Consider the following 56,180-nt stretch of genomic DNA (forward strand, 5'->3'; position numbering starts at 1 on the left):
GACGGAGGACGGCCGCGAGCGGCTCAGGTTCGAAGTGATCGACGACGGCCCAGGCGTAAGCGCGGCCGATCGCGAGCGCATCTTCGAGCCGTTTGTGAGCGGCCGGCCCGACGGATCGGGTCTCGGCCTCGCCGTGGTGCGCGAGATCGCATCGGCGCATGGCGGCCATGCGTGGCTCGCGGACCATTCGGAAATGACCTGCTTTGTCATCGACATTCCATGGCGACCATCCTGATCATCGACGACGACGACGCCTTCCGCGACGGCCTCGCGGAGACCGTCCGGGACCTTGGACACATGCCGCTCGAGGCTCGTTCGGGCGAACAAGCGTTCGAACGCGTGCACGGGCAGGCGCCGCCGGACTGCATCTTTCTCGACTTCCGGCTGCCGGACAGGGATGGCCTGGCCGTGCTCGAAGCGTTGCGGAGCACGGCCAGCCTCCAGCACGTGCCGGTCGTGATGCTGACCGGGTACGCGACCAGCGACAACACGATCGGCGCAATGCGGCTCGGTGCTTTCGAGCATCTGACCAAACCGGTCGGCCGCGACGAGATCGCCGCGCTGCTCGCGCGCATTCTCGCGACCCGCGCCGACGGGCCGGCCCCGCAGGCGACCCGGACGTTCGCGCACGAAACGCCGTCGCACGAGCCGCAATTGCTCGGCATCAGCGAGGCCATGCGCGACGTGCAGAAGCGCCTTGGCCGCGCGGCCGGCACGAACTCGACGGTGCTGATCACCGGCGAGACGGGCACTGGCAAGGAGGTGGCGGCGCGCGTGCTGCATCGCGCGTCGCCGCGCGCCAGCGGCCCGTTCGTCGCCGTGAATTGTGCGGCGATTCCGGCGGACCTGCTCGAGAGCGAGCTCTTCGGTCACGGCAAGGGTGCGTTCACCGGCGCGCATACGGAACGGCGCGGCCGTTTTGAAGAGGCGCACGGCGGCACGCTGTTTCTCGACGAGGTCGGCGACATGCCGCTCGCGATGCAGGCAAAGCTGCTGCGCGTGCTGCAGGAGCGGCAGATCACGCCGCTCGGCACCAACCGGACCGTGGCCGTCGACGTGCGCGTGGTGGCCGCGACGCATCGCGACCTGCCGGCGATGGTCGCGGCGGGCACGTTTCGTCAGGACCTCGTGTATCGCCTCAACGTGATTCCGCTGCACATGCCGCCATTGCGCGAGCGCGTGGCGGACATCCTGCCGCTGGCGGAGCATTTCCTGGCGAGCGTCACGGGGCCGTCCGGGACGGCGGGCAAGCATCTCTCCGCGGATGCCCAGCGCCTGCTCGTCAGCTTCACCTGGCCTGGCAACGTGCGCGAACTGGCGAACGCGATTGAACGCGCGAACGCGCTGGCGCCCGCCGCGCTGCTCACGCGCGAAGACTTCGCCTTCCTGTTCGATCAAGGTGGGGGCTGCGCTGCAGCGATCCCCGCGAGCTTTATCGATCTCCCGTTGAATGATGCCCTCGCACAGCTCGAACGTGCGTTGATCGCCCGTGCACTCGCGCTCGCCGGCGGCAATCGCGCCGAAGCGGCGCGTCGGCTCGGCATCAGCCGCCAGTCGCTTTACACGCGTCTGGCGCATTTCGGCCTGTCCGACGCCGACCCCGGCGCCTGACAACGCGCAGGTGTCAAGCAACCGGACGGCGGCTGTCCGGCTGCTTGACACTGCGGTCCCGCTCCGGCGCGTCGCGGCCCGCTCCACAGGACTTCCGCGCAATGGCATAAGCCTTGCAGATAGATCCACGCCAGATGAAGGAGTGGACCATGCAGGCGATCCCGAAGTCCCCGCGCCGCGGCGTCGCCGCGCGCGTCATGAACGCGATGGGCGTCGCGGCGCTCGTCGCGGCGGCCGGCGGATGTGCGGCGCAGACCCAGCCGGAGCCCCCGGTCGCGCCTGCTCCGCCGCCGGTCGCGACAGGCGCGATGCCTCCCGGCATTGCTCCGGTAGTGCCTCTCGCGCCGCCGCCCGGCATCGCTCCGATGGCGCCTCTCGCGCCGCCGCCCGGAGGCCCGTTGCCGCTCGCCGATGCGGGACCCGCCGTCACCGCGCAAGGCACGGTCTCGCGCTTTCTCATCAACCCGGATGGCGACGTCGACGGTTTTCTGACCGGCGATGGCCAGGTCGTGCATTTCCCGCCGCACATGGGCCCGCAACTCACCTCGATGGTTCGTCCGGGCGACAACGTGCAGGTCAGCGGGTGGCGCGACGCGGGTGGCAACATCGCGGCGCAACGCATCGTCGACGCGCGCAGCGGCCGGCAGTTGGAGGATCAGCCGCCGGTACCGGGCTCGCAGCCGTTGCCGCCCGCGCTGCGTGGCGCCGCGCTGTCGCGTCTGAGCGTGCAGGGCCGGGTGGCGCACGTGACGACCGCGCCGCGCGGCGAGCCGGACGGCGTCATTCTGGCCGACGGCACCGTGATCAAGCTCACGCCGCCGATCGCGCAGCAGTTTCCCGCGCTCCTGCAAACCGGTGCACAGGTTTCGGCGCAAGGCTACGGCACCCGCAACCCGTACGGCACAGCACTGCAGGCGACGGCGTTCGGGCCGCCCGGCAACCTCACGCGGCTCTACGATAGCCTGCCGCCGGCCCCTTGAATCATGGCGCGGACTTCAGCCGCTTCATCATCGAAAAAGGATCATCGACATGCATTGGATCGACCCGGACGGACTTCCCGAAACCCGCGGCACGGTGACGCGTTTTCTGCTGAACCCGCAGGGCGAGCTGGACGGCTTCGTGCTCGGCTTGCGTCACCCGCGGCAGGTCCATTTTCCGCCCCACCTGGTCTGCACGCTGCGTTCAACGACGGGTGTCGGAGCCTCGATCACCTGAAATGGCTACGGATGGTGAGTTGTCCATGAACCCCCGGTACGCGCTCGAAGGTCTGAACTTCTTCATGGCCGATGTGCAGGCGGGCATCGGGCCGTTTCTCGGTGTCTTTCTGCAGGCTCACGGTTGGCATCCCGACGCGATCGGCACCGTGATGACGCTCGGCGGCATCGCGGGCATGCTCGCAACTTCGCCAGCCGGCGCACTCGTCGACGCGTCCCATCACAAGCGCGGCATCATCGTGGCGGCGACTGTGTTGACCGTGCTTGCTTCGCTCGTGCTGTGGGTGGCGCACAGCTGGTGGATGGCCGCGGTATCGCAGATTCTTACCGCGTTGGCAGGTGCCGCGCTTGGGCCGGCAGTGGCGGGCGTGACGCTTGGCATCGTCCATGAACGTGGCTTCGACCGGCAGTTCGGGCGCAACCAGGTGGCCAATCATGCCGGCAATGTCGTGGGTGCGGCGCTGTCGGGCTGGCTGGGCTGGCGCTACGGTTTTGGCGCGGTTTTCGCGCTGGCAGGTGGCTTCGGCGCGCTGTCGATCGTCTCGACGCTGCTGATCCGTGCCGATGCGATCGATCACGACAGCGCACGGGGCCTCGCTGCAGTGTCGTCCATGCAGGAGCATGAGCAGTCGCGCGGTGTTCGTGTGTTGCTTACCTGCCGGCCGCTGCTGTTGCTGTCCGCCGCGCTTGCGATGTTCCACCTCGGCAACGCTGCGATGCTGCCGCTCTATGGCCTTGCGGTCGTCGCCGCGCACAGGGGCGATCCGAGTGCGTTCACCGCGCAGACGATCGTGGTCGCGCAACTGGTCATGGTCGTCGCGGCGGGCTACACGAACCGGCTGATCAAGCGCCTCGGGTACTGGGGCGTCATCCTGATCACCTTTCTCGCACTGCCGCTGCGCGGCCTGGTCGCGGCCCTGTTCATCACGCCCTGGGGCGTGTGGCCCGTGCAGGCGCTCGACGGCATCGGTGCCGGGCTGCAGAGCGTGGCCGTTCCGGCGCTCGTCGTGCGGCTCCTTCAGGGCACCGGCCGCGTCAACGTCGGGCAGGGCGTGGTGATGACGGTGCAAGGCATCGGTGCGGCGCTGAGCCCTGCGTTGGGCGGCATGCTCGCCCAGCGCTTTGGCTATGCGGCGGCATTTCTCGTGCTGGGCGCCGTGTCGACCGGGTCGCTCGCGCTCTGGCTTCTGTTCGGCACCTCTCTGAAGCAGGCCTGCGGCATCCGCCGCGATCTCGCCGACCCGCGCTCTCTGGCAGCATGAATCCGACCTTCCTCTCATGGGGCATTGCGCTTGCCGCCACCGCGGGCGTGGTGCTACGGCCGTTTCGCTGGCCCGAAGCGATCTGGGCCGTAGCGGGCGCCGTGCTGCTCGTCGCACTCGGCCTGCTGCCCCCGGGTCTCGCGCTGCAGGCGCTCGGCAAAGGCACCGATGTCTATCTGTTCCTCATCGGCATGATGCTGCTCTCGGAACTGGGGCGTCGCGAAGGGTTGTTCGACTGGATCGCGGTATTCGCTGTCAACCATGCGAAAGGCTCGCCGCGCAGGCTGTTTCTGCTGGTGTACCTGGTCGGCGTCGCGGTAACGACGTTCCTCTCGAACGATGCCGCCGCCGTCGTGCTGACGCCCGCCGTGTTCGCCGCCGCGAAGAAGGCAGACACGAAGCCGCTACCGCTGCTGTACGTTTGCGCGTTCATTGCCAACGCGGCGAGTTTCGTGTTGCCAATCTCGAATCCCGCCAATCTTGTGCTGTACGCGAATCACACACCGGCATTGGGCTTGTGGATGGCGCGCTTCGCCGTTCCTTCCGTGCTGTCGATCGTCGCGACCTTCTTCCTGCTGCGCTGGACACAGCGTGGGGATCTCCAGGACAAATGCGCCTGCGGCCTGCCGGTCGCCCCGCTCAGCGCAAACGGCAAGGTCGCGCTGGCGGGCATCGGCGTGACGGCAATCGCCTTGCTCGTGGTCTCCGCCTTCGACCTGCAACTGGGCCTGCCGACCGCCTTGCTCGGCCTGCTGACTACGCTGGCGGTGCTCGTCAGGGAGCGCGAGTCGCCGCTGGCACTGGTCGGCGGCATCTCGTGGAGCGTGCTGCCACTCGTTGCGGGACTTTTCGTGCTCGTGGAAATGCTCGCGCACACGGGCGTGATCGCTCAACTTTCACGATTGCTCGCGCACGCGACGCAGCAGAGTCAACCGGCCGCGGCCGCGACATCGGGGCTCATCGTCGCGTTGGGCAGCAATGCGATCAACAACCTGCCGGCCGGACTGATCGCCAGCGCGAGCGCCTTGCAGGCACACAGTCCCGAGAGGTTGATCGACACCCTGCTGATCGGTGTTGACCTCGGCCCGAACCTGTCGATCACCGGCTCGCTCGCGACGATTCTGTGGCTTCTCTCGATCCGCCGTGAGGGCGAAGAGGTGGGTTTTATGCAGTTTTTCAGGATCGGCACAGTGGTCATGCTGCCCGCGCTCGTGCTGGCCATGGGTGCACGGCTATTGGTCGGGCATTGAACAATGCCAATGGATGAGCGTGATGAGTACCGGGATCACGCTGGTTGCGAAACAGAAAGGAACCCGGTCTTATAGACGCTCAGTCGCAACCGCATTGGCAAAAACGACCGTGTTCCTGCCATGACGTTTGGCGGCGTACAACGCGGAATCGGCACTGTTCGTCAGTTCCGCGAGCGTGGAGGGAGAGCCTCGTCGACCGGTCGCACCGCCTATGCTCACCGTGAACGGGGGAACCGCCGCGGAAGATCCGTGGGGGCGCCCGCTCTCGACCTCGCAACGTATGGCTTCCGCTATCCTCATCGCGGCGGCTTCGTCTGTGTCAGGCAATGCAACGACAAATTCCTCTCCGCCGTAGCGTGCAGTGAGATCGCCGAGACGACGCACATGCCGTTTGATACACGCAGACAAGCGTTTCAACGCGATATCCCCCTGGGCGTGACCATGCCTGTCGTTATATTGCTTGAAGTTGTCCGCATCGATGAACAGCAGCGACAGGCAGCTATCGTTACGGTGGAGCCGAGCCCATTCGAGTGCCAGGAACTCGTCGAGCGCACGCCGGTTTTTGAGTCCAGTCAGCGCATCCGTCCGGGTAAGCTCAGTCAGCAACGCCTGCGCTTTCACGTGAGCCCGCAGTGAGAATGCGAGGAGCCAGACGACGGCGCAAAACGCGGCGCTGATGAATGCAGCGGAGATTCCAACCATCCAGGACATGCGGCGCGAGCCGGCCAACACATCGCTTTCCGCCGGTGCGACCACTGCAATCAGGGGGGTACCGGGAACGCGCTGGAAGGTATAGAGCCGTACTATCCCGTCTATCGATGACCGTGCCGCATAGAATCCGGAGTCCTGATTCACCATACGCTTGAAGTTCGATGATGTCAGAAGCTGGGCCTTGGTGAGTGGAGGATTTCTCGCTAGCACGGTGCCATCGACACGCACAATTGCAGTGACACCATGAGGACCTACGTCCAGTCTGGAAAGAAGCTGCGTGAAATAGTCGAGATCGATGGCAACCACTGCCACTCCACCGAAAGAGCCATCCCCGCGGTTGATCCGTCTGGACAATGCGATGGCCTCCACGCCTCCACGCGAACGGGCGCGGTAGACCGCAGACAGATAAAGACCCACATTCGCCGACTGACGATGAACGGTGAAGTAGTCCCGGTCGCTGAAGTTCCAATGGTGCGTGCGGCCACAGCAACCGTCGATCAGCTGTCCCTGGCTATCTGTAAAACCCATACCGGTAAAATACTCCGCCGGGGTATCGTCAAACAGCAGGTCGTGCCTGGACTTCGGATCGAGGTTCTGTACCGCGGGCTTGCTCAAGGCAGCAATCAATGTCCGCAGGGAATTATCAGACGTTTCAAAGGTCCGGGCGATATTGCTGACGAGAACGGCAGTAACGTTGCGCGAAGTCTCGTGAGCATGCTCCACCGCTTCGTTGCGTGCGGCCAGGAGCGTCGCTGTGCTGATGGCCATCACCCCCAAGGCCATCAAGGTGCCCAATATGCCGACAATCAAGAGATGACGTCCCGCCCAGGCAGCCAGTTTTCCAGTAGAAGTTGAAACGGACACGACAACAGTCTCACGAATACGCTGGGTTCGAGCGTCGCCCGCCCTTGAGACTATGGGACGAGCACGGCTCCGGGAAAGGCCCATTCCGCAAAGGCGCCGTCCGGCATCTGTAGTCGGCCGACATCTGGTTATCGGCAAGGGCAGCAGAAAATTAAATTATCTCATGGCGCTGTTTGGCGGCGCCTTTCGCGGAAAACCGGCAAAAAAGCGAGGCGGACTGAGCGGCGGCGTTGTGACGTGGTCCCGCCCCCCGCGTAGCGCTCCGGCGTCAGCAGCTCTGCCTGTTGCGCGATGGCATGACCCCACAAATCGTAGCCTTTGTACGTTTCTCGTTCCATCTTTCTGGTCCCCGAAGACGGGAGCCGTTGCCTGTCCCGCTCTCATCTTAACTTCTCTCATGGACGAGAACGTGCCGTCATGCGCCGTAGCGGCAGCGCGCGCTTGCGAATTGCCGGCCCGGCAAGGCTTTCGTCCTGTCGGCGTTGTTTAAGCCCGATTTAGGTGACCCTTCGTACTCGTCGAGAGAATCCTTGAGTGGACAACGACTCAGGCGCCCCCGGACAGAAAGAGGTTGTGAGATGGTGTACTTGATTACCGCACTGATCCAAACGAGAACGTCGGCCGACGCTCATCGCTCCACCAGCACGACTGACTAGTCCAGCGCGAAATCCGCCGGGGCCTCCGGTTCCCTCGCGTAGCGGAACACGTTCAAATCATCGTGCTGGATAGCGGGTTTTTTGCCTGAAATCAGGTCGGCGAGAAGTTGAGCCGAACCGCACGACATGGTCCACCCAAGCGTCCCATGGCCCGTGTTCAGGAAAAGGTTGGGCACGGCGGTGCGTCCGACAATGGGCGTGCCGTCCGGCGTCATCGGCCGCAGCCCCGTCCAGAACGTCGCCTTCGACGTGTCGCCGCCGCCCGGGAACAGATCGTTCACGCACATCTCGAGTGTCTCGCGCCGAGCCTCGCGCAGGCGCTTGTCGAACCCGACGATTTCGGCCATGCCGCCCACGCGAATTCGTTTGTCGAAGCGCGTGATGGCGATCTTGTAGGTCTCGTCGAGGACGGTCGAGACAGGGGCGCGTGCCTCATCCGCGATAGGCGCCGTGATGGAATACCCCTTGAGCGGGTAGACCGGAATCTTGACGAGGCCAGACAGGAAGTTCGTCGAATAGGAGCCAAACGCGACAACGAACGCGTCGGCATGAATGAGCCTGGTTCCGTGACGTACGCCAACGACCTTGCCGCCTTCGACAACGAGCGCATCGACGGTTGTGTTGTAGCGGAACGTCACGCCTGCCTGGGCGGCGAGAGCGGCAAGCCGGGTCGTGAACAGTTGGCAGTCGCCGGTCTCGTCGCCGGGCAAGCGAAGACCGCCGGTTAGTTTATGCGAGGTCGCAGCGAGAGCCGGTTCGGCCCGCGAGAGTTCGCTTGCAGCGAGCAACTCGTAGGGAACGTTCGCCTCTTTCAGGACGGCGATGTCCTTTGCCGCACCGTCGAATTGCTGCTGCGTGCGGAAAACCTGTAGCGTGCCGCCGGTTCGTCCTTCGTACTGGATACCCGTTTCAGCGCGTAGCGCCTTCAGGCAATCGCGGCTGTATTGGGCGAGCCGCACCATGCGGTTCTTGTTGATGGCGTAGCGCTCCGCCGTGCAGTTCTGCAGCATCTGCCACATCCACTGGAGCTGGAACTGCTTGTCCGCGTCGTCCGGACGGATGGCGAGCGGGGCATGCTTCTGGAACATCCACTTAACGGCTTTGAGCGGAACGCCGGGAGCCGCCCACGGCGCGGCGTATCCTGGAGAAATTTGCCCCGCGTTCGCGAAGCTCGTCTCTAGCGCAGGACCCTGCTCGCGGTCGATGACAGTGACTTCATGGCCGGCGCGTGCCAGATAAAACGCACTCGTTACGCCGACGACCCCGCTACCCAATACCAGAACTCGCATATCCGTCGTCTCTCCAGCCAGGAGGCCGCCAATACCTGATAAACGCTGCCGGTATTCGATCTGGCAGTCGATGAATGAATGCTACCGGCATGCGGGCAGTTTTCAATAATGTTTAGTTGACCCTTTCTGGTTGAAATAGCCATGCCGAAAGGAGGAGGGGCATGGAAGTTTCCAAACCAGTACCGAGCCGATTCGCAAACATCCCGCAAACATCGTCACAGCTGAGGAATTGTTTGCGAAATGCGAGAACAGTGTTGGAAAGAATCGGGACAAATTAATCTGGATGTGCATATACACTCTAGCCCATCGATATCATGGTGAAGGAAGCTCATGTCCAAGCTCTTTTCTGAAGTCAAAGTCGGCCCGTACACGTTCTCGCACCGGGTTGTTCTTGCACCGCTCACCCGTATGCGCGCTGAAAGCGGTGCGATTCCCGGCGCGCTCATGGCGGAGTATTACGCGCAACGCGCGTCGGCCGGCGGCTTCCTGATCAGCGAGGCCACCATCGCCGCGCCGAACGGCAACGGATATCTCGGCGCACCTGGCCTGTACGACGATAGTCAGATTGCTGGCTGGAAGCGCGTGATCGAGGCCGTGCACGCGAAAGGTGCGAAGATTTTCCTTCAGCTGTACCACGCTGGGCGTCAGTCGAACTCGGAGCTGCAACCCGACGGCGGGCGGCCCGTAGGTCCCTCGGAAGTCCCTCATGGCGGTGTCGCATACACGGATGCCGGCTGGGTCCCGAATACGCCGAATCGCGCCTTGGAGACGGATGAAATTGCGGGCATCGTCGAAAGTTTTCGCGCTGCGGCGGCACGTGGGGTCGCCGCAGGCTTCGACGGCGTGGAACTGCACGCCGCAAACGGCTATCTGTTCGACCAGTTCCTGCAGGACGGCAGCAACAAGCGGACGGACAACTATGGCGGTTCGTTCGAAAACCGCGCCCGTCTGTTGATGGAAGCCACGCGCGCTGTTATTTCCGTGTGGGGGAGCGACAAGGTCGCCGTTCGCCTTGGGCCGAGCGGGTCGTGGGGCGATATGTCGGATAGCGACCCTGTCGGTTTGTTCACGTATGTTGCGCGAGAACTCGCGAAGCTGAATCTCGCATACCTGCACCTCATCGAACCCCGCATTCTCGGCAATGTCGAAAACGAGGGCGCCGACCCGAATCCGGTTGCTGCGCAGCTCGTTCGCAAGCACTACGCGGGCACCATCATCGCGGCCGGCGGTTTCGACGGCGAAAAGGCCGAGGCTATCCTGCAGGCCGGCGATGCCGATCTGGTTGCATTCGGTCGCCACTTCGTCGCGAATCCGGACCTTCCGGAGCGGTTCCGCCGCAAGCTGTCGCTCAACCCGTATGATCGTTCGACGTTCTTTGGCGGCACACACATCGGGTATACGGACTATCCGTTCTATCGGGTCGAAGCGCAAGCGCTAGCCTGAACAGGGAGGACGCCCAATTGCGCGAACTCGACGCGATATTGGGCTCGTTTCGGGCAATTGGTGCATCCCGTCTGCGCCTACACTGTCTTTCATGGAGCGAGACGTTGGCTCCGTCCCAGGACTCCCCTCCTGCGGTCGAGTTGGACCATACCGTGTACCCGTTCCAGAACAGCAGTCCAGCAGTAGTAGTCGAATGTGGCAGAGTTGAGCAGTGAGTGCCGAGGCACCACGCTGTTAAGTCAATGAGGAGTGCAGGGCAACTCGTAGTTGAAGTACAGAGCACTGTGCAGTTGAAGGGCAGGGCATCACGCAGTTGAAGTACCGCGTCATCCAGGCATCATGTGATTGCAAGTCCAGGCCGCCCACATCGGAACGGATGTGAGCGGCCGCAGCGCATCGGCCAGGGGGGGCGTGTGCCGAGTGCCCGTTTGCGGCTGAACATTGATTCGCTTCGCTAATAGCGCTACCTTTACGTCTATCCTGGTCGTCGAGTTCTGGTCAACGAGGGGAGAGTCGTTTCGTGAAGAGAGCGTGGGTTTTCCCTTACGTCGTCGCCTTGGGCGCGATCCTTGGCGGATGCGGCAAGGAGAGTTCACGAAACGTCACCGAGGCGTCGGGCGCATCCGCGAGCCAGGCGCCGGGGCCGGTCGCAAGCGGCGCACCCGCCGCATCAGGCGCGCAGGTGCCGGGCGTGCTGGGGACCGTCACCAAGGCGCAGTTGCCGGGCGAAGCGGCTGAGGCACTGCGGCTGATCAAGGCGGGCGGCCCCTTTCCTTTCGCGGACGACGGCGTCTTGTTCCGTAACACTGCGCAACTGCTGCCGAAGCATCCGCGCGGTTACTACCACACATACACGGTGCGCACCCCGGGCACGACGGATCGCGGGCAGCGCCGGATCGTATGTGGCGGGCCGCGCAGGCAGACCAGCGACTGCTATTACACCGACGATTACTACGTCAGTTTCAAGCGCATTGCCGAGTAAAGGCGGCCTCCGATTCTCGGAATGCGCCGAGCTGCGGTTGGACCGTGACGAGTTCGGCATCCACCCTTCGATGGGGGATCGATCCGTTACGAATTGCCGAGGTAGGTGGGTGTTCATCGACCGCACGGATATGGGCCGACGCCGGACGGAACACCACCGGGTCACCCTTCGATTTGCGGGCCCCTCGGCGCGCGCGCCCGGGTCATCCAAACCGTTACGATATGGGCGCCTCTGAGATTAATCGGATAACTAAGCATTGCGACGCATCGGTGCATGCCGCATTGCGGGAACGAAGCCGAGTCGCCCCCGTATTTTTGTCACCATTTCTGCGCTGTTCCCCGTAAAATTACATGGTCCTGCTGTACCGGAGCACTACCATGGAACGAAAGAAAGCTGAACACATCCTGCTCGAAGCCGACGAAATCGCCGGCCTGGTTCTCAACGGCTTCGACATGACGATGGAAACCGTTGCCGGGCGCGCGCTCTACGAGCGTACGTTTAATGCCTATATCCACAACGAAATCGGCGACTTGCCTGTTGGGGAGCTGTACGACGCCTTGAACGGCTCGCCCGAAGCCTTCTCTGCAACTACACCGCATTAAACCGGCGCCCCGCCAGATAGTCACGAACGGGCCACACTGCGACACCGCAAAAAGTCGCAGCATGGCCTCATCTCATCGTTACACGTTCACTTCACGTCGAACGAGTAATGTCCGGTCGTGCGATGCCCATCGGCGGCAACCGCGACCCACACCACCGAATACTTTCCAGGTGCCAGCGGATTCAGCGCAACCGACATGCGCTTGTTGTTGCCCGCATCGACCCTGGCCTTCTCGCGAATGACGGATTTGCCCTGCGCGTCGGTTACGTCGATGGAACTGAAGGCGGGCTCGAGCCCGTCGTCGAAATCGATCACGACCGCGCCCACCGTAGCTGGCACGGTCGATCCCGCAGGCGGTTCCTGATGCTTCGGATAAGCGTGCGCCCACGCGAGGTGGGCGGCGAGCAGTGCGATCGAGGCGACGGCCGTGCGCAATGTAGCGAGTTTCATGGCGATATTCCTGTGTGTATGTGCGGGCTTACTGGAAAAGCGGCTTGCCGATCGTGCGCGGCGCGATATCGTCGAAGAAGATGTGCACCTGCGCGAGGATGCCGACGTGAGAGCCGCTGGCCCGGTTGATCGGGATCTGCGCTTCGATGCCGAGCTGGCCATAACGGTTCATCCAGATGAAGCCGGGGTTGACAGTCCCGGTCGTTTGTCCCTGGCTGCGCGAGAGGGGCACTTCGACCAGCGGGATGAGGTTGGAGAACGGCTGCGGCAAGCCGACGTCGTGTACGTGCTGTTGCAGGTAGGGCAGGCTGTACTGGAACGTGAAGCCATAGTCGAACGCGTTCGGCTGCCCGCCGCCGGTCGTGAACGACGGTCCCGCTTCGCCCGTGATGGCGATGGGCCGCAGCCATGCGAGCGAGTCGGGCAGGTCGCCCATGCCCTTGCCGGCGAAGACCGTGGGCGAGATCGTCGAGAAGTTGGCGGCGATCGCGCGGCTGCCCGTGCCGCCGAGTTCGGCGTTCACGCCCACCGAGGTCATGAATTCATGCGCGTCGTTCACGTAGAGCAGGTACTTGAGCCCCACGCCGAAATTGTCGAAGCCGCGCGCGCTCGGGTTGTTCTGCATGACGTAGCTGCCGTCCACCGAGAACGCGAGCCGCGGCGTGATGAGCTTGTCGTACTCGAAGCTGAAGGTGTTGATGCTTTGGTCGCCGGCGTCGCCGGGCACGCGTTGGTGCCCGAATTCGAGGTTGGCTTCGTCGCCTACGCCGGGGTCGTCGACGGAGAGCGTGGAGGGGAAAACGCGGTCGCCCGCGATGGCGTGAGCATGGGCCGCGCACGGTCCGAGCAGAAGCGCGCAGCCGATGAGCCGCGTCAACGCGCGAACGGGTGCAAGCACGTCCCGCGCCATGGGGCTGGACGGCGATTGATCAGACATGAGTTGTCCTGTCGAGAAGCGAGGCACGCGCGCGAGCCTCGGCGGCGCGCGTGCAGGCCCGGCGACACGCTGGGCGCGTCGTCCGGGATTGGCATGGTCGATCCAGTCAGGACAGGGGTGGGGCGCGTGCGTGGATGTGGGCCGCGGGCGCGACGAGGCAAACGCTCTCGAATCGCGCCGCGATGCGCGCCTGCACAAGCGCGCCGACGACAAACAGCGGCACCGGCACGCCGGACACGACGGGCAGGTGCGCGAAGAAGCTGCAATAGCCGCAGTCCTGCATGTCGCCGGACGTTGCGTTCGCTGCGTGTGCGCTCGCTGTGCCGTGCGCGCCGCGAACGTCGCGCTCCATCGAAGGCATGCCGCAGGGCGCGCGTTCCACCGTGCCGGGCGCCATCTGCATGGCCTGGGCGGCTAGCAGGTGCGAAACCACGGGCGCGAGCGTCGCCATGAGGAGCGCAAGCATCCCCAGTAGACTGCCCAGCCTGAGTTGGAATCGGCGCACGGTGTGAAGTGGCGGAAATATTGCGGGGATTATGCCACGCGAGCCGCAGCCCCGCCGCGCCGCTTACAGCAGCGCCCCTTGGCAAAGCGTCGCGGCCCCTACAAGACGGCATGAAGCCGGCAGGAAGCGATCAGCCGCGCAGGCCGACCGTGTGGCGCAATTCCTGGTAGCTGCGCAAGCCGGCGACGCCCAGTTCGCGGCCAATGCCGCTCACGCCGAAGCCGCCCCAGCACACTTGCGGAAAGATCAGTTGCGGGGTGTTGACCCAGACGAGCCCGGCGCGCAGCTGCGCCTTGTAGCGTCGCGCGGCTTTTTCGTCGCCCGTCACGACCGTGGCGACCAGTCCGTAACGCGTATCGTTGGCGATGGCGATTGCTTCGTCATCCGAACGGAAAGATTTCACGCACGCGACCGGCCCGAAGATTTCGTCGGTCCACAGCACGTTGTCCGCCGCGGGTTCCGCAATGACCACCGGCGCCATGAAGAAGCCATCGGCGCATGCGGGATCGAGCTGGCCCGCGAACGCGATCTGTGCGCCCGCTTCTACGCCTTGCGCCACGAGCGCCGCGACGCGTGCGTGTTGCGCCGCGCTGATGAGCGGTCCCATCGCGGCGTCCGCAACCTGAGGCGGCGCGACCAGGACGGCTCGCACCGCTGTCTCGAACGCAGCCATGAACTTGCGATACACGTTGTCGTGCACGAGTATGCGCGCGGTGGCCGAGCACATCTGCCCGGCGTTGGTGAACGCGCCGCCCACCGCGAGCGAGACGGCCTGCGCCACGTCGGCGTCTTCGCGTACGACCAGCGCGGACTTGCCGCCCAGTTCGAGCGTGAGGCGCTTCATGTCCTGCGCAGCGGCCTGCATGACTTTGCGGCCCGACGCCGTACTGCCGGTGAACGAGATCTTGTCGACTAGCGGATGCGTCGTCAGCCATGCGCCGACGTCGCCGCCGCCGTTGACCACGTTCACGACGCCATCGGGCACGCCCGCTTCGCTCACGATTGCGGCGAGCATGTGCTCGGTGGGCGAGGTGAGTTCCGAAGGCTTGATGACGACCGTGCAGGCCGCGGCTAGTGCGGGTGCGAGTTTCCAGGCCGTCGTGACCATCGGGAAATTCCACGGCACGATCAGCGCCGCGACGCCAACCGGTTCATGCACGCGCTCGGCGAGCAGCGCATCGTCCGGCACCGCGACCGCTTCGGCGGCGAACGCCGAGGCGTCTTCGCACAGGCCGGCGTAGTAGTTGAACGTCGCGATGGTGTCGCTCACGTCGAGGTCCGCTTCGAACGGCGGCTTACCGCTCACCTGCATCTGCATGGCAGCGAGGCGTGCGCGGTCGGCTTCCACCAATTCGGCGATCTTGCGCAGCAGCTTGCCGCGCGCGGCGGGCGTCGTGTGCCGCCACGCAATGAGCGCATCGTGCGCGGCATGCACGGCGCGATCGACCATCGCGGCCGTGGCGTGCTGCTGCCAGCCGATCGTTTCGCCCGTGGCCGCATTGCAGATGCGCGAGCACACTTCGCTGTCCGCGGCGCACAAGCTTTCGCCCGCAATCGTTGCGGCGGGCAGCACAAAAGCCTCGCCGTCGATCCGGCGTTCGGCGATTTGACGTTCGTTATTCGTAGCCATGAGGTGTCTCCTCGCGCCCTAGCGGTAAGCCACGCCGGGCATGATGCAAAGCATTTCGAAGGCGAGATTCGCGCCCACGAGCGCGGTCGTGCCGGCCTGGTCGTACGGCGGCGAGACTTCGACGAGGTCGGCGCCTACCACGTTGAGCCCCTTCATGCCGCGCACGATCTCGAGGCCCTGGTGCACGGTCAGGCCGCCCACCTCGGGCGTCCCGGTGCCGGGCGCGAAGGCGGGATCGAGCCCGTCGATATCGAAGCTCAGGTACACGGGCGTGTCGCCCACGCGTGCGCGCACTTCTTCCATCAGCGGCGCGAGCGAGCGGTTCCAGCAGGCCTCGGCTTGCACGACGGTGAAACCCTGCTTGCGGCACCAGTCGAAATCTTCCGCGTGGTAGCCGGTGCCGCGCAGGCCGATTTGCGTGACCTTGTCGCATTGCAGGAGACCATCCTCGACGGCGCGGCGAAACGGTGTGCCGTGCGCGATCTTTTCGCCGAACATGGTATCGTTCACGTCGGCGTGGGCGTCGATGTGGACGACGGCGACCTTGCCGTATTGCTTGTGCAGCGCGCGCAGGATCGGCCATGCGATCGTGTGGTCGCCGCCGAGCGTGATCGGCCGGCAGCCCGTCTCGACGATGCGGTCGTAGGCCGCTTCGATCAGACGAATCGAATCCTTCAAATCATATGGGTTCGTTGCGACGTCACCGATATCGGCCACCTGCAGCGAATCGAACGGCGCCGCGCGCGTGGCCATGTTGTACGGTCGCAGCAGCACCGATTCCGAGCGGATCTGGCGCGGCCCGAAGCGCGTGCCGGAGCGGTTCGAGGTGCCGATATCGAGCGGCACGCCCACGAAGCAGACGTCGAGGCCCTCAGTGGTCTCGGCCTGCGGCAGGCGCATCATGGTGGCGATGCCGCCGAACCGCGGCATCTCGTTGCCGCCCTGCGGCTGGTTGAACTGGCGCTCCATCTGGTGTATCTCCGATCGTTACAGGCAAATCGATCGGGCGATGGTAGGGGAGATCCCGCGCGGCCAAATATTGAAGTTGAGATGTTTACATCGATGGAATTCGATGTATGCAGGCTCTTAATCGACTAAACTCCGCGACTAAACCCCGCGATTAAACGGCCTGCTTAAACCGCGGCATGGCCCCAGGCGATCAGTTCGCGCTTGGTGCGCACGCCCAGCTTCGCGAAGGCGCGCTTCACGTACGACTCGGCGGTGGCCACCTGCACGCCCAGGATCTGTGCGGCTTCGGGCACGGTCTTTCCGGTGATGAGGTGTGCGCAGGTTTCGTATTCGCGCTTGGACAGGCGCACGCCGTCTGCCGCAATGCGCGCGTCGAACTGCGCGAGCGGATGCATGAACGGCGCCGCGTGGGCGATGCGCCGGGCCGCGCTCGTGGAGGCGTGCAGTTCGAGCAGCGGAAACAGAAACTCGCTCACGCTGCGAAAGCGGTTCATTTCCACGAGCGTAAACGGCGGTTCGCGCAGTCCGCGTTCGAGCGCGATGGAGTCCTGCGCGTGGCGCGTGCCGCGTGCGAGCACGCATTCGTGGGCGATGCGCGCCTCGTCGAAGAGCCGCTGGCGGAATTCGCCCGGCGGTATCGCGCCGATGTCGCGCACCACCAGCATCGTGCCGAGCTTGCCGCGAATGCCCGCGAACAGCGGATCGCTTTCGTAGAAGCGGTCGTAATACAGGGTCATCACGTCCGAGATCGCGCCCGAATCCATTCCGACCCCGCCACTGCCGATCCATTCGCAACGAAAGCCCGTAGGCATCGTGCTGTCCGCGCGCGAACGCTCGATATGCACGACATTGACGGGCACGACCTCGTTCACCAGCAGCGTGAGACGTGGCACGAAATCGGGCGTGCCGACGGCCTCGATCACGTTGCCGAGGGTCTTGAACGAGAGCGGAAAGTTCGGTTGATCGCGGTTGAGCGGGGGGACATTGAGCTGCATGGCACGCCCATTCGTGATGGCCGATTTATTATAGCCGAAGGCTATTGCGGCCAAAAAAGCCCAAAACCGGGCAGCAAAACACCGCTTGCCCCCCCTGAGGGGGGGCATACCGCGGCCGCGCCAGTCGGTAACTTTGGCGTCACTCGATCAACGGGAAGCGACGCAAATGAGCAAACTGATTCAGGACATCGTGCCGCTGGGCGCTGGCATCGGCGAATTCACCAGGCTGGAGTACGGCATGGACGAAAGCGACTGGCGCGCCACGGCCGGCAAGAACAACAACTACGTGATCGGCTGGTGGGAGGGCAAGGTCGGCGCGGTGGATTTCCCGGCCACGACCGCCGACGAAGCGGTATGGCTCGTGCAAGGCAAGATCGCCCTGACCGACGCGAACGGTGCCCGCAAGGAATTCACGGCGGGCGAGGGTTACCTCCTGCCCGCCGGCTTTGCAGGCCGATGGGAAACCCTCGAAGACGCGAAGAAGTTCTACGTCGTGCTCGAACAGGCCTAAGGACCATGGCGAACTGCCTCCCGTGGAAGGCGGTTCTCTTTTCTCCCGTTCCGTGCAGTGAAGCCTATGATGAGTATCCCTGCAGAAGTTGAAGTCGAATCGCGCCCGGGCGTCGCGCTCAGCGTGCAAGAGGCGCTTTCGCGCACGCGGTTCTTTCCGTACTGGCTCGACAACCCCGCCGAGCCGCCGACCGAACCCAGGCTCAGTGCCAACGCGGAGGCCGACCTGCTGATCGTCGGCGGTGGCTTCACGGGGCTTTGGGCCGCCGTGCAGGCCAAGGAGCAGATGCCGCATCTGAACGTCGTGCTGATCGAGGCGGGCAAGGTCGCGCATGGCGCGTCGGGTCGCGCGGGCGGCATCATCTCGACTTCGGTGATGCATGGATTGCCCAATGCCATGCGGGTATTCCCTAACGATATTGCGCAGCTCGAAGCGTTCGGTCATCACAACCTCGACGGCTTCGAGGAGACGCTCAAGCGCTACAACATCGACGCCGATATCGAATGGAACGGCGAAATGACCGTGGCGGTCGATCCCGGGCATATCGAGCCTTTGCGCGGCGACTATGAGCTTCACCAACGCTATGGGCACGATGTCGTTCTGCTCGATGGCGAAGCGACGCGCGAACAACTGGATTCGCCCTTGTTCGCCGGTGCGCTGTGGTCGCGCAATCGCAGCGGCATCGTGCATCCGGCCAAGCTTGCATGGGGTCTCAAGCGCGCGGCGCTTTCGCTCGGCGTGAAGCTCTACGAGCACACGCCGCTCATCGGCGTCGTCGACGAAGGCCAGACCGTCTACGTGAAGACGCCCGAAGGCAGCGTGCGCGCCCCGCGCGTGGTGTTCGGCAGCGGTACGGCAAAGGTTGGCATTCCTGACATCAACCGGCGCGTGCTGCAGGTGCGCGACCACGTGCTCGCGACCGAACCGCTGACCGAAGCACAGCTCGCGCGTATCGGCTGGAAGAATCGCCAGGGCATTTACGACACGCGCACGCAGCTCAATTACTTCCGCCTCACGAAGAACAACACCATCATCTTCGGCGGACTCGTGAGCTATCACTTCGACGGCGATCCGAATCCCCCGCAGGACCAGAAGGCCGAGACCTACTATCGGCTCGCGCAGGCGTTTTACCGCACCTTTCCGCAGCTTGCCGACGTGCGCTTCTCGCATGCGTGGGGGGGGCCGATCGACTACTGCTCGCGCGGCTCCGTGTTCGCGAAGCGCTATCTGAACGACAAGGCCGTTTTCGTGGCGGGCTACACGGGCTTTGGCGTGGCGGCGAGCCGCTTCGGTGCCTTCATGGGCCTGAATATCCTGTTCGACCGCGCGAGCCCCGAGCGCGCGCTCGATATCGCCAACCAGAGCCCGGCTTATATCCCGCCGGAGCCGGTGCGCTGGCTGGCCGCCAAGGTCACGTTCCATGCGTTCGACGGCGCCGACGCCGAAGGCGGCTGGAAGCGCGCGTGGATCAAGGGTATCAAGGCGATGGGCTTTCCGATGTGAGGGATGAGCGGCATGTTCTCCAATACCTCCGATCTCGACCTGCGGCTCATCCGCGTGTTTCTCGCCGTGGTGGACGCGCGCGGCATCACCGCGGCCGAAGCGACGCTAGGCGTGCGGCAGTCCACCATCAGCACGCAACTCTCGGCGCTCGAGGCGCGCGTGGGCTTCAAGCTCTGCGAGCGCGGGCGCGGCGGCTTTCGTCTCACGTCGAAGGGCGAGCGTTTCGTGCCTTCTGCGCGCGCGCTCGTTGCGGCCACCACCGAGTTCGTCGCGCGCGTGCGCGATATCGACCGCAAACTCGTCGGCACGCTCGGCATCGGCCTGATCGGCCAGGCTTCGCACGTCGAGAACGCGCGGCTCGCGGAGGCGATAGGCACATTCCGCAAACGCGATCAGGCTGTGCGCTTCACGATGAAGGTCGCGGCGCCTCGGGAACTCGAGGAAAGCCTCGTCAACAACCACCTCGACATTGCGATCGGCTACTTCTGGCATCGCGTGGCGGGCCTCGACTATACCGAGCTGTTCAGCGAGCGACAGGTGCTGTGCTGCGGACGCGGGCATGCGCTTTTCCATGGTGCGCCGAACGTGAACGTGGACGACCTGCGCGAGCACGACTGGGTCTGGCGCAGCTATCCGATACCTGAGGAGCTTGCGGGTATCGGCGACCGGCAGGTGACGGCGATTGCCGACAGCATCGACGCCGCCACGGTCCTGATCCTCTCGGGCAGCCATATCGGCTATCTGCCCGCGCATCACGCCGAGCCGTTCGAGCAGCGAGGCCTCATCCGGGCGCTCGGACGCGCCACCTTCGGCTTCGACGTGCCGATGCATCTGGCCGTCAAGCGCAGCGCCGCGGAAAAGCCCATCGTGCGCGCGTTCTGCGACGATCTGCTTAACGTCTATGGGCAGCATGCCGCCGTGCCCGAATCGCTGGGCGAATGAAAGATGCGGTGCGGGTCATACACAGGAGCAGCTACCTGCCCAAGACTGCGCCTTAGGCCGAATCGCTTGTCGCCCGCGCGGTTCGGCCGGCGGGCGCATTCGTATTGGCCGCCGCGCTGTCGTGCGCCGGCAGCCCGCTCACCGCAGCCGTGAGCCCGCGCCCGCCCGGGTTGTTGCGCAGCGTGAACGTCAGGCCATGACGCTGCGCGATGCGCGCCACGATCGAAAGGCCGAGCCCGCTGCCCGTACCCTGTGCATGATCGCCGCGAAAGAAGCGGTCGAGCACGCGTTCGAGATCGCCTTCGGGAATCCCGGGCCCGTTATCGATGACTTCGAAGCCGAGCGTGTCCTGCGAACGTGTGAGCACGAGATCGATCTTGCCGCCTGTCGGCGTGTAGCGAATCGCGTTGTCCAGCAGGTTGTTCAGCAGGGTGTTCAGGCCGTGCGCATCGGCGTTCACATTGCAGATGCACTCGGGCGTCACGGGCGGCCGCGACTCCAGGCCGAGGTCGATGCCTTTTTCCTCCGCGAGCAGCGAGAAGTCGCCGATGGCCTGCTCGCCCAGGCGCCGCAGGCTCACGACCGTGGCGGGCGTGCTCCCCTGCGCGTCTTCGCGCGCGAGCGTGAGCAATTGCTGCACGAGGCGGATCGTGCGGTTCAGGCGCGTTTGCATGCGCTCGAGCGTGCGCGGCTCGCCGCTGAGCGTGCCGTCGTGCAGCGCGGCCTGCCATTGCAGCTTGAGCGCGGCGAGCGGCGAGCGCAGTTCGTGCGCCGCGTCGGCGATGAAGGTGCGCTGCGCCTGCGAAGCCGCGTTCAGGCGGTCCAGCAGATCGTTTAGCGCGACGACTAGCGGGCGCAGTTCGACCGGCACCGAGCCATCGAGGCGCAACGGCTCCAGCTCGTGCGCCGAGCGCGAAGCGAGCAGCGCTGACAGCGCGCCCACCGGCGCGAGCCCGCGCGTCACCACGAACAGCAGGAGCACGATGGCCACCGGCACGAGCAGTGCGAGCGGCCACAACGTATGCAGCGCGAGGTGCAGCGCCAGCCCGTCGCGCACGGAAATGGGCTGGGCGACCTGAACGAAGCGGTTCGGTTGCGCGATACCGTACACGCGCCAATGCACCTCGTCGTGCTCGATCGTGCGAAAGCCCGTGGCCTGGCGCGGCAGCACCGGCGTTTCCTGCGAGCGATAAACCAGCTTGCCGTCCCGGTCCCAGATCTGGATGAGAATGCGATCGTCGGCGATCTCGTCGAAGCCGGGGCCGGACTGCTCGACCTCGCGCGCCATCGTGGCGTTCGCGGGCAAGGAAAGCGCTACGGCATGCAGCTCGTAATCGAACAGCTCGCCCGCTTCTTCGCGCGCGCTGTGAAAAATGCCGAAGCCGGCCATGACGAAAGCGGCCGCGAAACCGCAGATGAGCCAGCCCAGCAGACGGCGGCGGATGGAATTCATTCCGCTCTCTTGAGCCGGTAACCCACGCCGCGCACGGTCACGATCTGGTCGGTGCCAATCTTGCGGCGCAAGCTGTGCACATGCACCTCGATCGCGTTGCTGCCGACTTCCTCGCCCCAGCCGTACATGCGCTCTTCGAGTTCGGCCTTCGTGAACACGCGCGCGGGCTGCTCGATGAGCACGCGCAGCAGCGCGAATTCGCGCGGCACGAGCGCGACGCTTTCGCCGTCTTTCGTCACCTCGTGCGCGGCGGGGTCGAGCGCGAGACCGCCGTGCGTGTAGACGGGCTGTTTCTGGCCCGTGCGGCGGCGGAGCATGGCGCGCGTACGGGCGGCCAGTTCGTCGAGATCGAAGGGCTTGATCAGGTAGTCGTCGGCGCCCGCGTCGAGCCCGGCGATGCGGTCCGTCACGGAGTCGCGCGCGGTCAGGATCAGCACGGCCGCTTCGCCGCCCTTGCGGCGGTAGCCGTTCAGCACCTCGATCCCATCCTTTTTCGGCAGCCCGAGATCGAGCAGCACGAGGTCGTACACATCGTTGCCGAGCGAAAGCTCCGCTTCCCGCCCGTCGCGCGCCCAGTCGACGGCATGACCCTCGCGGCGCATCGAGTCGAGCACCGTTTCGGCAATCATCTCGTCGTCTTCCACCAGCAACAGGCGCATCGCTCGCTCCCCCAATTACTATCGTTACATTGTCGCTCATCCCGGCTTAACCGGTGCTTAAGCGGCACGACGAGGGGGAGCAGGGCAGTCAGTCGAAGCGTATTCGAATGAGGATTGCGAGAGCCGCGCTGAGTTCGTAACGCTTACAGACCGACGTCCGGCAGGGCGGGGCGCGTGGCGAGCGCCTTCTCGACCACCGCCTTCACGTGCGCGAGCGCTTCGCCTTCGAGCGCCAGGCGCGGCGGGCGCGTGATCGCGCTGCCGCGGCCCACCAGTTCCTCGCACAGCTTGATGCACTGCACGAGGTCGGGGCGCGCGTCGAGATGCAGCAGCGGCATGAACCAGCGGTAGAGCGCGAGCGCTTCGTCAAAGCGCTTTTGTTTCGCGAGACGGAAGAGCGTTTCGCCTTCCTTCGGGAATACGTTCGACATGCCCGACACCCAGCCTTGCGCGCCCACGGCCACGCTTTCGACCAATACGTCGTCGAGGCCCGCGAACAGCACGAAGCGCTCGCCCACGGCGTTGCGCAGATCGATGAAACGGCGCGTATCGCCCGACGAATCCTTGAAGCAGACGATATTTTCGCAATCCTGAAGAGCGATGAGGATGTCGGGCGTGACGTCGTTCTTGTAGATCGGCGGATTGTTGTAGACCATCACCGGCACGTCGGTGCTGGAAGCCACGGCGCGGAAATGCGCGGCCGTTTCGTGCGGCTTGGAGGAATACACGAGCGCCGGCATGACCATCACGCCGTCCACGCCTACGCGCGCCGCTTCTTTCACGGTTTGGCGCGCGAACTCGGTGGTGAATTCGGCGACGCCGGCAATCACCGGCACCTTGCCGCCTGCCGCGTCGCGCGCGGCCTCGATCACCGCAATTTTTTCATGCGTCGCGAGCGAGGTGTTTTCGCCGACGGTGCCGCACACCACGAGGCCCGACACGCCGTCCTTGACGAGGTTGCTCACCACCCGGTGCGTGGCGTCGATATCGACTGAAAAGTCCGCCTTGAATTGCGTGCTGACGGCGGGAAACACCCCGCTCCACTGGATCGCGCTCACTGTGACTCACTCCTTGAATGCGTAGCGGCTCGCGCCGGTACCTGTTGAATATGAGTGGAGTATCGCTGTCCAATTCGTTTGACGCTTGGGGCCTTTCGCGCTTCAAAAAGACGAAATCTGCATAGTCCTCCGCCGTGTTCAGCGGCCCGGGGACAATCCTCGGCACGCTGTCGCGAGGCTCAAGTACCCGGCGTCTGCGCGCTTTCCGGCGTTTGCAGCAACGCGCGATACTGGCTTGGCGTGACGCCCACCGTGGCCTTGAATTGCCGCGTGAACGCGCTGTGATCGTTATAGCCGCACTGCGTGGCGATGTCGGTGATGCTCAGGTCGCTCGCGAGCAGCGCCGAGGCGGCGTCCAGACGCGTTTTCAGCAGCATCTGGCGCGGCGTGAGGTGAAAGATCTTGTGGAAGTACCGCTCGATCTGCGCCACCGACATGTTGATGAGCTTCGCCAGATGCGCGAGCTTGAGCGGTTGCGCATAATTGTCCTGGATATACTTCGCGGCGACCGCGAGCCGCTGGTAAGCGGGGTGCGTACCTTCGGCGGCCTGCAGGTCGCGCGAAATGCCCGCCACGCCCAGCACGCGGCCGTGCGCGTCGTGCAGCGGGACTTTCGAGGTGAGACACCAGCCCGGCTGCCGGCCCGGATACAGATGCAGTTCGAGCTGGTCGATGAGACTGCTGCCGAGCCGCACCACGGCCTGGTCCTGCGCGGTATAGCTGTGGCCGAAGCGCGAGGGAAAGACCTGCTCGGCCGTCTTGCCGAGCAGCGCGCGTTTTTCCTTGAGGCCGCAGCGCGCGGCGAGCGTGGTGTTCACGATCACGTAGCGCGCCTCGTGATCCTTCACGAAGAACACCACGTCGGGCATGGTGTCGAACAGCGGTTCGAGCATGGTGAAATGCGCGACTATCTGTGCAAACGTGGCGTTGTCGAGGGCGGCGGGCAGGACCAGTTCGGGCATCGCGAGGCGCCTGGGGCGGGATCGGCGGAAATCACCATTGTGCCGATTTGCGCACGCCCGCGCATCTGCAAGAAAAAAATGCGTGTGGCGCTATGCCGTCATCTGTGCGTGCAGCAAGGTGTCGATGCGCGCGGGCGAGAACGGCGGGCGCTGGCCGTTTTGCGGCCAGCCGAAGCAGAACGCCGCTGCGTCGCCGCAAATCTTGCCCTGGCAGGGACCCATGCCGCAGCGTGTCTGCAGCTTGGCGTCGCGCCACGACGCGTGGCGCGCAACGTCGCGAAAGGCGACGTCCTCGCAACGGCAAAACACGGTGTCGGGCTGCGGGAGCGCCCGCAACGCGGGTGAGAGTTCGAACGCCGCGTGCAGGCGCATGGCGAAACGGCGGTAACGCTCGCGCCCGGCAAACAGGTGCCGGGCGTTCGCGTCGTCCCCGAGCGCAGCGTATGCCGCGATGCGTCCTTCCATCGCCGCGAGTTCCATGCCGCCCACGCCCGTGCATTCGCCGGCCGCATAAATGGCTTCGGCGGAGGTCTGCTGCCATTCGTTCACGGCGATGGCGGGAGCACCCGCATGGGTTTCGAGGCGGCAACCCAGCGCTTCGCCAAGGCCTGTATTCGGCACGAGGCCATAGGCGCACGCGATCCGGTCGCATTCGACCAGCACTTCGCCGTTGCCGCGCCGCGCGCGCGCGTGCGTCACGCGCGTCGTGCCGATCGCTTCGGCAATATACGCATCGCACCAGTAAGGCGTGGCGCGCAGATCGAAGCGCATGCGCAGTGCCTGTGCGAGTTTCGCGGGCGTATGGACGAGACCTGCCGCGAAGCGGCGCACCGCCTGGGGCGACGCCTGCTCGACGATAGCGGCGATCGCCGCGCCATGCTGGCGCGCGGTGACGGCGGCGGCCCACAGCAACGGCCCGCTGCCCGCGATGACGATGCGTTCGCCGCGCACGGGCATCCCGCCTTTGATGAGCGCCTGCAAGCCTCCCGCGCCCGTGATGCCCGGCAAGGTCCAGCCAGGATAGGGCAGGAAGCGCTCGCGCGCACCCGCGGCGACGATGAGCTTGCCGTAAGCGAGCGTGAGCGCACGGTCGGGACGCTGGGCGAGCAATCGCCGCCCGGGAAGCGCCTGCACGATGCGGGTTGCGCTTAGCAGCGCGACGTTGCTGCGCGCCGCGAGGGCGTCGAGCACGGCGCGCGCGGGGCCAGCTGCGCGATGACCGGGGCCCTGACGCCAGATCTGGCCGCCAGGCAGCGCATTGTCATCGACGATGCCGACGCTTGCGCCCGCCTGTGCGGCGGCGTGCGCGGCGTTCAATCCGGCGGGTCCGGCGCCAATGATCAGGATATCGAATTTCATGGCGCTGCATTCCCGGTGACGACCTTCATGCCCGCGACGCAGACCGTCTGGCATGCAAGCCGATGCGGCACGCCGTCGATGGTGACGCGGCACTCCTGGCAGATGCCCATGCCGCACAACGGCCCGCGCAGCGCGCCGCTCACCGAACGCCGCGTGACGGGCGCGGCGCGCTCTGCATGTGCGGCGATGGCGACAGCTGCTGCAACCGAGCTGCCCGGCGCGACGCCCACTTTGCGCCCATCGATCGTCAACGTCGTATTGGATTCAGGCATGCACGGCCCCATGGTCGGCGAAGCGGGCAGGGAGATAGGGCGTCGCGTCGATATCGGCGTCGCGTCCGAGCATCTGCGCGGCAATCAGCTTCGCGGTGCCGAGCGCCGTGGTCACGCCGAGGCCCTCGTGTCCGGTGGCGAGCCACGTGGACGGATGGCTGCCTTCATCGGCAAACGAGGCGGCCGGGCCGATCAGCGGCATGCCATCGCTCGATGCGGGGCGAAATCCCGTCCATGCGCGAATCGCATTGAGCGCGGGCAGTTGCGGCAGATATTCGGTCGCGCGGTGCAGCATGCGCGCGAGCATTGCCGGCTCGACGGCGGGGTCCGTGCTGTCGAACTGCCGCGACGAGCCGATCAGCAGTTGCCCGGTCGGCCGCGGCTGCACGTTGAACGCGACCGAGGTGCCGCTCGCGTTGTGCGCGCTCTTGATGTAGCCGAGTTCGAGAATCTGATGGCGAATCGTGCCGGGATAGCGGTCGGTAATGAGCAGGTGTCCCTTCTTCGCCTGCAGCGGCAGGCGCGGCAGCAAGTCGAGCGCCTGCAGGCCGTTCGCGATCAGGACAGCGTCCGCGCCGACGACCTCGCCATCGGCGAGGTGCACGCCCGCGCGATCGATGCGCGCGACCTGCGTTTGCGTGCGGCAGGTCATGCGGCCGCGAACCGGTTGCTCGAGCAGCCATGCTGCTACGGCAGGCGCATAAACCACGGCGTCGTTCTCGACGATCATGCCGCCTGCGAGGCCTTTGCGCAGGCCGGGTTCCGCTTCGCGCAACTGGCGTGCATCCTGCATCGAGCACGTCACGCCCTGGCGTTGCAGCGCCTGCTGACGTGTTTGCGCGAGCGTCAGTTCTTCTTCGTCGGCGGCGACCCAGAGCGTGCCGCAGCGCAGGAACGCATGGCGATCGTCGAGACGCGGCGCAAGCGCGTGCCATAGCCCCAGCGACCACGCACTCAACGCGAATTCGGCGGGCGTGTCGTCCATCACGACGAGGTGGCCCATGCCGGCAGCCGTCACGCCGCCGCCAGCACCGGCGCGTTCGATGACGAGGACGTTCAGGCCCTGCGCCGCGAGTTCATGCGCGCATGCGGCGCCCACGATGCCCGCGCCGATCACGACGACATCGTGTCGGCCGCTCGAACCTTGCGTCACGCGGGAATGCCCCAGGCGAACGGATCGTCGTCGTCGAAAATCAGTTTGGACTCCGCGCTAATATGCGCGCTGCCGCGTATGCTCGGGCGCACATGGCCGGCGGGGAGTTCGGGCGTGATTTCATAGCATGCTTCGAACACGCTGCCGATAATGCTTTCCTGGCGCCACCGCGCGCCGGGCGCGAGCGTGCCGTCCGCGGCGAGGCACGCGACCTTCGCACTCGTGCCGGTGCCGCACGGCGAACGGTCGTAGGCCTTGCCGGGACACAGCACGAAATTGCGGCTGTCGATGCCCGCGACGTCCGAGTGCGCGAACAGTTCGATATGGTCGATCAGCGCGCCGTCCGCGCCGGTAATGCCATTCGCCTCGAGCGCCTGGCGCATGGCCCACGTGGCTTCGGTGAGCGCTTCGACGTTGCGCGCTTCGAGCGTCAGGTCGTGATCGGCGACGAGGAAGAACCAGTTGCCGCCCCAGGCGATGTCGCCATGAACGCGGCCATAGCCGGGCACGTCGAGCGGCACGGCCTGGCGGTAGCGATACGCGGGCACGTTGCGCACGGTGACGCTGCCGTCGGCGTGCAGTTCGGCTTCGACGTTGCCGACCGGCGTTTCGATGCGATGCACGCCGGGCGCGATGCGCCCGAGATGCGCGAGCGAGGCGATGAGGCCGATGGTGCCGTGCCCGCACATGCCGAGAAAGCCGACGTTGTTGAAGAAGATCACGCCGGCGGAGCAGGACGGATCATGCGGCTCGCAAAGCAGCGCGCCGACCATCACGTCCGAGCCGCGCGGCTCGTTGACGACACCCGCGCGCACGCGGTCGAAGTCGCGACGGAAACCGGCGAGGCGTTCGGCGAGCGGGCCGCGGCCCAGCTCCGGGCCGCCGGCGATCACGAGGCGCGTGGGTTCGCCGCCCGTGTGGGAGTCGATAACGGTGAGGGTTTTCATGCCGACAATCGTAGGCCGCGCCATTTTGGCCGTCTTGCTCGAACGGCCCATGCGCGGTGACGATTTCGGCATAGTGCGCCGGGCGTGAAAGCACGCCGCTCCCGGGGGAACCATGGCGCGCGCGCTTTCTTTAGCGCTCTCTTCAGTCTTTCGCGAGCGCCAGTTGCTCCAGTTGGCGCACCACTTCGGCGCGCAGGCGCGTCGGCATGTTCTGGTAGCCCAGCAGGTCGGAGATCCACAGGCCGTCCGCCGCGAGCCGGCAGATCATGAGCCGGGCGGCGGCTTCGAGCGGCAGCGGGTCGGGGCGCGTCCACTTTCGCATGGGCGCGGCGTAGCGCTCGCGAATCGCGGGGTCGGTCATCATCGCGGCCACCAGCACGCGCAGGACGTTGGTGCTGGCGGCGGGGCTCGTTTCGTCGAGCGTGGTGCGCAGGTAGGCGCGCGCGGCGGCGCCGTGTTTCGGCGCGCCTTGCGCCACGCCTTCGGCGATGCGCATATGCATCTGCTGCTCGAAGCGCGTGAGCGTCTGCTCGAAGAGCGCATCGAGCAAGCCCTGCTTGTTGGCGAAGTGATACTGCAGCGCACCCTTGGTCACGCCCGCGCGTTCGGCCACGGCGTCGAGCGTCACGGCGGGCACGCCTTGATCGGTGGCGATATCGGAAGCTGCTTGCAGCAACTGCGCGCGCACCTGGGCCGGGGCTTTCTTGCGGCGCGTGCCGGCGGCAGGCGCCGCGTCCTTGCGCGCAGAACGAGGCTTCGGAGCCGAAGGGGCCGGTGGTGCCGCTGCGTCAGCCGCCTTCGCGCTGCGCCTTGTCGCGCGCGCGGGCGCCTTGACGGAGGAGTCTTTCATGGCGGCGATCATACCATTGCAGACGTCGCTGCTAAACATTCCGTACGGATGGTATGATCCGCCGATGCAAAATTCCAACCCGCCTTTTACCGCCTCCGCAGCCGCCATGGCGGCGCTCGACGCCTCGATCATTCGCGGCCGCGAGGCGCTCGTGCAGCAGCAGGACGCCGATGGAAGCTGGTGCTTCGAACTCGAATCGGACGCCACGATCACCGCGGAATACATCCTCATGATGCATTTCATGGGCAAGATCGACGTGGTGCGCCAGGAGAAGATGGCGCGCTATCTGCGCGAGATTCAGCGTTTGCAAACGCACGGCGCATGGGATCTCTACGTGGACGGCGCGCCCGATGTCTCGTGCAGCGTGAAAGCGTACTTCGCACTGAAGGCGGCGGGCGACTCCGAACAGGCGCCGCACATGGCGCGTGCCCGGGAGACCATTCTGAAGCTCGGCGGTGCGGCGAAGTCCAATGTGTTCACGCGCATTCTGCTCGCCACCTTCGGTCAGGTGCCGTGGCGCGCCACGCCGTTCATGCCGGTCGAGTTCGTGCTGTTCCCGAAGTGGGTGCCCATTTCGATGTACAAGGTCGCCTACTGGGCGCGCACGACCATGGTGCCGCTGCTCGCGCTCTGTTCGCTGAAGGCGCGCGCGGCCAATCCGCATGATGTGTCGATTGCCGAACTGTTCGTTACGCCCGCCGACGAGGAGCGCGAATACTTTGCGCGCGGCAAGGGTATCCGCCGGCTCTTTCTCGCGGCTGACCGTGCGCTGCGCCATATCGAGCCGCTGCTGCCGCGCGCGCTGCGCCAGCGCGCCATGAAGTACGCCGAGGCCTGGTGCGCCGAGCGCATGAACGGCGAGGACGGCATGGGCGGCATTTTTCCGCCTATCGTCTACAGCTACCAGATGATGCAGGTGCTTGGGTATCCTGAGGATCATCCGTTGCGGCGCGATTGCGAGAATGCGCTGGAAAAGCTGCTCGTCGAGCGCCCGGACGGCAGCGTGTATTGCCAGCCCTGTCTCTCGCCGGTGTGGGATACGGCGTGGAGCACGATGGCGCTCGAACAGGCGCGCTCGGCCGTGGCCGCCGATGCGGCGTCGGCCGCTATCGGCGACCAGGAACTGCAGCGGCGTATTGCGCGCGCGTACGACTGGCTCGCCGGGCGCCAGGTGGAAGACGTGCGCGGCGACTGGATCGAGAACGCGCAGCCCGACACGCCGGTTGGCGGCTGGGCCTTTCAGTATGAGAACCCGTACTATCCCGACATCGACGATACGGCCGTGGTTGCCGCCATGCTCCATCGGCGCGGCCGTGGGCAGGCGCGCAAGACGGGCGTGGACCCGTATGCGGCGCGTGTCGCGCGCGCGCTCGACTGGATGCGCGGCCTGCAATCGCGCAACGGCGGCTTCGGCGCCTTCGACGCCGATTGTGACCGCCTCTATCTGAACGCGATTCCCTTCGCGGATCATGGCGCCTTGCTCGACCCGCCAACCGAAGACGTATCGGGCCGCGTGCTCCTGTGCTTCGGCGTGACGGGCCGCGCCGAAGACAAGGCAGCGCTCGCGCGCGCCATCGAGTACGTGAAGGCCGCTCAGCAAGCCGACGGCAGCTGGTGGGGCCGCTGGGGTACCAACTACATCTATGGCACGTGGAGCGTGCTGGCGGGTCTCGCGCTCGCGGGCGAGGACCCGGGGCAGCCATACATCGCACGCGCGCTCGCGTGGCTGCGCGCGCGCCAGCATGCCGATGGCGGCTGGGGCGAGACCAACGACAGCTATATCGACGCGCGCCTTGCCGGCACCAACGGCGGCGAAAGCGCGTCGAACTTCACTGCGTGGGCGCTGCTCGCGCAAATGGCGTTCGGCGACTGGGAATCCGAGTCGGTTCGGCGCGGCGTGGCGTATCTGCTATCCGTGCAGCAGGAAGACGGGTTCTGGTGGCATCGCTCGCACAATGCGCCGGGGTTCCCGCGTATCTACTACCTCAAGTATCACGGGTACACGGCGTATTTCCCGCTGTGGGCGCTGTCGCGCTACCGGCGGCTGGCTGGCGACGCGGTCGTGGCGCGGGAGGTGGAAGAAGCCGAGCTGGCAGATTGATTGGGAAGCGGGGCGCAAGCGCGCCCCGCGTAGTTTGCTTACCGCGATTTCTCCAGTGTAATCGTTTCGAACAACTCATAATTGCCGGTCGGCGTTTGATCGGCGCCCGGCGCGTGATAGTAGTTCATCGTGATCGTGGTTTTGCCGCCGTGCGTGCCGGGATCGACGTCGAACACCGCAATGCCATAGCCCGTGCCCGTATCGCGCTGCGCCGACCAGATCGCGTCTTCGAGCGCGTCCGCCGTCGGGCGCGCGAAAGTGCCCGCGGTCGTGCCCGGCACCGGGTGGTTGGGCTTCGTGAACACCTGAGCCTGCGGGTTGCCGTTGCCGGCGTCCACGCCGTACACGTCGAGCGGTGCGCTCGTGCCGCCGCCGCCCAGGATCAGGTGGATCGTGCCGTGGCTCGTGTCGAAGGTGTTGCCCACCCCCTGGGCATGCGTGACGGGGCGCGGCTGAAGCGTGTCGACGCGCGCGCCGGTCTTCGCATCGACGCCCGCGTGATGATTGCAGCCGCGCACGGGGTAGCTGCGCTCGTAGTCGTGGTCGTGGCCGCACACCACGAGGTCCACGCCATAGCGGTCGAAGAGCGGCAGCCACGCTTCGCGAATGCCCTTGTCCGAGCCGTTGCCCGTTTTCGACGAGCTGAGCGCGTCCTGGTGCATCTGCACCACGATCCAGTCGATATCGTCGTCGTCCTTTGCCTGCTTCAGGGTTTGCTCGAGCCAGCGCGTCTGCACGCCGTTGCTGTAGCCGCGCACGTAGAACGAAGTGCCCGGCTGCACCGGCGCGTTGCCCGTGCTCGCGGCAGGCACGAGCGGCGAGGGACCGGCCACGAACGCGGCGGCGTCCTGGTAGACCACGTCGTCGGCGTCGAGCGAGACGAACAGCACGTTGCTCACGCGGAAGCGGTACCAGCGGCCCGAAAACTGCGTGCCGTTATGGGGCAGCGTATAGCGCGTGAGATACGAATTCAGGCCCTGCGGGCCGTTGTAGAACTCGATCTCGTGATTGCCGGGGCACGGCATCCACGGACGATTCGCCGACGAGGTCTGGTTGTTGTTGCCGAAGTCGCGCCACACATCGGTCTGGTGCGCGGGATTCAGGTTCGCGTAGCAGAGGTCGCCATTGAGCAGATGAAAGAGCGGCTGGAAGCGCTCCACGGCCTCGACGGCGAAGCGGCTTTGCGCAGACGACAGCACCCAGCCCGTGTTCGGCGTGGCGAGGTCGCCGTAGCTCGTGAAGCGGAACTTTGCGCGCCCGCGCGGGGCTGTGGTGAAGCTCGACGAAAACGGGCTGCTCGCGTGGCTGTCGTTGTCGGCGGTGACTTCGTAACGGTAGGTCGTCGCCGGGTCCAGAGCGCGCAGCCGTGCGTGATACGTGAAGACGACGCCGCCGGTGAGCCCGTCGGTATAGGTGCGTTGCACGGCGTGCACCGTCTCGCGTTTGCCGCGATCGGCGCTGTAGATCACGCGCGGATTCGTGGACGAGGCGAGCGACGCCCACGAAACGACGACTTCGCGTGTCGGATCTTCGCCCCAGGTGAGGTGGATCTGCTCGGGCGTGCCGTCGGGGGTGGCGGCGTCGGCTTTCGCGCTGCCCGCGAAAGCGCTGGCCGCGCTCGCGAAGCCGGACGCGCCGGCAAGCTTGAGGAAGCCGCGGCGCGAGACGCCGGCGCCGCTTTCGGTGGATGCATTCTCGGGGATGTCTTTATTCGTCATGTCGTCTCGGGAGCAGAAGGCGAAGCCTGCGCTGGCGGACTTGCATGACTGACGCGCGCGGGCGCAAGCATCGCAGGGTGAGTGTCTGCGCAACGATGGCTTGCCTGCATGACCTGGCGATGACACTGCCCTTGTTTTACGCAGCATGACGGGCCGCGCTTGCATCGCGCGACCCGCTGTTACCGCGCTTACCCTTACCCGTCAAGCATGGGCTTAGAACTTCAGGCGCATGCCTGCCGCGACGACCGCTTGCGTATCGCTGGACGAAGCCGCGAGGTTGTAGATCGACGCATTGCCGAGCACCGGAATGCCCTGGGCGCCCGAAACGCGCTGGTAGACGCCTTCGAGATAGACGTCGGTGCGTCGGCTCAGCGCATAGTCGGCCTGCAGCATGAACTGGTTCCAGTGCGGCGACGCGTTGCCTTGCGCTCGGCTGACCGACCCGTCCGTATACGTATAGGCGCCGCCGAGGCTCAGTTGCGGCGTGAGCGCGTAACGGCCGTTCACTTCGAAGTTATTGAACGTCAGGTAGTCGGCATCGAACGCGTTTAGCGAACCGCCCTGGGCGATCTGCGTGGGCTCGGCGACCATCGTGCGCGTGAACACGAGACCCACCTTCGCCGGCCCGATCGTATAGCTGCCGCCCGCGCCGAGCGTGCGCGTGCGTGCAGCGACGAACATCGGATCGTTGTCGGTGCCGCTGCCGGCGCTCAGTGCGCCGTTCGTGGTCGAGCCGGGCTCGTTGCCCTGGAAGTACGCCACGGCCAGGTTGATCGGGCCGCCGGTCCACGAAGCGCCCATCGTGTAGGCGTTATTGTTCGAGAAGCCCCCGCCCTGGTTGCTGAACGCGTAGGCGCCTTCCACCTGGAAGCCCGCGTAGGTCGCGCTGCGGAACTTGACGGCGTTGTTCATGCGCACGTCGTTGTTGAGGTTGTCGTTGTCGAACGGGTGCATCGCGATGTTGCCGCCGAAGCCGGAACCCGTGGCCGACATGGGCGCGATCATGTCCACGAGGGCGTCGTACTGGCGCCCGAGCGTGAGCGCGCCGTACTGGTCGCTGGAGAGGCCGACCCACGCTTGCCGGCCGAACAGATAACCGCCGTTGGAGCCCTTGCCGTTGACGACCGAGAAACCGTTCTCGAGGTCGAAGATCGCCTTGAGCCCGCCGCCCAGGTCTTCGGTGCCGCGCAGGCCCCAGCGGCTCGTGCTCACGTTGCCGGACTGCATGCCCCACGTCGTGCCATGACCGGTGGACGACTTCTGATTGCTGATGTAGTCGAGGCCCGCGTCGACCGTGCCGTAGAGCGTAACGCTGCTTTGTGCGTGAGCGCTCGTGCAGGCGGCGGCCGCCGCGAGCGCGAGGAGGTTCAACAACGCTTTTTTCATTTCGGTTCCGTAGAGAAGGAGAATGCTTCGTGTGTGGCGGAACCGGAAATTTAGGCGAGGGCGATTACGCAAACGTGTCGAAAATGGCCCGAAAAATGAAACTTCCTTTAGGTTATCGATACGTTCAGTTCATGGGAAAAGCCGGTCGCGGCAGGGGGGTGTCCGGCCGCTGATCAATCGACGATCTTCTTCGTGTGCGCTTACAGGTAGGAGGTTCCGTCGATGTAGGCCTTGCGCCAGCGAATGATCTTCACGCTCTCGAACAGCCCGACATGCGTGAACGGATCCTGCGCGATGAAGCGCTCGGCTTCCTCGCGCGTTTCGAGGTCGACGATATAGATGCCGCCGCCCGCGCTGCTGCCGTCGTCGTTGAGTTTTGCGCCGCAGGCCAGCAACAGCGCCTTGTTGCGCGCGAGAAATTCCAGATGCGCATCGCGCTCGCGTGCGCGCATCTCGGCGTGACCGGGCTTGTCGAACGTTTCGATGAGAAAAGGCATGGCGCGTCTCTCAATTGGGCACGATGGCCGAAGGATGCTGGGCGAGCGGCGTCACGCTGATCTTCAGGAACGGGAAAAGCGGCAGCGCGGCAAGCAGCGTATGGAGTTCGTCGTTCGATTCGACGTCGAACACGCTGTAATTCGCGTATTCGCCGGCCACGCGCCACAGGTGGCGCCACTTGCCTTCGCGTTGCAGCTTCTGCGAAAACGCCTTTTCCTCGGCCTTCAGGGCGTCGGCGTAGGCGGCGTCGGTGCCGTGCGGAATCTGCACCTGCATGTGCACGAGAAACAGCATGAATCGTCTCCGGTGAGGATGGGGTTCAATAAGTCAGCATGTAAGCGCCAATCAGCCCCACGCGAGAATCGCAATCGAATAAACGATGCCGATCCAGAACATCATGATGACCGTGTAGCCCATGATGTCCTTGAGCTTGAGCTTCGAAAGCGCGAGCGCGGGCAAAATCCAGAACGGCTGCACGAGGTCGTTCCATGCGTTGCCGAGCATCACGGCCGTGGAGGTATGGCCCACGGAGGCCCCGATGGTCTTCGCCGCTTCGATCATGAACGGACCTTGAATGACCCAGTGGCCGCCGCCCGAAGGCGCGAAGAAGTTGATGAAGAACGAGCTGATCAAGCCCCAGAACGGCAGCGTGCCCGGCGTCGCGACCTTCACGAATGCTTCGGAAAACGTATTGACGAGGCCCGAGGACGCCATGATCGCCATGATGCCCGCGTAGAACGGGTACTGCAGAATGATGCCGCTGATCGTGCGAATGCCTTCGTTGAGCTTCTCCACATAGCGGATCGGCGTGCCGAGCAGCAGGATGCCGAGGAACAGAATGAAGAAGTTGATGAGGTTCAGGTCGATCGAGCCGCCCTGTACGAAGTGCAGCGCGACATAGCCCATGCCGATCAGGCCGATCGCGTAGCTCAGAAGACGGCTGTTGTTGAGGCGGTTGGCGAGCGTGTTGCCTTCGTCGAGATCGACGCCGAGCGCGGCGGCCTTCTGCAGCTTGTCTTCCTGGACGCGATCGATTTCCTTGACCGGCTGACCAGGCTTGGGGTGCAGCCATGCGTTCAGGAGCGGCAGCGTGATGATGGTCACGAGGCTCGTGATGAGCATGGTGGGCGAGAAAATCGTTTCGGAGAGCGGAATGACGCCCATCTGCGCTTCGAGCGGATGCCCCTTCGTGGAGATCAGCACGGGAATGCTGGCCGAAAGCCCGAGGCCGTAGAGCGTAAAGCCGCTATACGCCGATGCGATGATGAGCGGGTAGTGCACGCCCTTCACACGCAGCGCGAGCTTGCGCGCGACGATGCCGCCCACCACAAGGCCGAAGCCCCAGTTCAGATAGCTGCCGATGCCGCCCACCAGCGTCGCGACGACGATCGCCATGCGCGGATCGCTCACGCGCGCCACCACGCGGTTCAGGAGGCGGTCGGTGAGCGGGGCGGTCGCGAGCACGTAGCCCATCGCGAGAATCACCGCCATTTGCGTGGTGAACGCGAGCAGCGCCCAGAAGCCCTTACCCCAGCTCGTGGTGAGGGCCGTGACGGCTTGCCCTTGCACGATCACGGCGAGGGCCATCGTCAGCAAGGTGAGGCCGATGGCGAACACGAACGGGTCGGGCAAATACCGGCGCATGAGCTCGGTAAAGAAAGCGGTGACTTTGTGCATGGAAGTGTCTCTGATTGAATCGTAATAGTTGTCGGGTCTCTTCGGCTCTCAGCGCGCGCGTTCGAAGCGCCTATGAGTCGTCGTGGCTATCGTGGCTGTCGTGGCTTGAGGTCTTGCGATGGCGGGCGAGATGCATGAGCTGGCGGTCGCGCCAGCCCACACGCTCGTCCCATTGATCGAGCGGCAGCGCCGCGCGTCGTGCCGCCTCGACCTGGGCGACGAGTTCGGGCGTCCACGGGTCGTGCTGGCCGCGTTCGGCGCCCATGCGTGCGTACGAAGGGCCCATCTTCTGCGCATGCGAGGCGATGCCGCCGCGCGTGTTCAGATCGACGGTCTCGAACGGGCCGATCACCGACCAGCGCGGGCCGAGGCCTTCGCGCATCACGGTGTCGATGTCTTCCACCGACGCCACGCCGTCGCGCACGAGGCAATATGCTTCGCGCAGCACGGCGCCTTGCAGGCGGTTGAAGATGAAGCCTTCCACTTCGTGCTTCACGCGCACGGGCTTCATGCCTGCTTCGGTATAGAGCGCGATCGCGCGCGCGGCTGCCGCTTCGGACGTGAACGGTGCGGGCACGACCTCGATCACGGGCACGAGGTAGGGCGGGTTGCCGGGATGGGCGACGAGGCAGCGCGCGCGACCGGGCAGCGTATCGTCGACGAATTTCGAAGCCGCGAGAAACGACGAGGCGCTCGCGAGTATCGCTTCGGGCGGCGCGGCACGGTCGAGCTGGGCGAAGATCTCGCGCTTGAGTTCGGCGCGTTCGGGTGCGCATTCCTGCACGAGATCGGCTCGCGCCGCAGCGGCTTCGAGCGTATCGACGATCGCGACGCGCGCGGCGATTTCCTGCGCGCTTTCGTCGAGCAGGGCGTAATGCGCGAGGTCGCCGAGGCGCTGCGCAATCTCTTCAGGCACGGTGGCGCGGCGTGCAGCGTCGGGATCGTAGAGGCGCACGCGCCAGCCGGCCCGCGCAAAGCAGATCGCGAACGCCACGCCGATGCTGCCCGCGCCGACGATGCCGGCGCGTCGCGCTTCGCATGCTTGCGCAGGCGTATCGAGGGCCGTCATCGTCAAACCCCCGCGACGCCGACGGTCATGCCGCCGCACACGTAGAGCACCTGGCCGGTCACGAAGCCGCTGCGCGCGTCGAGCAGATACGAGGCCGCGTGCGCAACATCGTCGGGCGTGCCTACGCGTTTCACGGGCACGGCGTTGATGATGGCCTCGGTGCGCGGCGCGCCGGGCGGATTGGCGCGGTCGAACAGTTCGGTGCGGATCGGACCCGGGCCAATGGCGTTCGCGGTCACGCCGAATGCGCCGAGTTCGAGCGCCCACACGCGCGTCATGCCGATCAGCGCCGCCTTGGTGGCCGAGTAGGCCGTGCGCAGCTCTTTACCGAGCGCGGCGCGCGACGACATGTTGACGATGCGCCCGAAGCCCGCGGCCTTCATGCCGGGCAACAGCGCCTGCATGCACTGCTGTGCGCAGCGAACGTTGAGGGCCCATGCGCGTTCGAGTTCCTGGAGCGTCTGGTGCCCGGCGTCGTTGGGCACGACTACGCCCACGTTGTTGATGAGGCGCGTGATCGGGCCGCCTTCGAGCGCGCGGGCGAGCGCGGCTGCCGTTGCTTCAGTGTCGGAGAGATCGGCGATGATGCCGCCGCCCACGCGGTCGATGACGACGGCCTCGTAGCCGTCGGCCTCGCAGCGCGCGGCGCACGCGGCGCCGATGCCGGCGGCGCCGCCGGTGATCAGGACTCGTTCTTTAGCCATGTTTTTCGGGAATGCGAATGAAACAAAGGATAGCGAATCAGTTCGTCAAACCGTGGCGACGGGCGTGACGGGCGAGCCCATGGCGCCCGGCAGCCGCAGCGGCGGCGCGGTGAGCATGAAGCGCGAGCGCCGGTGCTCGCGCAGCCACAGTGCGAGGTCCCGCAGATACCAAAGCTCGCCCAGCGGCAGGCCGAGCTTGAAGAGGCAGTGGTGATGCAGCGGCATGAGCGGGTGATCGCCGGGCGCCGCGGGCGCGCGCGCGGGATAACGTTCGACTGCGTAGTTGTCGGCGGCGAGCGCCGCGATGCCCGAGTCGGTAATCCATTGCAGCAGGCGCTCGTCGCGCCCGTCGAGTGCGCTGCAGTGGCTCGACAACACGGCTTCGTCGGGCTGGCGGTTCATGTCGAGCACCATCTCCGCAAAGCCGGTGCGCAGCACGAGCATGTCGCCTTGCTCGACTTCCACGCCGTCGGCCTCGATCACGCGCATCAGGTCGTCGTAGCCCACCGTGCGAAACTCGCGGCCAAAATGCGCGGCGAAATCGATCAGCACGCCGCGGCCTTGCATGCCCTTGACGGCAAGGTGCTCGATGCCGAGCACCTCGGCATGGCTATGCTCGCCGCCGCACGCGTGAGGCGCGAAGTTGTCTTCCGCCCGATATTCCATCGGGCCGACCACGTCCACGTTCGCGCGATAGCCGTTGTAGTAGACGCTCTCGGCCACGCCGTCGCCGTTGGCGTCGAAGCGCGCGCCCACGTGCGCGAGCGAATCCCACTGCGTGGAGTATTGCAGCGAGAGCAGCACCTGATCGTCGCTCACCACATCGGTCGCGCCCGCAACGTTGCGCGCGAACGGGAAGTTCACATAGGGCAGGCCGTCGCGGAAGGTGGGACGCAGCACCGGCGGATGGCGGCGTACGTTGAGCTTGCTTTCGCCGGGAAAGTCGAGCGGCAGCGAAAGGGTGAACGTGAGGCCCGCGCGAATTTCCTGCGCGCCCTTGAGGACCTGCTCCGCGCCGATGAGATTGGGGCGGCCCAATTGATCGTCGGGACCGAAGTCGCCCCAGTTCGAGCCTTCCGGCCGGTTCTTCCAACGCATGCTTGATCCTCCGCTTCAGGAATTCCGCGCTTCGCGTATCGCTGCATTCAGTGCTCGGGGCGCTTGACGTGCCTCACGCAGCAAGCAGCGTTGGCGGGATTTGCGCGTACACCTCGAGCAGTGCCTTCACGGCGTTCTGCTCGTTCTTGAGAAGACGCGCCTTGGGCGCGCCGATGACGAGCGCAAACGCCTCGCCATGAATCAGGAACCCGCGCGCGAGGCCGGCTACGTCCTCCACGCTCTCGCCCGTCGAGCGATGCCAGCCGTGGGTCACGCCCTGCTCGACGTCGCGCTCGAACGCGCCGCGCGCGATCACCGCGCCATTGGCCGAATGCAGCTGCGGCTCGCAACTGTCGAGCAGTTTGCGGCGCGCGGCGGGGGCGAGCGCGCCGAGCAGCGCCTTGCCCGCGGCGCTCGCAATGGTCATGAAGCCGCCCGGCTCGTCGCTGTAGCGGATCTTCTGGCGCGACTCCATCACGTCGAGATAGACCACGCGGTTGCCCGCAAGCGTGGCGAGCGCGGCGGTTTCGCCGGTCGCGTCGCGCAACGTGGAAAGCAACGGCTGGAACGTCAGCGTGAGCGGGTCCTCGCTGCAGATCTCGCGCGCGACGTGCAGCAGACGCTGCGTGGGGTAATAGCCGGCTTTCACGCCAGGCGCGTACAGATAGCCTTTGGCCACCATCGTCTGCAACAGCGCGTGGCAGCTCGACAGCGGGATCTCGGTTCGACGCGCAATCTCGCTGTAGATCATCGGTTGCCGGACTTCGGCAAAGAGGTTGATCACGTCGAAGACGCGCACTGCAGTTTTCACATCCATGAGAGTATTATCGGCATACCGATAGTCAGCTGACAATAAGGTTACGGGTAAACACCTAACGACTCGTTGCTCGAACACGCAGCGGAAAACGGCACCGGGCTGGCGCAAGAACGCGAATATCGGCGGCGGGATCTCGCCGCCGCAATGGGGAGTTCAGTGATGGAAGCGCTCGAAAGCGGGCGGCAGGAAGCGGCTCAACCCCGCGCCTTCTCCGCCTCCTGATACAGCTCGCGCAGCGACTGCCCGAAGGTGGCGTCGACATCGCGCAGCACGCCGGCGCGCGTGAACATCGCAACCGGCGGCAGCGTCCAGTCGAGCGTGTACGGCACGACCGCCACGCCCGCGAAGTGCACGAGTTCCTCGGCAATATCGGCGGGCACGATCGACACGGCGTTCTCGTTCGTGCTGATCATCTCGCCGATGAGGCGCGACGTGTAGCTCTCCACGATAGGCACGGGCGGCGCCACGCCCGCGTGCAGGAAGAGGTCGGATATCTGCTCGCGGATGGGCGTGTGCGGCGCGCCGAGGATCCAGTCCAGTTCGACCAGCTTTTCCCAGTCGAGCTTGCCGCGCGCGAGGCGCGCCGCCAGGCGCCGGCTGGCGATGAGCCGCGGCTTTTGCTGATGCAGCACCTCGAAGCGCAACTGCGAGACGTCGACGGCCGAAGAGGCGCGCCCGATCACGATATCGAGCGTATGGTCGCGAAGCTGCGGCAGGAGCGCGTCGCTCGTGCCTTCGTGAATCGTCATGGTGACGCGTTGCGGCAGCCGCGACTGCGTGAGGCGAATGGCGGCGGCGAGCGTGCGCCCCGAGATGAACGGAATCACGCCTACGTGCACCCGCGTGGCGTGGCCGGCCACCACGGCTTCGATGTCGCGCGCGAGGTGGTCGAGGTCGTGCAGCATGGCCTGGGCGCGCGCGAGCACCACGTTGCCGAGCGCCGTGGGCGTCATGCCGCGCGGCGTACGGTCGAACAGCGGCGCGCCGAACATGCTCTCCATTTCAGCCAGCGCGTTGGTGACGGCGGGCTGGCTCGTCGCCATGTGTTCCGCCACGCGCGTGAGCGAGCCGTGCTGGCGGATCTGCAGGAGCAGGACCAGATGGCGCATTTTCAGGCGCGTATTCAACCGCCTCGTCACGTCGTCAATGCTGAAAGACACGATTCCCCAAGGTATTACCAAAAAATGATGGCCCCATACTAAATCAAAATGAGCAGGTTATGAGGGCTCTCTAGAATCGCCTCATTCGAACACGACCGCCGCGCCTTCTGTGCGTGCGGCACACCATCAGAGTGAGGAACATGAACAAGACCGATCGTCAGGCCGCCCTCGAATATCACGAATTCCCCACCCCGGGCAAGATTTCGGTGACGGCCAGCAAGCCGCTCGTCACCCAGCGCGACCTCGCGCTTGCCTATACGCCGGGCGTGGCCGTGGCCTGCGAGGAGATCGTCGACAATCCGCAGAACTCGTTTCGCTACACGGCGCGCGGCAATCTGGTGGGCGTGATCACGAACGGTTCGGCCGTGCTGGGTCTCGGCAACATCGGCGCGCTGGCCTCCAAGCCGGTCATGGAAGGCAAGGCGGTGCTCTTCAAGAAGTTCGCCGGCATCGACGTGTTCGACATCGAAATCACCGAAAGCGATCCGGACAAGCTCGTGGACATCATCGCGAGCCTCGAAGCCACGTTCGGCGGCATCAATCTGGAAGACATCAAGGCCCCCGACTGCTTCACGGTCGAACGCAAGCTGCGCGAGCGCATGAAGATTCCGGTCTTCCACGACGATCAGCACGGCACCGCCATCACCGTCTCGGCCGCGTTCATGAACGGCCTGAAAGTGATCGGCAAGGACATCACGAAGGTTAAGGTCGTGACCTCGGGCGCGGGCGCGGCGGCGCTGGCCTGTCTGGATCTCATGGTGGATCTGGGCCTGCCGCTGAAGAACATCTGGGTGACCGACATCGACGGCGTGGTCTACCAGGGCCGCACGACGCTCATGGACCCGGACAAGGAACGCTTCGCGCAGGACACCTCGGCGCGCTCGCTTTCCGACGTGATCGAAGACGCGGACGTGTTTCTCGGCCTTTCGGCGGCCGGCGTGCTCAAGCCCGAGATGGTCAGGAAGATGGCGGACAAGCCGCTGATTCTCGCGCTCGCCAACCCCACGCCGGAAATCTTCCCCGAGGTCGCGCTCGAAGCGCGCCCGGACGCGGTGATCGCCACGGGCCGTTCGGACTTCCCGAACCAGGTCAACAACGTGCTGTGCTTCCCGTACATCTTCCGAGGCGCACTCGATGTGGGCGCAACGACCATCACCCGCAACATGGAAATCGCGGCGGTGCACGCGATCGCCAGGCTCGCCGAAGAAGAACTGAACGATTCGGTGGCGGCCGCATACGGCGCCTATGATCTGCGCTTCGGCCCGAAGTACCTGATTCCGAAGCCGTTCGACTCGCGGCTGATCGTGCGTATCGCGCCGGCCGTTGCGAAGGCGGCGATGGAAGACGGCGTGGCCACGCGCCCCATCGACGACTTTGGCGCCTACACGAACGAGCTTCAGCAGTTCGTGTATCACTCGGGCGCGTTCATGAAGCCGATTTTCGCGGCCGCGAAGCAGTTCGTGCGTGACGGCGGCAAGTCGCGCATCGTGTTCGCCGAAGGCGAGGAAGAGCGCGTGCTGCGCGCGGTGCAGGTGATCGTCGACGAGAAGCTCGCACGTCCGATCCTGATCGGCCGTCCGGAAGTGCTGCTCGCCCGCATCGAGAAGTTCGGTCTGCGCCTGAAGCTCGGCGAAGACGTGGAAGTCACGAACCCCGAATACGACGAGCGCTTCCACCAGTACTGGACGACTTACTGGGAACTGCGTTGCCGCGACGGCATTTCGAAGGAAATGGCGCGCGTGGAAATGCGCCGCCGCCTCACGCTGATCGGCGCGATGATGGTGCGCCTGGGCGACGCGGACGGCATGGTGTGCGGCACCGTGGGCGCGTATCACGACCACCTGCGCTTCGTCGACGAGGTGATCGGCAAACAGCGCAACGCGAATACGTATGCGGCGATGAACATCCTGCTGCTCGACAAGCGCACGGTCGCGATCGTCGACACGCACGTGAACGACAACCCGAACGCCGAGCAGATCGCCGAATTCACGCTGGCCGCGGCACGCCAGATGGAATGGCTGAATCTGCAGCCGAAGGTTGCGCTGCTCTCGCGTTCGAACTTCGGCTCGGGCAGCTCGGCTTCGGGCACGAAGATGCGTGAAGTGCTCAAGCTCGTGACGGAAAAGAATCCCGATCTGGAAATCGATGGGGAAATGCACGGCGACTGCGCGCTGGACGAAGCCCTGCGCCTGCGTATCCTGCCGCATTCGAAGCTCAAGGGCGCGGCGAACCTGCTCGTGTGCCCGAACGTGGACTCGGGCAATATCGCCTACAACCTGCTCAAGACGGGGGCGGGCAGCAACGTGGCGGTCGGTCCGTTCCTGCTGGGCGTGAATGCGCCGGTGAACGTGCTGACCTCGAGCTCGACGGTGCGACGCATCATCAACATGGCCGCCCTGACCGTGTTGCAGGCGAACCGCGACTGAGCGCAGGGACAGGACGCACGCCGTGCGTCCCGATGAAAAACGCGCGATGGCTTCTGGCTGTCGCGCGTTTTTTGCTTTGGCGGGTCAGGGCGCCGCTGCGGCGAGCTGTTCGTCGATCAGGCGGCGGGCTTCGCTGTAGCCGCCCATCAAGGCGTCGATATCGGAGTTGAAGGGCAGCCCGGCGGCGTTGTCGATTTTCAGGGGCGCGGGCGAGGCGGGCTCGTCGATCGCCGCGATGCTCACCACCGCCGTGTAACGAGGCCGTCCGGTTTCCAGGCGCTCGAGCGGGACCGTGCCATTTGTTTCGACGCCAACGCGGATTGCGTAGCCGCGATATTCATAAGTGCGATTCATGACTGCATTGCCGTACGGATTACCGCATGCAAGGGTACGGCGCGCGAGCTTAAGTCAACCTTACGTAGGCACTGAATGAACTGGAAGAGACCTTCTTACGTTGCGCATGAATCGAGGCAAGACGAAAGGCGTTGAAAGGCGTTGGTCGGCAAGGTGCGCAAAGCATTATCGTTCGACGATAAAAGGGCAATTGCAGGCGCCTTCCTTAAGGTTCTCTTCAGCTTGGAGCAGGCACGATCTCGTCACTCTGCCCAGCGTCGCGCGGTGCCATGCGCCTGACATTCGCCTGACAATCGCGTGGCGCAGAGTGAACCCGTCATGCCGGATATCGTTGTCCGCGCAACTTTCTGGAGTGCAGCCCGATGAAGCCGCCGACCGATCGCCTGCACGCCTACCTCTTCGTTGCTTCGCTTTCGGCGATCCTCATTCAGGTCGCGGTGTTCATTTCCATACTTCTGCTGCACGTGCCGGAACGCGCCTTCGAGTCGTCGCTGTTTCGCGTGGCCGTGGTCGCGGCAATCGTCTGCGTGCTCCTCGTCGCTCGCAGGCAGGCGCGGCGCGCCACGCGCGAGGCCGAGTCCCGCAACCGCAGTCAGGCGAAGCTGCGTGCCGCGCGCGCGGCGCGTGCCTCGAAGCGCGCGGCCCGCGCGCCGCTGCGGGCGCGCCATATCCGCAACGCCATGATTGCGGCTGCCGCCCGCTCGAGCACACGTTGAGGCGCCGGGCGCGCGAGCGTCAGCCGTCCACGGGCGGGGCGGGCATCTCCAGATTGAGCTGGTAAAACGCGGCGTCGAGCCAGCGTCCGAACTTGAATCCCACTTCCTTGATCGTGCCCGAGTGCGTGAAGCCCAGCTTGGCGTGCAGCGCGATGCTGCCGGCATTGGTCGCGTCGATGCAGCCCACGAGCACGTGAATCTGTTGCTCACGGGCGCGGCGGATCAACTCCAGCAGCAGGCTTTCGCCGAGGCCGCGGCCGCGCTGGTCGCGGTGCACGTAGACGCTGTGCTCGACCGTGTACTTGTTGGCGGGAAACGCGCGAAACGTGCCCCAGCTCGCGAAGCCGAGCAGCGTGCCGGCCTCGTCCACGGCGCCCACGACCGGAAAACCGTTCGCGCGCCTGGTGCCGAACCACGTGGCCATTGCCTCGGGCGGACGCGGCTTGTAGTCGTAGAGCGCGGTTGAATTGACGATGGCGTCGTTGAGGATCTCGAGAATCGCCGGCGCGTGGTCCGTTTCGTTGCAGTCGATGAAGCGTACGCCGTCGCTCTGTGAGTTCGAATTCATGTGGAATCCTCTTTAAATGAAAAGGGTGGAAGATCGAGCCGAATGACGCGGGTTCAGATACCGCTTGCGTCGCAAATGGCGACGACGTAGCGCGCAGCCTGTGAACCTGGATTGCTGAAGATCAGCGGCTGATCGAGCCGCATGGCGAGGCAGTCGCCCGCATGAAGCGCATGCCGTTCATTGCCCAGCTCCACGTCGATCCGTCCATCCATCACCCAGACCTGCTGGTGAATCACGTTCTCGCGGCTGCCCGTTTCGTAGGCTACGCGCGCGCCGGCCGGGAAATCCACTTCGACCAGCTGGATCGGCGAAGGCCAATTCGGCGGCGAGACGCTCCGGCGCGTATAGCCCGACTGCGGGTCGCGCCACTGTGCCTGCTGCGCGCGGCGCACTAGCGGCCTGGCGGGCGCGCTTTCGCTGCTTGCGCCGAAAAGGCTCGCCATCGAGACCGACAGTCCCGCCGCAAGCTTTTCGAGCACCACGGCCGTGGGGCTGGCGGCGCCGCGCTCGATCATCGAGATCATCGAACGGCTCACGCCGCTGCGCGCGGCCAGCGCGTCGAGCGTCAGACCGCGCGTGGCGCGCAAGTCGCGCACACGGCGGGCAATACGCTCGTTGATACCGGCGTCGGTCGGGTTGTCCATTGGGTTTGATTCCAGGATGATAGAGTTATTATCCAGTAAATTGGAAATTCAGGTCAATGAAAAGCGTACGGTGTCGGAGGCGCGCCCGCTATCCATTTGCATACGGCATGCATCGGCTTTCCCCTGATTCGGGAGGGCAAGCCCTTACAATAGGCCGGTCCTCACTTGCATGCCAAACGAGCCAATGACACGAGATCCTCGCCTCACCCTGAACGCGCGCCAGCAGGAAATGCTCGAATGGGTGCAACGCGACGGCTTCGTCACGGTCGACGATCTCGCCTCGCATTTCGACGTCACGCCGCAAACCATCCGCCGCGACGTGAACTGGCTCGCCGACATGAATCTGCTGCGCCGCTATCACGGCGGCGCGAGTCTGCCTACGAGTGCGGAGAACGTCTCGTACAGTGCGCGGCAGCACATGTTCCATGAGGAGAAGCGCCGCATCGCGGCCCTTGCGGCCCAGCACATTCCCGATCAGGCCTCGCTCTTCATCAACCTCGGCACCACGACCGAGGAAGTCGCGCGCGCGCTCAATCATCATCAGGGCCTGCGCGTCGTCACGAACAATCTCAACGTGGCGAGCGTGATGAGCGGCTACGCCGACTGCGAAGTGATGATCACGGGCGGCGTCGTGCGGCCCTGGGACAAGGGGATCGTCGGCGAGCACACCATCGACTTCATCCGCCAGTTCAAGGTGGATTACGCGATCATCGGCACCTCGGCTATCGAGACCGACGGCACGCTGCGCGACTTCGACACGCGCGAAGTCCGCGTGGCGCAGGCCATCATCGAGCATGCGCGCACGGTCTATCTCGTGGCCGACCATTCGAAGGTCGGCCGCCCGGCGCTCGTGCGCCAGGGGCATCTGAGCCAGATTCACGCGCTCTTCACCGACCAGCCGCTGCCTGAGGAAATGAACGAGGCGGTGCTCGCGGCGGGCACGCAGGTCCACGTCGCTGCGTAAGCCGCGGGATTTTCGTCCGCGCTTTTTCCGGACCGTGGTTCGCGCGTTTTCCCCATTTCCGGCCTGAATTCCAGCGCGTTTCGCGCGTGGGCGGGGTGTTGCCCACCGGAAGCACGCGGCAACCCCGCTCACGCCCCCGTTTTCGTTCGCGCCTGACGAACGTTCGGCCTTGTTCGATAAATGTTCGTTTGTGCACCATTTTCGATAAATCATCTGAAATTCGAACCTTTACTTTTTCGTTCATGTTCGATAAATTTCGAATTCGAACATTTTGAGGTTCGTTTTTCTTTTAGGGATACAGCAGGGTGACTCAACAGAACCGGTACGATCTGCTCGTCGTGGGCGGCGGGATCAACGGCGCGGGCATCGCGCGCGACGCGGCCGGCCGCGGGTTGTCGGTGTTGCTTTGCGAGCAGGACGATCTCGCCTCGCATACTTCGTCGTCCAGCACCAAGCTGATTCACGGCGGCCTGCGCTATCTCGAGTACAAGGAATTCGGGCTCGTGCGCAAGGCGCTGCAGGAGCGCGAAACGCTGCTGCGCGCCGCGCCCCACATCATGTGGCCGCTGCGTTTCGTCATGCCGCACATGCCGAATCTGCGTCCCGCCTGGCTCATTCGCGTGGGCCTGTTTCTCTACGACCATCTCGCGAAGCGCGAATTGCTGCCGGGCTCGCGCGGTATCGACATGCGCCGCCATGCGGCGGGCGAGCCGCTCATCGACTCGATCCAGCGCGGCTTCGTGTATTCGGACGGCTGGGTCGACGACGCGCGCCTCGTCGTGCTCAACGCGCTCGATGCGCAGGAGCGCGGCGCGCATATCCTCACGCGCACGAAGCTCGTTTCCGCCGTACGCACGAACGCCACGACCGGCGCGCACAGCGCGCATGGCGAATGGCAGGCGCTTCTGCGCCGCCCGGACGGCAGCACCTTCGACGTGCGCGCCCGCGCCATCGCCAACGCGGCCGGCCCGTGGGTGGGCGAGGTGCTGCATGGTGCGCTCGGGCGCGGCGCGCAGCACAGCGTGCGGCTCGTGAAAGGCAGCCATATCGTCACGAAGCGCCTGTTCGGGCACGACCACGCGTACATCTTCCAGAACCCGGACAAGCGCATCATCTTCGCGATTCCGTACGAGCACGACTTCACGCTCATTGGCACGACCGACGTGGAGTATCACAACGACCCCGCGAAGGTCGCGATCGACGGCGACGAAACGCGCTATCTGTGCGAGTCGATCAACCGTTATTTCAAGCGCAAGATTTCGCCGGCCGACGTGCAATGGTCCTACTCGGGCGTGCGTCCGCTGCTCGAGGAAGAGGGCGCGGAGAACGCGTCCGCCGTCACGCGCGACTACAAGCTCGAACTCGACGAAACCGCTGGCGCGCCGCTGCTTTCGGTGTTCGGCGGCAAGATCACGACCTTCCGCAAGCTTGCGGAAGAGGCTTCGGACATGCTGTGCCGTGTGCTTGGCCATGCTGCGCCTGCGTGGACGGCGGGCGCGCCGCTGCCCGGCGGCGATATTGCGAACGCGCGTTTCGAGCCCTTCGCACAGGACTTCGCCAGACGCCACGCGTGGCTGCCTGCGGCGCTTGCGCGCCGCTACGCACGCGCATACGGCACGCGTGCCGGGCGTCTTGTGGGTAACGCGCAGTCGCTCGCGGACCTCGGCGCCGAAGTTGTGCCGGGCATTTACGAGGCCGAATTGCGCTATCTGCGCAACGCGGAATGGGCCACGCGCGCCGAAGACGTATTGTGGCGCCGCTCGAAGCTGGGCCTGCATGTCGCGCCGGGCACGCTCAATGGCGTGGCCGCCGCAATCGATCACTGGTTTGCCGCAACAAGCGCGACGGCGACCGCGCAGCACTGAAGTTCGCCGGCATCACGCAAGGTAAGTCACGCACCCCCACGCGCCGTTCCCGCGGCGCGTCATCACAACTAGTACAGACGGAGATAAGAGACATGCAGGAACAGTACATTCTTGCGCTCGACCAGGGCACCACGAGTTCGCGCGCCATGCTTTTCGACCGCCAGGGCAACATCGTTTCGATCGCCCAGAAGGAGTTCGAACAGATTTATCCGCAGCCGGGCTGGGTCGAGCACGATCCGCAGGAAATCTGGTCGACGCAGGCGGGCGTCGCCGCCGAGGCCGTGACGCGCGCCGGCATGAACGGCACCAACATCGCCGCGATCGGCATTACGAACCAGCGCGAGACGACGATCGTCTGGGACCGCGAGACGGGCCATCCCGTCTATAACGCCATCGTGTGGCAGGACCGCCGCACGGCCGACTTCTGCGACTCGCTCAAGGCGCTCGGTCTCGAAGAGAAAGTGCGTGCGAAAACGGGGCTGCCGATCGATTCGTACTTCTCGGCAACCAAGATTCGCTGGATTCTCGACAACGTGCCCGGCGCACGCGAAAAAGCGCGGCGAGGCTTGCTCGCGTTCGGCACCGTGGACAGCTGGCTCGTGTGGAACTTCACGAAGCACGAACTGCACGTGACCGACGTGACGAACGCGTCGCGCACCATGCTCTTCAACATCCACACGCGTCAATGGGACGACGAACTGCTCGACGCACTCGAAATTCCGCGCAGCATGCTGCCGGAAGTCCGTTCGTCATCCGAAGTTTATGGTCCGACGAAGACCACGGTGTTCGCCTCGAAGATTCCGCTTGCCGGCATCGCGGGCGACCAGCAGGCCGCGATGTTCGGCCAGATGTGCACGGGCACGGGCATGGTGAAGAACACCTACGGCACGGGCTGCTTCCTGATGATGAACACGGGCACGAAGCCCATCGAGTCGAAGAACAACCTCGTCACGACGATCGCGTGGCAGATCGGCGACGAGGTCAACTACGCGCTCGAAGGCAGCATCTTCATTGCCGGCGCGGTGGTGCAGTGGCTGCGCGACGGCATGGGCATCATCAAGAGCGCGCCGGAAATCGAAGCGCTCGCCGCCAGCGTGCCGCATACGGACGGCGTATATCTCGTGCCGGCCTTCGCGGGCCTCGGCGCGCCGCACTGGAACGCGCACGCGCGCGGCACGCTGTTCGGCGTGACGCGCGGCACGACCGCGGCGCACCTCGCGCGCGCGGCGCTCGATTCGATCGCGTACCAGTCGCTCGACGTGCTGGCCGCGATGGAGGCGGATGCGGGCATCAGTGTGGGCGAACTGCGCGTGGACGGCGGCGCGAGCGCGAACAATCTGCTCATGCAGTTCCAGGCAGACCTGCTCGGCGTGGATGCGGTGCGCCCGAAGATCACCGAGACCACAGCGCTCGGCGCGGCCTACCTTGCAGGCCTTGCAACCGGCTACTGGCAGAACGTGGGCGAGCTGCAGAGCCAGTGGAAGCTCGACCGCCGTTTCTCGCCGTCCATGCAGGCCGCGCAGGTCGACGCGTGCCGCGCAGGCTGGCAGCGTGCGGTGCGCGCGGCCAAGGCCTGGGCGGACGACTCGCACTGAGCAACGCGCTCAGCTTTTCAGCAAACAAGCATAACTAATTAACATAACCCGCGGCGGGATTGCATGCGCTTCGTGCGCCTGCACCGCGCGGGCAGAGAGAGACTACGAAAATCATGTCACCCTATCTTGCGGAGTTCATCGGCACGGCCATTCTCGTGCTGCTAGGCAACGGCGCCGTTGCAAACGTGCTGCTGGCGAAAACGAAGGGCAAGGGCGCCGACCTCATCGTCATCGTGATGGGCTGGGCCATGGCCGTATTCGTGGCGGTCTACGTGACCGCTTCGTTCAGCGGCGCGCACCTCAACCCGATCGTCACGATCAGCCTCGCGCTCGCGGGCAAGTTCGCGTGGTCGAAGGTCGGCGGCTATATCGCGGCGCAGATGCTCGGCGGCATGGCGGGCGCACTGCTCGTGTGGCTTGCCTATCGACAGCACTTTGCGAACGAAGCCGACCCGGATATCAAGCTCGCGGTGTTCTGCACGGCGCCCGCCATTCGCAGCAAGCGGCACAACGTGTTGACGGAAGCGATCTGCACCTTCGTGCTGATCCTCGGCGTGCTCTATCTGGCCTCGCCGCAGGTGGGACTCGGTGCGCTCGACGCACTGCCCGTCGGCCTGCTCGTGCTGGGCATCGGCATTTCGCTCGGCGGCCCGACCGGCTATGCGATGAGTCCGGCGCGCGATCTCTCGCCGCGCATCGTGCACGCGCTGCTGCCGATTCCGGGCAAGCGCGACAGCGACTGGCGCTATGCGTGGATTCCGGTGTTCGGGCCGCTTGCCGGCGGTGCGGCTGCGGCCGGTCTCTATCATTTCCTGCACACGATGCACTGACCGCGCTCACCTATCTCGCGTCTGTGTCACGGGCGCGTTGCAGTGCACAAAGCCCGCGTACGCCACGGCGTTCGCGGGCTTTGTTCGTCTGCATGCCATGGCGCATCCGTACAAAGGGCGCAATCCGGTTTCGCTATCGCCTCATGCGGCTTTCGGATTGTTCGGCTATCGCGGCACACCTATATTGGCTGTCAACGATGCATTCCCATGCTGGGCGCGAGCGGCCTCGGCGAACCACAGCAACGCCTCGTGGCGGAACAAGGAGGAGGGCAGGCGCAATGAATCAACTGGATCTGAACAATCGCGTGATGGTCGTGACGGGCGGCGCGCGCGGTCTGGGCTATGCCGTGGCGCAACGGGCACTGCGTTCGGGCGCGGCGGTCTCGCTCTGGGACATCGACACCGGGCGGCTCGAACGCGCGCGCGCCGGGTTGTCGGAGCTGGGCAGCGTCTCGGTGGTGACGGTCGAATTGACCGATGAAGCCTCGGTCGAGGCCGCCGCGCGGCAAACCGTGAAGACGCACGGTGCGATTCACGCGCTCGTGAACAGCGCAGGTATTACAGGCGGCAATGGCCTCACGTGGGAACTGCCCGTGGACGTGTGGCGCCGCGTGATCGAAGTGAACCTGATCGGCAGCTACCTGACCTGCCGCGCCGTGGTGCCGGGCATGATCGGGCAGGGCTATGGGCGCATCGTCAATATCGCCTCCGTGGCCGGCAAGGAAGGCAATCCGAATGCTTCGCACTACAGTGCATCGAAGGCCGGGCTCATCGGGCTGACCAAGTCGCTCGGCAAGGAGCTTGCCACGAAGGGCGTCCTCGTCAATGCCGTGACGCCGGCGGCGGCCAGGACCGAGATTTTCGATTCGATGTCGCAGCAGCATATCGACTACATGCTCGCGAAGATCCCGATGAACCGCTTCCTCATGCCGGACGAGGCGGCTTCGATGATCGTATGGCTCACGACGGAAGACTGCGCGTTCAGCACCGGTTCCGTGTTCGATCTTTCGGGCGGGCGGGCGACTTATTGAGGCGGGGAGCACGACCCTAATCCTTTACCGAGGAGCTACGTAACATGGCCATGCCAACCATCAAACACGTGCGTGCCTTCACCGTGCGTGGCGGCGGCGCCGATTATCACGATCAGCCCGACGGCCACTGGATCGACGACCATATTTCCACGCCCATGGCGCGCTATCCCGAGTATCGTCAGAGCCGCCGCTCGTTCGGCATCGACGTGCTCGGCACCCTCGTCGTGGAAGTGGAGGCGAGCGACGGCACCGTGGGCTTTGCCGTGACCACGGGTGGCGAGATCGGCGCATTCATCGTCGAGAAGCATCTCGCGCGCTTTCTCGAAGGGCAGCGCGTGACCGACATCGAGAAGATGTGGGATCAGATGTACTACGCCACGCTCTACTACGGCCGCAAGGGTGTCGTGCTCAACACCATATCGGGCGTCGATCTCGCGCTGTGGGATCTGCTTGGGCAGATTCGCAAGGAGCCCGTGTATCAGCTGCTCGGCGGCCCCGTGCGCGACGAGTTGATGTTCTACGCCACCGGCGCGCGCCCCGATCTCGCGAAGGAAATGGGTTTCATCGGCGGCAAGCTGCCGCTGCTGCATGGTCCGGCCGAAGGCGAGGAGGGCCTCAGAAAGAACATCGAATGGCTCGCCACGATGCGCGAGCGCGTAGGCGACGACTTCTGGCTCATGTACGACTGCTGGATGAGCCTCGACGTGCGCTATGCCACGCGCCTCGCCCAGGCCGCGAAAGCGTACGACCTCAAGTGGATCGAGGAATGCCTGCCGCCCGACGATTACTGGGGCTATGCCGAACTGCGCCGCAACGTGCCCCGCGGCATGATGGTGTCCACCGGCGAACACGAGGCGACGCGCTGGGGCTTTCGGATGCTGCTGGAAATGGGCTGCTGCGACCTGATCCAGCCCGACGTGAACTGGTGCGGCGGCATGACCGAACTCATCAAGATCTCGGCGCTCGCCGACGCGCACAACGTGCTGGTCGTGCCGCACGGTTCCTCGGTGTACAGCTACCACTTCGTCGTGACGCGCCATAACTCGCCGTTCGCGGAATTCCTCATGATGGCGCCGAAGGCCGACAAGGTGGTGCCGATGTTCACTCCGCTGCTGCTCGACGAACCGGTGCCGGTGAAAGGCAGGCTCAAGGTGCCGGATGCGCCGGGCTTCGGCGTGCGGCTCAATCCGGACTGCAAACTTTCGCGGCCTTATACGCACTAAGCGTACTGAACGCGCGCTGATCGAGGCTCATGACAAGCTGCGAGGAGAGACACGTGCTGCTCAAGGACAAGGTGGTGATCGTCACCGGCGGTTCGCGCGGCATTGGCCGCGCCATTGCGATTGCAAGCGCCCGCGAGGGTGCCGATGTCGCGATCAACTACTGGGGCGACAACGACGCCTCGTACGGCCGCCGCTCGGCGATCGACGAGGTGCTGGGCGAGATCGGGCGGCTGGGGCGCCGCGCGATCGCGCTGGAAGGCAACGTGGCCGCGCCGCAAACGGGCGTGGATCTCGTGCGCCAGACGGTGGAGCGCTTCGGCAAGGTCGATGTGCTCGCAAGCAATGCGGGCATCTGCCCGTTCCATTCGTTTCTCGACATGCCGCCCGCCGTGCTCGAACGCACGATAGGCGTGAACCTGAACGGTGCGTTCTACGTAACGCAGGCCGTCGCGCGGCAAATGAAAGAACAGGGCTCGGGCGGCGCGATCGTGGCGACGAGTTCGATCAGCGCGCTGGTGGGCGGCGGCATGCAGACCCACTACACGCCCACCAAGGCCGGCGTGCATTCGCTCATGCAGTCGTGCGCGATTGCGCTTGGGCCCTATGGCATACGCTGCAATTCGGTGATGCCGGGCACCATCGCCACCGACCTGAACGCCGAAGACCTGAGCGATGCGGAGAAGCGCGCGTATTTCGAAAAGCGCATTCCGCTCGGGCGGCTGGGCGCGCCTGAGGATGTGGCCGAATGCGTGGTGTTTCTCGCCTCGGACCGCGCGCGCTATGTGACGGGTGCCGCGCTGCTCGTGGATGGCGGGCTGTTCGTGAATCTGCAGTGAGCCCTGGGCAAGCGTTTCAATGAGGAGCGAGCATGGCCGCGTGCGAACCATCGTGAGCGATATCGTCCATCTTGAAGGGCTGCGAAAAGCGCCGCAGCAAGCCGACGAAATGCTCGGCGGGCTCGGCAAGCGGCTCGTTCTTGCGCGTGAGCAAGCCGTAGCCCGGCAAGCTCTTGCCGATTTCGAGCGGCAGCACGACGAGCAGCTTGCCGCGCACATGGTCGCGCACGACCGACTCGGGCAGCATGGCGACGGCGTCGAAGCTTTCGAGCAGTTGCAGCGTGGCGAAGATCGAGGCCGACTCGGTGAGATTGGCGGGCGTGCCGAGACCGGCGCGCGCGAGCTCTCCTTCGAACAACTCGCGCGCGGGACTCGTAATGGGTTGCGCCACCCATGGCCAGTCCATCAGTTCCGCGAGCGTGACCTGTTCGCGCCGCGCGAGCGGATGACGCGCGCGCACCGCGAGCACGAGCGTTTCCCGCGCGATCGGCTCGAAGCTGAAATCGTTGTGCTGCAGCGGCGTGGTGAGGCGCCCGAGCGCGAGATCGACTTCGCGGCGATGCAGCAGCTGCACGACCTGGTCGCTCGTTTCGCCGAGGATGCGCACGTGCAGCAGCGGCCGTTCGGTCTTGAGCGTGGCGACGGCCTGCGCGAGCAGGTCGGGCGCGGCGCCCATGATCGCGCCCACGGTGAGCTGGCCGTGACCGCCGCGGCGCTTCACGTCGAGGTCTTCGGCAAAGCGCGTGAGTTCGGCGAGCGCGCGGCGTGCGTAGGCGAGCGTGACGACGCCGAGCGCGGTGGGCTGCATGCCGCGCGCGTTGCGCTCGAAGAGCCGGAAGCCGAACGCTTCCTCGATGTCGCTCAGCATGCGGCTCGCGCTGGGCTGGGCCACGTTGATGGCGTCGGCGGCCTGATGGACGTTGCGGGCGTCGTCGAGTGCGACGAGCAGGGCAAGGTGTTTGAATCGGAGCCGGTTGACGAGCGCGACGACGGAAGTTTGATGGTTCATGGAGCGATCCGGTTTGTGCATCGCCCGATCCCAACATCGGATTGGTTGGCTATCGATGCGGGAATTATAGTCGGATCACAACGCAGCTAACCACGTAAAAAAACGCGTGCAACCGCGCACCGCCAAGCCAGGGCAAACACCGAGTCGATGCGAGCCCACGGGTCACATAAGCGGCATGGACGCACGGCGTAACAAGGCTGGACGGAGACACATCATGGAGACAATTGCGTTTCGCACGCAGATCGATCCCGGCAAACGGGCCGAATACGAGCGCCATCACCGCGAAATCTGGCCCGGGCTGCCCGTCATGCGCAAATGGTGGGATGACATGGCCGACATCATGCAGACGGATGCACGCAACGTGCCGCTGCAACAGCCGCTCGTGCAGGTCTTTCATTTGCCTTGAGCACACGCGAGGAACACGCCATGCAGGTCGTCGATCCGCACGTCCACTTCTGGAACCTCGATACGCATCATTACCCGTGGCTCGCGAATCCGGGTACGTCTTTCGTAGGCGATGCGCGCGAACTCAAGCACAACTATCTGCCTGCCGACTTGTCGCGGGAGGCCGGCGACGTCGACGTGCTCAAGGTCGTGCACGTCGAGGCGAATCACGATCCGGACGATCCGGTGGAAGAAACGCGCTGGCTGGAAGGGCTCGCAGACATTGCCGCGCACGAGGGGGCGGCGCATGCGTGGCCCGACGCGATCGTCGCGGCCTGCGATCTCAGCTCGCCCAACGCGCCCGCGGTGCTCGAGGCGCACGCGGCGTTCGCACGTACGCGCGGCATTCGTCAGATTCTCAACGTTCACGAGAACAAGCTCTACGACTACGTGGGCCGGCATTACATGC

Annotated in this window: 55 protein-coding genes (2 of these 55 cut by a window edge); 24 read left to right on the forward strand and 31 right to left on the reverse strand. The window is 65.1% G+C overall.

Going from position 1 to position 56,180, the window contains the following annotated elements; all coding sequences use genetic code 11:
* The 6 genes from C7411_RS20255 to C7411_RS20280 form a co-directional block, all read left to right on the forward strand.
* Positions 1 to 235, forward strand: the 3' end of a protein-coding gene (locus tag C7411_RS20255; protein WP_110385844.1) for a sensor histidine kinase. It extends 1,250 nt beyond the left edge of the window; the window shows 235 of its 1,485 coding nt (coding positions 1,251-1,485); its start codon lies beyond the left edge, outside the window; it ends in the stop codon at positions 233 to 235.
* Complete coding sequence (locus C7411_RS20260) at positions 220 to 1,611, forward strand: sigma-54-dependent transcriptional regulator (RefSeq protein ID WP_110385845.1); 1,392 nt, start codon at positions 220 to 222, stop codon at positions 1,609 to 1,611. The genes C7411_RS20255 and C7411_RS20260 overlap by 16 nt, the downstream gene beginning before the upstream one ends.
* Before the next feature lie 149 nt (positions 1,612 to 1,760).
* Positions 1,761 to 2,591, forward strand: coding sequence for a hypothetical protein (locus C7411_RS20265; protein WP_110385846.1), 831 nt, complete (start codon positions 1,761 to 1,763; stop codon positions 2,589 to 2,591).
* A 49-nt stretch (positions 2,592 to 2,640) separates the two neighbouring features.
* A complete protein-coding gene (locus C7411_RS20270) occupies positions 2,641 to 2,826 on the forward strand; it encodes a hypothetical protein (protein WP_110385847.1) in 186 nt (61 codons plus the stop codon).
* A 25-nt stretch (positions 2,827 to 2,851) separates the two neighbouring features.
* Positions 2,852 to 4,087 (forward strand): MFS transporter, encoded by a 1,236-nt coding sequence (locus tag C7411_RS20275; protein WP_110385848.1) that lies wholly within the window; start codon positions 2,852 to 2,854, stop codon positions 4,085 to 4,087.
* The gene (locus C7411_RS20280) at positions 4,084 to 5,337 is read left to right on the forward strand and encodes an arsenic transporter (RefSeq protein ID WP_110385849.1); all 1,254 of its coding nucleotides are present in this window, start codon (positions 4,084 to 4,086) and stop codon (positions 5,335 to 5,337) included. The genes C7411_RS20275 and C7411_RS20280 overlap by 4 nt, the downstream gene beginning before the upstream one ends.
* Positions 5,338 to 5,406: 69 nt before the next feature.
* On the opposite strand, the gene C7411_RS20285 is transcribed toward C7411_RS20280, so the two are convergent.
* Together C7411_RS20285 and C7411_RS20290 are read right to left on the reverse strand one after the other, a co-directional pair.
* Positions 5,407 to 6,912: a GGDEF domain-containing protein gene (locus tag C7411_RS20285; RefSeq protein WP_243413252.1), complete on the reverse strand. Its 1,506-nt coding sequence runs from the start codon at positions 6,910 to 6,912 to the stop codon at positions 5,407 to 5,409.
* Between the two features lie 652 nt (positions 6,913 to 7,564).
* Entirely contained in the window at positions 7,565 to 8,857 is a 1,293-nt protein-coding gene (locus tag C7411_RS20290; protein ID WP_110385851.1) for a D-amino acid dehydrogenase, read from the reverse strand.
* A gap of 330 nt (positions 8,858 to 9,187) precedes the next feature.
* On the opposite strand from C7411_RS20290, the gene C7411_RS20295 reads away from it, so the two are divergent.
* The 3 genes from C7411_RS20295 (at position 9,188) to C7411_RS20305 (ending at position 11,884) form a co-directional block, all read left to right on the forward strand.
* On the forward strand, positions 9,188 to 10,300 hold the full coding sequence (locus C7411_RS20295) for an alkene reductase (protein ID WP_110385852.1): 1,113 nt from the start codon (positions 9,188 to 9,190) through the stop codon (positions 10,298 to 10,300).
* Between the two features lie 520 nt (positions 10,301 to 10,820).
* A complete protein-coding gene (locus C7411_RS20300) occupies positions 10,821 to 11,282 on the forward strand; it encodes a ribonuclease (RefSeq protein ID WP_110385853.1) in 462 nt (153 codons plus the stop codon).
* Between the two features lie 377 nt (positions 11,283 to 11,659).
* The gene (locus C7411_RS20305; RefSeq protein ID WP_110385854.1) at positions 11,660 to 11,884 is read left to right on the forward strand and encodes a hypothetical protein; all 225 of its coding nucleotides are present in this window, start codon (positions 11,660 to 11,662) and stop codon (positions 11,882 to 11,884) included.
* An 86-nt stretch (positions 11,885 to 11,970) separates the two neighbouring features.
* Here the strand turns inward: C7411_RS20305 and C7411_RS20310 are convergent, their stop codons facing one another.
* The 6 genes from C7411_RS20310 to C7411_RS20335 form a co-directional block, all read right to left on the reverse strand.
* The gene (locus C7411_RS20310) at positions 11,971 to 12,333 is read right to left on the reverse strand and encodes a copper resistance protein CopC (protein ID WP_110385855.1); all 363 of its coding nucleotides are present in this window, start codon (positions 12,331 to 12,333) and stop codon (positions 11,971 to 11,973) included.
* A 28-nt stretch (positions 12,334 to 12,361) separates the two neighbouring features.
* The gene (locus C7411_RS20315; protein WP_110385856.1) at positions 12,362 to 13,243 is read right to left on the reverse strand and encodes a hypothetical protein; all 882 of its coding nucleotides are present in this window, start codon (positions 13,241 to 13,243) and stop codon (positions 12,362 to 12,364) included.
* Positions 13,244 to 13,376: 133 nt separating this feature from the next.
* Complete coding sequence (locus C7411_RS20320; protein ID WP_116603291.1) at positions 13,377 to 13,736, reverse strand: DUF2946 domain-containing protein; 360 nt, start codon at positions 13,734 to 13,736, stop codon at positions 13,377 to 13,379.
* A 169-nt stretch (positions 13,737 to 13,905) separates the two neighbouring features.
* Entirely contained in the window at positions 13,906 to 15,405 is a 1,500-nt protein-coding gene (locus C7411_RS20325; protein WP_110385858.1) for an aldehyde dehydrogenase family protein, read from the reverse strand.
* Positions 15,406 to 15,423: 18 nt separating this feature from the next.
* Positions 15,424 to 16,374 (reverse strand): agmatinase, encoded by a 951-nt coding sequence (speB, locus tag C7411_RS20330; protein WP_110385859.1) that lies wholly within the window; start codon positions 16,372 to 16,374, stop codon positions 15,424 to 15,426.
* 164 nt (positions 16,375 to 16,538) lie between these two features.
* Positions 16,539 to 17,369, reverse strand: a complete 831-nt coding sequence (locus C7411_RS20335) for a helix-turn-helix transcriptional regulator (protein ID WP_110385860.1) — start codon at positions 17,367 to 17,369, stop codon at positions 16,539 to 16,541.
* 166 nt (positions 17,370 to 17,535) lie between these two features.
* Here C7411_RS20335 and C7411_RS20340 point away from each other — a divergent pair, with 166 nt between their 5' ends.
* The 3 genes from C7411_RS20340 (at position 17,536) to C7411_RS20350 (ending at position 20,325) form a co-directional block, all read left to right on the forward strand.
* Positions 17,536 to 17,880 (forward strand): cupin domain-containing protein, encoded by a 345-nt coding sequence (locus tag C7411_RS20340; RefSeq protein WP_110385861.1) that lies wholly within the window; start codon positions 17,536 to 17,538, stop codon positions 17,878 to 17,880.
* Between the two features lie 69 nt (positions 17,881 to 17,949).
* Entirely contained in the window at positions 17,950 to 19,383 is a 1,434-nt protein-coding gene (locus tag C7411_RS20345; protein WP_243413253.1) for an NAD(P)/FAD-dependent oxidoreductase, read from the forward strand.
* Positions 19,384 to 19,395: 12 nt separating this feature from the next.
* On the forward strand, positions 19,396 to 20,325 hold the full coding sequence (locus C7411_RS20350) for a LysR family transcriptional regulator (RefSeq protein ID WP_110385949.1): 930 nt from the start codon (positions 19,396 to 19,398) through the stop codon (positions 20,323 to 20,325).
* Positions 20,326 to 20,377: 52 nt separating this feature from the next.
* Here C7411_RS20350 and C7411_RS20355 read toward each other — a convergent pair whose 3' ends face one another.
* From C7411_RS20355 to C7411_RS20395, 9 genes are all read right to left on the reverse strand, one after another.
* Positions 20,378 to 21,778, reverse strand: a complete 1,401-nt coding sequence (locus C7411_RS20355) for an ATP-binding protein (RefSeq protein ID WP_110385863.1) — start codon at positions 21,776 to 21,778, stop codon at positions 20,378 to 20,380.
* Positions 21,775 to 22,437, reverse strand: coding sequence for a response regulator (locus C7411_RS20360; protein WP_110385864.1), 663 nt, complete (start codon positions 22,435 to 22,437; stop codon positions 21,775 to 21,777). The genes C7411_RS20355 and C7411_RS20360 overlap by 4 nt, the downstream gene beginning before the upstream one ends.
* 143 nt (positions 22,438 to 22,580) lie before the next feature.
* Positions 22,581 to 23,495 (reverse strand): dihydrodipicolinate synthase family protein, encoded by a 915-nt coding sequence (locus tag C7411_RS20365; protein ID WP_243413254.1) that lies wholly within the window; start codon positions 23,493 to 23,495, stop codon positions 22,581 to 22,583.
* Between the two features lie 179 nt (positions 23,496 to 23,674).
* Positions 23,675 to 24,457 (reverse strand): AraC family transcriptional regulator, encoded by a 783-nt coding sequence (locus C7411_RS20370; protein ID WP_110385865.1) that lies wholly within the window; start codon positions 24,455 to 24,457, stop codon positions 23,675 to 23,677.
* Between the two features lie 90 nt (positions 24,458 to 24,547).
* Positions 24,548 to 25,816 carry an FAD-dependent oxidoreductase gene (locus C7411_RS20375; protein WP_110385866.1) on the reverse strand — a complete coding sequence of 423 codons (1,269 nt, stop codon included), beginning with the start codon at positions 25,814 to 25,816 and terminating at the stop codon, positions 24,548 to 24,550.
* Entirely contained in the window at positions 25,813 to 26,088 is a 276-nt protein-coding gene (locus C7411_RS20380; protein ID WP_110385951.1) for a 2Fe-2S iron-sulfur cluster-binding protein, read from the reverse strand. The genes C7411_RS20375 and C7411_RS20380 overlap by 4 nt, the downstream gene beginning before the upstream one ends.
* Positions 26,081 to 27,241: an NAD(P)/FAD-dependent oxidoreductase gene (locus tag C7411_RS20385; RefSeq protein ID WP_110385867.1), complete on the reverse strand. Its 1,161-nt coding sequence runs from the start codon at positions 27,239 to 27,241 to the stop codon at positions 26,081 to 26,083. The genes C7411_RS20380 and C7411_RS20385 overlap by 8 nt, the downstream gene beginning before the upstream one ends.
* Entirely contained in the window at positions 27,238 to 28,197 is a 960-nt protein-coding gene (locus C7411_RS20390) for a 4-hydroxyproline epimerase (RefSeq protein WP_279306305.1), read from the reverse strand. Before C7411_RS20390 ends, C7411_RS20385 begins: the two co-directional genes overlap by 4 nt.
* 133 nt (positions 28,198 to 28,330) lie before the next feature.
* Positions 28,331 to 29,038 carry a TetR/AcrR family transcriptional regulator gene (locus C7411_RS20395; RefSeq protein WP_181431353.1) on the reverse strand — a complete coding sequence of 236 codons (708 nt, stop codon included), beginning with the start codon at positions 29,036 to 29,038 and terminating at the stop codon, positions 28,331 to 28,333.
* Positions 29,039 to 29,102: 64 nt separating this feature from the next.
* Between C7411_RS20395 and shc the strand changes: the two genes are divergently transcribed.
* Positions 29,103 to 31,139: a squalene--hopene cyclase gene (gene shc, locus C7411_RS20400; RefSeq protein WP_110385953.1), complete on the forward strand. Its 2,037-nt coding sequence runs from the start codon at positions 29,103 to 29,105 to the stop codon at positions 31,137 to 31,139.
* 38 nt (positions 31,140 to 31,177) lie between these two features.
* Here the strand turns inward: shc and C7411_RS20405 are convergent, their stop codons facing one another.
* The 10 genes from C7411_RS20405 to C7411_RS20450 form a co-directional block, all read right to left on the reverse strand.
* A complete protein-coding gene (locus C7411_RS20405) occupies positions 31,178 to 32,857 on the reverse strand; it encodes a purple acid phosphatase family protein (protein WP_110385869.1) in 1,680 nt (559 codons plus the stop codon).
* 213 nt (positions 32,858 to 33,070) lie between these two features.
* Positions 33,071 to 34,243, reverse strand: coding sequence for a porin (locus C7411_RS20410; RefSeq protein ID WP_110385870.1), 1,173 nt, complete (start codon positions 34,241 to 34,243; stop codon positions 33,071 to 33,073).
* 200 nt (positions 34,244 to 34,443) lie between these two features.
* On the reverse strand, positions 34,444 to 34,740 hold the full coding sequence (locus C7411_RS20415) for a YciI family protein (protein WP_110385871.1): 297 nt from the start codon (positions 34,738 to 34,740) through the stop codon (positions 34,444 to 34,446).
* Between the two features lie 10 nt (positions 34,741 to 34,750).
* The gene (catC, locus tag C7411_RS20420; protein WP_110385872.1) at positions 34,751 to 35,035 is read right to left on the reverse strand and encodes a muconolactone Delta-isomerase; all 285 of its coding nucleotides are present in this window, start codon (positions 35,033 to 35,035) and stop codon (positions 34,751 to 34,753) included.
* Positions 35,036 to 35,086: 51 nt separating this feature from the next.
* A complete protein-coding gene (locus tag C7411_RS20425; protein ID WP_110385873.1) occupies positions 35,087 to 36,418 on the reverse strand; it encodes a short-chain fatty acid transporter in 1,332 nt (443 codons plus the stop codon).
* Between the two features lie 70 nt (positions 36,419 to 36,488).
* On the reverse strand, positions 36,489 to 37,487 hold the full coding sequence (locus C7411_RS20430) for a 3-hydroxyacyl-CoA dehydrogenase (RefSeq protein ID WP_110385874.1): 999 nt from the start codon (positions 37,485 to 37,487) through the stop codon (positions 36,489 to 36,491).
* A gap of 2 nt (positions 37,488 to 37,489) precedes the next feature.
* Positions 37,490 to 38,191 (reverse strand): SDR family oxidoreductase, encoded by a 702-nt coding sequence (locus C7411_RS20435; RefSeq protein ID WP_110385875.1) that lies wholly within the window; start codon positions 38,189 to 38,191, stop codon positions 37,490 to 37,492.
* 45 nt (positions 38,192 to 38,236) lie between these two features.
* Entirely contained in the window at positions 38,237 to 39,289 is a 1,053-nt protein-coding gene (locus C7411_RS20440) for a cyclase family protein (RefSeq protein WP_110385876.1), read from the reverse strand.
* A 73-nt stretch (positions 39,290 to 39,362) separates the two neighbouring features.
* Positions 39,363 to 40,106, reverse strand: coding sequence for an IclR family transcriptional regulator (locus C7411_RS20445; RefSeq protein ID WP_110385877.1), 744 nt, complete (start codon positions 40,104 to 40,106; stop codon positions 39,363 to 39,365).
* A gap of 194 nt (positions 40,107 to 40,300) precedes the next feature.
* Positions 40,301 to 41,266, reverse strand: coding sequence for a LysR family transcriptional regulator (locus C7411_RS20450; RefSeq protein WP_110385878.1), 966 nt, complete (start codon positions 41,264 to 41,266; stop codon positions 40,301 to 40,303).
* Positions 41,267 to 41,406: 140 nt separating this feature from the next.
* Between C7411_RS20450 and C7411_RS20455 the strand changes: the two genes are divergently transcribed.
* The gene (locus C7411_RS20455) at positions 41,407 to 43,692 is read left to right on the forward strand and encodes an NADP-dependent malic enzyme (RefSeq protein ID WP_110385879.1); all 2,286 of its coding nucleotides are present in this window, start codon (positions 41,407 to 41,409) and stop codon (positions 43,690 to 43,692) included.
* An 84-nt stretch (positions 43,693 to 43,776) separates the two neighbouring features.
* On the opposite strand, the gene C7411_RS20460 is transcribed toward C7411_RS20455, so the two are convergent.
* Positions 43,777 to 44,046, reverse strand: a complete 270-nt coding sequence (locus C7411_RS20460) for a hypothetical protein (protein ID WP_110385880.1) — start codon at positions 44,044 to 44,046, stop codon at positions 43,777 to 43,779.
* A gap of 362 nt (positions 44,047 to 44,408) precedes the next feature.
* Here C7411_RS20460 and C7411_RS20465 point away from each other — a divergent pair, with 362 nt between their 5' ends.
* Complete coding sequence (locus tag C7411_RS20465) at positions 44,409 to 44,762, forward strand: hypothetical protein (RefSeq protein ID WP_110385881.1); 354 nt, start codon at positions 44,409 to 44,411, stop codon at positions 44,760 to 44,762.
* Between the two features lie 19 nt (positions 44,763 to 44,781).
* Here the strand turns inward: C7411_RS20465 and C7411_RS20470 are convergent, their stop codons facing one another.
* A complete protein-coding gene (locus C7411_RS20470) occupies positions 44,782 to 45,330 on the reverse strand; it encodes a GNAT family N-acetyltransferase (protein ID WP_110385882.1) in 549 nt (182 codons plus the stop codon).
* Between the two features lie 53 nt (positions 45,331 to 45,383).
* Entirely contained in the window at positions 45,384 to 45,974 is a 591-nt protein-coding gene (locus C7411_RS20475) for a helix-turn-helix domain-containing protein (RefSeq protein ID WP_110385883.1), read from the reverse strand.
* Between the two features lie 184 nt (positions 45,975 to 46,158).
* Here C7411_RS20475 and C7411_RS20480 point away from each other — a divergent pair, with 184 nt between their 5' ends.
* The 7 genes from C7411_RS20480 to C7411_RS20510 all read left to right on the forward strand — a co-directional run bounded on the left by C7411_RS20480 (position 46,159) and on the right by C7411_RS20510 (position 54,318).
* Positions 46,159 to 46,938, forward strand: a complete 780-nt coding sequence (locus tag C7411_RS20480) for a DeoR/GlpR family DNA-binding transcription regulator (protein ID WP_110385884.1) — start codon at positions 46,159 to 46,161, stop codon at positions 46,936 to 46,938.
* A 305-nt stretch (positions 46,939 to 47,243) separates the two neighbouring features.
* Complete coding sequence (gene glpD, locus C7411_RS20485) at positions 47,244 to 48,803, forward strand: glycerol-3-phosphate dehydrogenase (protein ID WP_110385885.1); 1,560 nt, start codon at positions 47,244 to 47,246, stop codon at positions 48,801 to 48,803.
* A 92-nt stretch (positions 48,804 to 48,895) separates the two neighbouring features.
* Positions 48,896 to 50,398: a glycerol kinase GlpK gene (gene glpK, locus C7411_RS20490; protein WP_110385886.1), complete on the forward strand. Its 1,503-nt coding sequence runs from the start codon at positions 48,896 to 48,898 to the stop codon at positions 50,396 to 50,398.
* 113 nt (positions 50,399 to 50,511) lie between these two features.
* Positions 50,512 to 51,228, forward strand: a complete 717-nt coding sequence (locus tag C7411_RS20495) for an MIP/aquaporin family protein (protein ID WP_110385887.1) — start codon at positions 50,512 to 50,514, stop codon at positions 51,226 to 51,228.
* Positions 51,229 to 51,506: 278 nt separating this feature from the next.
* On the forward strand, positions 51,507 to 52,259 hold the full coding sequence (locus C7411_RS20500) for an SDR family NAD(P)-dependent oxidoreductase (protein ID WP_110385888.1): 753 nt from the start codon (positions 51,507 to 51,509) through the stop codon (positions 52,257 to 52,259).
* A gap of 44 nt (positions 52,260 to 52,303) precedes the next feature.
* A complete protein-coding gene (gene rhmD / locus C7411_RS20505) occupies positions 52,304 to 53,482 on the forward strand; it encodes an L-rhamnonate dehydratase (RefSeq protein WP_110385889.1) in 1,179 nt (392 codons plus the stop codon).
* Between the two features lie 53 nt (positions 53,483 to 53,535).
* Positions 53,536 to 54,318 (forward strand): L-rhamnose 1-dehydrogenase Lra1, encoded by a 783-nt coding sequence (locus C7411_RS20510; protein ID WP_110385890.1) that lies wholly within the window; start codon positions 53,536 to 53,538, stop codon positions 54,316 to 54,318.
* 16 nt (positions 54,319 to 54,334) lie between these two features.
* On the opposite strand, the gene C7411_RS20515 is transcribed toward C7411_RS20510, so the two are convergent.
* The gene (locus C7411_RS20515; RefSeq protein WP_110385891.1) at positions 54,335 to 55,327 is read right to left on the reverse strand and encodes a LysR family transcriptional regulator; all 993 of its coding nucleotides are present in this window, start codon (positions 55,325 to 55,327) and stop codon (positions 54,335 to 54,337) included.
* 214 nt (positions 55,328 to 55,541) lie between these two features.
* On the opposite strand from C7411_RS20515, the gene C7411_RS20520 reads away from it, so the two are divergent.
* Together C7411_RS20520 and C7411_RS20525 are read left to right on the forward strand one after the other, a co-directional pair.
* A complete protein-coding gene (locus tag C7411_RS20520; RefSeq protein WP_110385892.1) occupies positions 55,542 to 55,733 on the forward strand; it encodes a hypothetical protein in 192 nt (63 codons plus the stop codon).
* 20 nt (positions 55,734 to 55,753) lie between these two features.
* Positions 55,754 to 56,180, forward strand: the beginning of a protein-coding gene (locus tag C7411_RS20525; RefSeq protein ID WP_110385893.1) for an amidohydrolase family protein. It continues 479 nt past the right edge of the window; the window shows 427 of its 906 coding nt (coding positions 1-427); the start codon lies at positions 55,754 to 55,756; its stop codon lies beyond the right edge, outside the window.

It is taken from the genome of Paraburkholderia silvatlantica, assembly GCF_003096715.1.
GTDB lineage: Bacteria > Pseudomonadota > Gammaproteobacteria > Burkholderiales > Burkholderiaceae > Paraburkholderia > Paraburkholderia silvatlantica.

What these genes read in the sequence shown, in the direction of transcription:
- C7411_RS20260 (WP_110385845.1), top strand. Translation starts at nt 220, where the DNA reads ATGGCGACCATCCTGATCATCGACGACGACGACGCCTTCCGCGACGGC.
- C7411_RS20265 (WP_110385846.1), top strand. Translation starts at nt 1,761, where the DNA reads ATGCAGGCGATCCCGAAGTCCCCGCGCCGCGGCGTCGCCGCGCGCGTC.
- C7411_RS20270 (WP_110385847.1), top strand. Translation starts at nt 2,641, where the DNA reads ATGCATTGGATCGACCCGGACGGACTTCCCGAAACCCGCGGCACGGTG.
- C7411_RS20275 (WP_110385848.1), top strand. Translation starts at nt 2,852, where the DNA reads ATGAACCCCCGGTACGCGCTCGAAGGTCTGAACTTCTTCATGGCCGAT.
- C7411_RS20280 (WP_110385849.1), top strand. Translation starts at nt 4,084, where the DNA reads ATGAATCCGACCTTCCTCTCATGGGGCATTGCGCTTGCCGCCACCGCG.
- C7411_RS20290 (WP_110385851.1), bottom strand. Translation starts at nt 8,857, where the DNA reads ATGCGAGTTCTGGTATTGGGTAGCGGGGTCGTCGGCGTAACGAGTGCG.
- C7411_RS20295 (WP_110385852.1), top strand. Translation starts at nt 9,188, where the DNA reads ATGTCCAAGCTCTTTTCTGAAGTCAAAGTCGGCCCGTACACGTTCTCG.
- C7411_RS20305 (WP_110385854.1), top strand. Translation starts at nt 11,660, where the DNA reads ATGGAACGAAAGAAAGCTGAACACATCCTGCTCGAAGCCGACGAAATC.
- C7411_RS20310 (WP_110385855.1), bottom strand. Translation starts at nt 12,333, where the DNA reads ATGAAACTCGCTACATTGCGCACGGCCGTCGCCTCGATCGCACTGCTC.
- C7411_RS20315 (WP_110385856.1), bottom strand. Translation starts at nt 13,243, where the DNA reads ATGGCGCGGGACGTGCTTGCACCCGTTCGCGCGTTGACGCGGCTCATC.
- C7411_RS20320 (WP_116603291.1), bottom strand. Translation starts at nt 13,736, where the DNA reads ATGCTTGCGCTCCTCATGGCGACGCTCGCGCCCGTGGTTTCGCACCTG.
- C7411_RS20325 (WP_110385858.1), bottom strand. Translation starts at nt 15,405, where the DNA reads ATGGCTACGAATAACGAACGTCAAATCGCCGAACGCCGGATCGACGGC.
- speB (WP_110385859.1), bottom strand. Translation starts at nt 16,374, where the DNA reads ATGGAGCGCCAGTTCAACCAGCCGCAGGGCGGCAACGAGATGCCGCGG.
- C7411_RS20335 (WP_110385860.1), bottom strand. Translation starts at nt 17,369, where the DNA reads ATGCAGCTCAATGTCCCCCCGCTCAACCGCGATCAACCGAACTTTCCG.
- C7411_RS20340 (WP_110385861.1), top strand. Translation starts at nt 17,536, where the DNA reads ATGAGCAAACTGATTCAGGACATCGTGCCGCTGGGCGCTGGCATCGGC.
- C7411_RS20345 (WP_243413253.1), top strand. Translation starts at nt 17,950, where the DNA reads ATGAGTATCCCTGCAGAAGTTGAAGTCGAATCGCGCCCGGGCGTCGCG.
- C7411_RS20350 (WP_110385949.1), top strand. Translation starts at nt 19,396, where the DNA reads ATGTTCTCCAATACCTCCGATCTCGACCTGCGGCTCATCCGCGTGTTT.
- C7411_RS20355 (WP_110385863.1), bottom strand. Translation starts at nt 21,778, where the DNA reads ATGAATTCCATCCGCCGCCGTCTGCTGGGCTGGCTCATCTGCGGTTTC.
- C7411_RS20360 (WP_110385864.1), bottom strand. Translation starts at nt 22,437, where the DNA reads ATGCGCCTGTTGCTGGTGGAAGACGACGAGATGATTGCCGAAACGGTG.
- C7411_RS20370 (WP_110385865.1), bottom strand. Translation starts at nt 24,457, where the DNA reads ATGCCCGAACTGGTCCTGCCCGCCGCCCTCGACAACGCCACGTTTGCA.
- C7411_RS20375 (WP_110385866.1), bottom strand. Translation starts at nt 25,816, where the DNA reads ATGAAATTCGATATCCTGATCATTGGCGCCGGACCCGCCGGATTGAAC.
- C7411_RS20380 (WP_110385951.1), bottom strand. Translation starts at nt 26,088, where the DNA reads ATGCCTGAATCCAATACGACGTTGACGATCGATGGGCGCAAAGTGGGC.
- C7411_RS20395 (WP_181431353.1), bottom strand. Translation starts at nt 29,038, where the DNA reads ATGAAAGACTCCTCCGTCAAGGCGCCCGCGCGCGCGACAAGGCGCAGC.
- shc (WP_110385953.1), top strand. Translation starts at nt 29,103, where the DNA reads ATGCAAAATTCCAACCCGCCTTTTACCGCCTCCGCAGCCGCCATGGCG.
- C7411_RS20405 (WP_110385869.1), bottom strand. Translation starts at nt 32,857, where the DNA reads ATGACGAATAAAGACATCCCCGAGAATGCATCCACCGAAAGCGGCGCC.
- C7411_RS20410 (WP_110385870.1), bottom strand. Translation starts at nt 34,243, where the DNA reads ATGAAAAAAGCGTTGTTGAACCTCCTCGCGCTCGCGGCGGCCGCCGCC.
- C7411_RS20415 (WP_110385871.1), bottom strand. Translation starts at nt 34,740, where the DNA reads ATGCCTTTTCTCATCGAAACGTTCGACAAGCCCGGTCACGCCGAGATG.
- catC (WP_110385872.1), bottom strand. Translation starts at nt 35,035, where the DNA reads ATGCTGTTTCTCGTGCACATGCAGGTGCAGATTCCGCACGGCACCGAC.
- C7411_RS20425 (WP_110385873.1), bottom strand. Translation starts at nt 36,418, where the DNA reads ATGCACAAAGTCACCGCTTTCTTTACCGAGCTCATGCGCCGGTATTTG.
- C7411_RS20430 (WP_110385874.1), bottom strand. Translation starts at nt 37,487, where the DNA reads ATGACGGCCCTCGATACGCCTGCGCAAGCATGCGAAGCGCGACGCGCC.
- C7411_RS20435 (WP_110385875.1), bottom strand. Translation starts at nt 38,191, where the DNA reads ATGGCTAAAGAACGAGTCCTGATCACCGGCGGCGCCGCCGGCATCGGC.
- C7411_RS20440 (WP_110385876.1), bottom strand. Translation starts at nt 39,289, where the DNA reads ATGCGTTGGAAGAACCGGCCGGAAGGCTCGAACTGGGGCGACTTCGGT.
- C7411_RS20445 (WP_110385877.1), bottom strand. Translation starts at nt 40,106, where the DNA reads ATGGATGTGAAAACTGCAGTGCGCGTCTTCGACGTGATCAACCTCTTT.
- C7411_RS20455 (WP_110385879.1), top strand. Translation starts at nt 41,407, where the DNA reads ATGAACAAGACCGATCGTCAGGCCGCCCTCGAATATCACGAATTCCCC.
- C7411_RS20460 (WP_110385880.1), bottom strand. Translation starts at nt 44,046, where the DNA reads ATGAATCGCACTTATGAATATCGCGGCTACGCAATCCGCGTTGGCGTC.
- C7411_RS20465 (WP_110385881.1), top strand. Translation starts at nt 44,409, where the DNA reads ATGAAGCCGCCGACCGATCGCCTGCACGCCTACCTCTTCGTTGCTTCG.
- C7411_RS20470 (WP_110385882.1), bottom strand. Translation starts at nt 45,330, where the DNA reads ATGAATTCGAACTCACAGAGCGACGGCGTACGCTTCATCGACTGCAAC.
- C7411_RS20475 (WP_110385883.1), bottom strand. Translation starts at nt 45,974, where the DNA reads ATGGACAACCCGACCGACGCCGGTATCAACGAGCGTATTGCCCGCCGT.
- C7411_RS20480 (WP_110385884.1), top strand. Translation starts at nt 46,159, where the DNA reads ATGACACGAGATCCTCGCCTCACCCTGAACGCGCGCCAGCAGGAAATG.
- glpK (WP_110385886.1), top strand. Translation starts at nt 48,896, where the DNA reads ATGCAGGAACAGTACATTCTTGCGCTCGACCAGGGCACCACGAGTTCG.
- C7411_RS20495 (WP_110385887.1), top strand. Translation starts at nt 50,512, where the DNA reads ATGTCACCCTATCTTGCGGAGTTCATCGGCACGGCCATTCTCGTGCTG.
- C7411_RS20500 (WP_110385888.1), top strand. Translation starts at nt 51,507, where the DNA reads ATGAATCAACTGGATCTGAACAATCGCGTGATGGTCGTGACGGGCGGC.
- rhmD (WP_110385889.1), top strand. Translation starts at nt 52,304, where the DNA reads ATGGCCATGCCAACCATCAAACACGTGCGTGCCTTCACCGTGCGTGGC.
- C7411_RS20515 (WP_110385891.1), bottom strand. Translation starts at nt 55,327, where the DNA reads ATGAACCATCAAACTTCCGTCGTCGCGCTCGTCAACCGGCTCCGATTC.
- C7411_RS20520 (WP_110385892.1), top strand. Translation starts at nt 55,542, where the DNA reads ATGGAGACAATTGCGTTTCGCACGCAGATCGATCCCGGCAAACGGGCC.